General features: G+C 62.2%; 52 protein-coding genes, 2 tRNA genes, 1 rRNA gene and 1 pseudogene (1 of these 56 running past the window's edge). 24 read left to right on the top strand and 32 right to left on the bottom strand.

Annotated elements, in window-relative coordinates; translation table 11 throughout:
• The 7 genes from FFS60_RS17040 to FFS60_RS17075 form a co-directional block, all read right to left on the bottom strand.
• Positions 1-76: ribosomal RNA gene (locus FFS60_RS17040) — 16S ribosomal RNA — on the bottom strand; the annotation flags it as partial.
• A 482-nt stretch (positions 77-558) separates the two neighbouring features.
• Positions 559-1,191, bottom strand: a complete 633-nt coding sequence (msrQ, locus tag FFS60_RS17050) for a protein-methionine-sulfoxide reductase heme-binding subunit MsrQ (RefSeq protein ID WP_028630055.1) — start codon at positions 1,189-1,191, stop codon at positions 559-561.
• The gene (msrP, locus tag FFS60_RS17055) at positions 1,191-2,195 is read right to left on the bottom strand and encodes a protein-methionine-sulfoxide reductase catalytic subunit MsrP (RefSeq protein ID WP_137822631.1); all 1,005 of its coding nucleotides are present in this window, start codon (positions 2,193-2,195) and stop codon (positions 1,191-1,193) included. The genes msrQ and msrP overlap by 1 nt, the downstream gene beginning before the upstream one ends.
• Before the next feature lie 60 nt (positions 2,196-2,255).
• The gene (gene pssA / locus FFS60_RS17060) at positions 2,256-3,071 is read right to left on the bottom strand and encodes a CDP-diacylglycerol--serine O-phosphatidyltransferase (RefSeq protein WP_028630053.1); all 816 of its coding nucleotides are present in this window, start codon (positions 3,069-3,071) and stop codon (positions 2,256-2,258) included.
• 143 nt (positions 3,072-3,214) lie between these two features.
• Positions 3,215-4,231, bottom strand: a complete 1,017-nt coding sequence (ilvC, locus tag FFS60_RS17065; protein WP_028630052.1) for a ketol-acid reductoisomerase — start codon at positions 4,229-4,231, stop codon at positions 3,215-3,217.
• 44 nt (positions 4,232-4,275) lie between these two features.
• Positions 4,276-4,767 (bottom strand): acetolactate synthase small subunit, encoded by a 492-nt coding sequence (ilvN, locus tag FFS60_RS17070; RefSeq protein WP_028630051.1) that lies wholly within the window; start codon positions 4,765-4,767, stop codon positions 4,276-4,278.
• A 2-nt stretch (positions 4,768-4,769) separates the two neighbouring features.
• Positions 4,770-6,494, bottom strand: coding sequence for an acetolactate synthase 3 large subunit (locus FFS60_RS17075; RefSeq protein ID WP_137822632.1), 1,725 nt, complete (start codon positions 6,492-6,494; stop codon positions 4,770-4,772).
• Positions 6,495-6,903: 409 nt separating this feature from the next.
• Here FFS60_RS17075 and FFS60_RS17080 point away from each other — a divergent pair, with 409 nt between their 5' ends.
• A complete protein-coding gene (locus tag FFS60_RS17080; protein WP_137822633.1) occupies positions 6,904-7,362 on the top strand; it encodes a DUF4124 domain-containing protein in 459 nt (152 codons plus the stop codon).
• Positions 7,363-7,371: 9 nt separating this feature from the next.
• Here the strand turns inward: FFS60_RS17080 and FFS60_RS17085 are convergent, their stop codons facing one another.
• The 3 genes from FFS60_RS17085 to mrcB are packed head-to-tail and all read right to left on the bottom strand — an operon-like array spanning position 7,372 to position 10,800.
• Entirely contained in the window at positions 7,372-7,701 is a 330-nt protein-coding gene (locus FFS60_RS17085) for a YqcC family protein (protein WP_028630048.1), read from the bottom strand.
• Positions 7,701-8,465, bottom strand: a complete 765-nt coding sequence (locus FFS60_RS17090; protein ID WP_028630047.1) for a M48 family metallopeptidase — start codon at positions 8,463-8,465, stop codon at positions 7,701-7,703. The genes FFS60_RS17085 and FFS60_RS17090 overlap by 1 nt, the downstream gene beginning before the upstream one ends.
• Before the next feature lie 16 nt (positions 8,466-8,481).
• Positions 8,482-10,800, bottom strand: a complete 2,319-nt coding sequence (gene mrcB / locus FFS60_RS17095; protein ID WP_137822634.1) for a penicillin-binding protein 1B — start codon at positions 10,798-10,800, stop codon at positions 8,482-8,484.
• Between the two features lie 115 nt (positions 10,801-10,915).
• Between mrcB and FFS60_RS17100 the strand changes: the two genes are divergently transcribed.
• The 3 genes from FFS60_RS17100 to FFS60_RS17110 all read left to right on the top strand — a co-directional run bounded on the left by FFS60_RS17100 (position 10,916) and on the right by FFS60_RS17110 (position 13,949).
• Positions 10,916-12,475: a bifunctional aminoglycoside phosphotransferase/ATP-binding protein gene (locus FFS60_RS17100; RefSeq protein WP_028630045.1), complete on the top strand. Its 1,560-nt coding sequence runs from the start codon at positions 10,916-10,918 to the stop codon at positions 12,473-12,475.
• Between the two features lie 295 nt (positions 12,476-12,770).
• Positions 12,771-13,043: a TfoX/Sxy family protein gene (locus FFS60_RS17105; RefSeq protein ID WP_028630044.1), complete on the top strand. Its 273-nt coding sequence runs from the start codon at positions 12,771-12,773 to the stop codon at positions 13,041-13,043.
• A 105-nt stretch (positions 13,044-13,148) separates the two neighbouring features.
• Positions 13,149-13,949 (top strand): Crp/Fnr family transcriptional regulator, encoded by an 801-nt coding sequence (locus FFS60_RS17110; protein WP_028630043.1) that lies wholly within the window; start codon positions 13,149-13,151, stop codon positions 13,947-13,949.
• 440 nt (positions 13,950-14,389) lie between these two features.
• Here the strand turns inward: FFS60_RS17110 and FFS60_RS17120 are convergent, their stop codons facing one another.
• From FFS60_RS17120 to FFS60_RS29075, 4 genes and pseudogenes are all read right to left on the bottom strand, one after another.
• Positions 14,390-15,274 (bottom strand): ChaN family lipoprotein, encoded by an 885-nt coding sequence (locus tag FFS60_RS17120; protein ID WP_137822635.1) that lies wholly within the window; start codon positions 15,272-15,274, stop codon positions 14,390-14,392.
• A 17-nt stretch (positions 15,275-15,291) separates the two neighbouring features.
• Positions 15,292-16,059, bottom strand: a complete 768-nt coding sequence (locus tag FFS60_RS17125; RefSeq protein ID WP_028630041.1) for a heme ABC transporter ATP-binding protein — start codon at positions 16,057-16,059, stop codon at positions 15,292-15,294.
• On the bottom strand, positions 16,059-17,042 hold the full coding sequence (locus FFS60_RS17130) for an iron ABC transporter permease (RefSeq protein ID WP_162144826.1): 984 nt from the start codon (positions 17,040-17,042) through the stop codon (positions 16,059-16,061). Before FFS60_RS17130 ends, FFS60_RS17125 begins: the two co-directional genes overlap by 1 nt.
• Before the next feature lie 301 nt (positions 17,043-17,343).
• Positions 17,344-17,526, bottom strand: a pseudogene (locus tag FFS60_RS29075) (hemin-degrading factor); the annotation flags it as partial.
• Between the two features lie 237 nt (positions 17,527-17,763).
• On the opposite strand from FFS60_RS29075, the gene FFS60_RS17150 reads away from it, so the two are divergent.
• Positions 17,764-18,087, top strand: coding sequence for a Rieske (2Fe-2S) protein (locus FFS60_RS17150; protein ID WP_028630039.1), 324 nt, complete (start codon positions 17,764-17,766; stop codon positions 18,085-18,087).
• Between the two features lie 3 nt (positions 18,088-18,090).
• Here FFS60_RS17150 and sfsA read toward each other — a convergent pair whose 3' ends face one another.
• Together sfsA and FFS60_RS17160 are read right to left on the bottom strand one after the other, a co-directional pair.
• Entirely contained in the window at positions 18,091-18,798 is a 708-nt protein-coding gene (gene sfsA / locus FFS60_RS17155; RefSeq protein WP_137822636.1) for a DNA/RNA nuclease SfsA, read from the bottom strand.
• The gene (locus FFS60_RS17160; RefSeq protein WP_028630037.1) at positions 18,795-19,970 is read right to left on the bottom strand and encodes a pyridoxal phosphate-dependent aminotransferase; all 1,176 of its coding nucleotides are present in this window, start codon (positions 19,968-19,970) and stop codon (positions 18,795-18,797) included. The genes sfsA and FFS60_RS17160 overlap by 4 nt, the downstream gene beginning before the upstream one ends.
• A 193-nt stretch (positions 19,971-20,163) precedes the next feature.
• On the opposite strand from FFS60_RS17160, the gene dksA reads away from it, so the two are divergent.
• From dksA to FFS60_RS17255, 19 genes are all read left to right on the top strand, one after another.
• Positions 20,164-20,607, top strand: a complete 444-nt coding sequence (dksA, locus tag FFS60_RS17165) for an RNA polymerase-binding protein DksA (protein ID WP_028630036.1) — start codon at positions 20,164-20,166, stop codon at positions 20,605-20,607.
• 51 nt (positions 20,608-20,658) lie between these two features.
• On the top strand, positions 20,659-21,546 hold the full coding sequence (gluQRS, locus tag FFS60_RS17170) for a tRNA glutamyl-Q(34) synthetase GluQRS (protein WP_028630035.1): 888 nt from the start codon (positions 20,659-20,661) through the stop codon (positions 21,544-21,546).
• 60 nt (positions 21,547-21,606) lie between these two features.
• On the top strand, positions 21,607-21,783 hold the full coding sequence (locus FFS60_RS17175) for a hypothetical protein (protein ID WP_003095129.1): 177 nt from the start codon (positions 21,607-21,609) through the stop codon (positions 21,781-21,783).
• Entirely contained in the window at positions 21,767-24,721 is a 2,955-nt protein-coding gene (locus FFS60_RS17180; protein WP_028630034.1) for a sensor histidine kinase, read from the top strand. The genes FFS60_RS17175 and FFS60_RS17180 overlap by 17 nt, the downstream gene beginning before the upstream one ends.
• A gap of 22 nt (positions 24,722-24,743) precedes the next feature.
• Positions 24,744-26,171: a sigma-54 dependent transcriptional regulator gene (locus FFS60_RS17185; protein ID WP_137822637.1), complete on the top strand. Its 1,428-nt coding sequence runs from the start codon at positions 24,744-24,746 to the stop codon at positions 26,169-26,171.
• Between the two features lie 681 nt (positions 26,172-26,852).
• Positions 26,853-28,256 carry a polynucleotide adenylyltransferase PcnB gene (locus tag FFS60_RS17190; RefSeq protein WP_028630032.1) on the top strand — a complete coding sequence of 468 codons (1,404 nt, stop codon included), beginning with the start codon at positions 26,853-26,855 and terminating at the stop codon, positions 28,254-28,256.
• 2 nt (positions 28,257-28,258) lie between these two features.
• Positions 28,259-28,759 (top strand): 2-amino-4-hydroxy-6-hydroxymethyldihydropteridine diphosphokinase, encoded by a 501-nt coding sequence (folK, locus tag FFS60_RS17195; protein ID WP_028630031.1) that lies wholly within the window; start codon positions 28,259-28,261, stop codon positions 28,757-28,759.
• Positions 28,760-28,861: 102 nt separating this feature from the next.
• Complete coding sequence (panB, locus tag FFS60_RS17200; protein ID WP_137822638.1) at positions 28,862-29,662, top strand: 3-methyl-2-oxobutanoate hydroxymethyltransferase; 801 nt, start codon at positions 28,862-28,864, stop codon at positions 29,660-29,662.
• A complete protein-coding gene (panC, locus tag FFS60_RS17205) occupies positions 29,659-30,519 on the top strand; it encodes a pantoate--beta-alanine ligase (RefSeq protein ID WP_137822639.1) in 861 nt (286 codons plus the stop codon). Before panB ends, panC begins: the two co-directional genes overlap by 4 nt.
• Before the next feature lie 80 nt (positions 30,520-30,599).
• Complete coding sequence (gene panD, locus FFS60_RS17210) at positions 30,600-30,980, top strand: aspartate 1-decarboxylase (protein WP_028630028.1); 381 nt, start codon at positions 30,600-30,602, stop codon at positions 30,978-30,980.
• Positions 30,981-31,050: 70 nt separating this feature from the next.
• A complete protein-coding gene (pgi, locus tag FFS60_RS17215; RefSeq protein WP_028630027.1) occupies positions 31,051-32,715 on the top strand; it encodes a glucose-6-phosphate isomerase in 1,665 nt (554 codons plus the stop codon).
• 386 nt (positions 32,716-33,101) lie between these two features.
• Positions 33,102-35,039, top strand: a complete 1,938-nt coding sequence (acs, locus tag FFS60_RS17220; RefSeq protein WP_028630026.1) for an acetate--CoA ligase — start codon at positions 33,102-33,104, stop codon at positions 35,037-35,039.
• Between the two features lie 62 nt (positions 35,040-35,101).
• Positions 35,102-35,977: an oxygenase MpaB family protein gene (locus FFS60_RS17225; protein WP_137822640.1), complete on the top strand. Its 876-nt coding sequence runs from the start codon at positions 35,102-35,104 to the stop codon at positions 35,975-35,977.
• Between the two features lie 94 nt (positions 35,978-36,071).
• Complete coding sequence (locus tag FFS60_RS17230) at positions 36,072-37,091, top strand: class I SAM-dependent rRNA methyltransferase (RefSeq protein WP_137822641.1); 1,020 nt, start codon at positions 36,072-36,074, stop codon at positions 37,089-37,091.
• A gap of 91 nt (positions 37,092-37,182) precedes the next feature.
• Positions 37,183-40,101, top strand: coding sequence for a DUF748 domain-containing protein (locus tag FFS60_RS17235; protein ID WP_137822642.1), 2,919 nt, complete (start codon positions 37,183-37,185; stop codon positions 40,099-40,101).
• 8 nt (positions 40,102-40,109) lie between these two features.
• Positions 40,110-40,400: a DUF2845 domain-containing protein gene (locus FFS60_RS17240; RefSeq protein ID WP_137822643.1), complete on the top strand. Its 291-nt coding sequence runs from the start codon at positions 40,110-40,112 to the stop codon at positions 40,398-40,400.
• A gap of 56 nt (positions 40,401-40,456) precedes the next feature.
• Complete coding sequence (locus FFS60_RS17245; protein ID WP_028630021.1) at positions 40,457-40,762, top strand: DUF2845 domain-containing protein; 306 nt, start codon at positions 40,457-40,459, stop codon at positions 40,760-40,762.
• 62 nt (positions 40,763-40,824) lie between these two features.
• Positions 40,825-41,115 carry a DUF2845 domain-containing protein gene (locus FFS60_RS17250; RefSeq protein ID WP_137822644.1) on the top strand — a complete coding sequence of 97 codons (291 nt, stop codon included), beginning with the start codon at positions 40,825-40,827 and terminating at the stop codon, positions 41,113-41,115.
• Between the two features lie 10 nt (positions 41,116-41,125).
• Positions 41,126-42,580, top strand: coding sequence for a rhomboid family intramembrane serine protease (locus tag FFS60_RS17255; RefSeq protein WP_137822645.1), 1,455 nt, complete (start codon positions 41,126-41,128; stop codon positions 42,578-42,580).
• A gap of 63 nt (positions 42,581-42,643) precedes the next feature.
• Here the strand turns inward: FFS60_RS17255 and FFS60_RS17260 are convergent, their stop codons facing one another.
• The 16 genes from FFS60_RS17260 to ftsH form a co-directional block, all read right to left on the bottom strand.
• Positions 42,644-43,003, bottom strand: a complete 360-nt coding sequence (locus FFS60_RS17260) for a BON domain-containing protein (RefSeq protein ID WP_028630018.1) — start codon at positions 43,001-43,003, stop codon at positions 42,644-42,646.
• Positions 43,004-43,212: 209 nt separating this feature from the next.
• Positions 43,213-44,628: a hypothetical protein gene (locus tag FFS60_RS17265; protein WP_028630017.1), complete on the bottom strand. Its 1,416-nt coding sequence runs from the start codon at positions 44,626-44,628 to the stop codon at positions 43,213-43,215.
• A gap of 89 nt (positions 44,629-44,717) precedes the next feature.
• Entirely contained in the window at positions 44,718-46,826 is a 2,109-nt protein-coding gene (gene pnp / locus FFS60_RS17270) for a polyribonucleotide nucleotidyltransferase (RefSeq protein WP_028630016.1), read from the bottom strand.
• Between the two features lie 153 nt (positions 46,827-46,979).
• Positions 46,980-47,249 carry a 30S ribosomal protein S15 gene (rpsO, locus tag FFS60_RS17275; RefSeq protein ID WP_016494768.1) on the bottom strand — a complete coding sequence of 90 codons (270 nt, stop codon included), beginning with the start codon at positions 47,247-47,249 and terminating at the stop codon, positions 46,980-46,982.
• 94 nt (positions 47,250-47,343) lie between these two features.
• A complete protein-coding gene (gene truB / locus FFS60_RS17280; RefSeq protein WP_137822646.1) occupies positions 47,344-48,261 on the bottom strand; it encodes a tRNA pseudouridine(55) synthase TruB in 918 nt (305 codons plus the stop codon).
• 4 nt (positions 48,262-48,265) lie between these two features.
• Complete coding sequence (gene rbfA / locus FFS60_RS17285; RefSeq protein WP_028630014.1) at positions 48,266-48,655, bottom strand: 30S ribosome-binding factor RbfA; 390 nt, start codon at positions 48,653-48,655, stop codon at positions 48,266-48,268.
• Positions 48,656-48,750: 95 nt separating this feature from the next.
• Positions 48,751-51,294: a translation initiation factor IF-2 gene (gene infB / locus FFS60_RS17290; protein WP_028630013.1), complete on the bottom strand. Its 2,544-nt coding sequence runs from the start codon at positions 51,292-51,294 to the stop codon at positions 48,751-48,753.
• A 26-nt stretch (positions 51,295-51,320) separates the two neighbouring features.
• Positions 51,321-52,802, bottom strand: coding sequence for a transcription termination factor NusA (gene nusA / locus FFS60_RS17295; protein ID WP_028630012.1), 1,482 nt, complete (start codon positions 52,800-52,802; stop codon positions 51,321-51,323).
• A gap of 47 nt (positions 52,803-52,849) precedes the next feature.
• A complete protein-coding gene (gene rimP, locus FFS60_RS17300; RefSeq protein WP_028630011.1) occupies positions 52,850-53,308 on the bottom strand; it encodes a ribosome maturation factor RimP in 459 nt (152 codons plus the stop codon).
• 130 nt (positions 53,309-53,438) lie between these two features.
• Positions 53,439-53,515 (bottom strand) — tRNA-Met (locus FFS60_RS17305).
• A 97-nt stretch (positions 53,516-53,612) separates the two neighbouring features.
• Positions 53,613-53,698: transfer RNA gene (locus tag FFS60_RS17310), tRNA-Leu, on the bottom strand.
• 10 nt (positions 53,699-53,708) lie between these two features.
• Entirely contained in the window at positions 53,709-54,092 is a 384-nt protein-coding gene (gene secG / locus FFS60_RS17315; RefSeq protein WP_028630010.1) for a preprotein translocase subunit SecG, read from the bottom strand.
• Positions 54,093-54,096: 4 nt separating this feature from the next.
• A complete protein-coding gene (gene tpiA / locus FFS60_RS17320) occupies positions 54,097-54,852 on the bottom strand; it encodes a triose-phosphate isomerase (RefSeq protein WP_137822647.1) in 756 nt (251 codons plus the stop codon).
• A 65-nt stretch (positions 54,853-54,917) separates the two neighbouring features.
• The gene (glmM, locus tag FFS60_RS17325; RefSeq protein WP_028630008.1) at positions 54,918-56,258 is read right to left on the bottom strand and encodes a phosphoglucosamine mutase; all 1,341 of its coding nucleotides are present in this window, start codon (positions 56,256-56,258) and stop codon (positions 54,918-54,920) included.
• A gap of 21 nt (positions 56,259-56,279) precedes the next feature.
• Positions 56,280-57,131 carry a dihydropteroate synthase gene (folP, locus tag FFS60_RS17330; RefSeq protein ID WP_137822648.1) on the bottom strand — a complete coding sequence of 284 codons (852 nt, stop codon included), beginning with the start codon at positions 57,129-57,131 and terminating at the stop codon, positions 56,280-56,282.
• A gap of 9 nt (positions 57,132-57,140) precedes the next feature.
• Positions 57,141-57,671, bottom strand: the end of a protein-coding gene (gene ftsH, locus FFS60_RS17335; RefSeq protein ID WP_028630006.1) for an ATP-dependent zinc metalloprotease FtsH. 1,386 nt of this gene lie beyond the right edge of the window; only the last 531 of its 1,917 coding nucleotides appear in the window; its start codon lies beyond the right edge, outside the window — the gene reads right to left on this strand; its stop codon occupies positions 57,141-57,143.

The raw sequence follows: 57,671 nt of genomic DNA on the forward strand, positions 1-57,671 counted from the left end.
CCCGCTGCCGCTCGACTTGCATGTGTTAGGCCTGCCGCCAGCGTTCAATCTGAGCCATGATCAAACTCTTCAGTTCAATACTGCTTGGGTTTTGAGAAAACCCTAAACTTGGCCCAGCAATCGCAAATAAACTCTCGAATTCACGAGTGTTACTTGTGATGCTGATAATCAGCTGACTATCAGTCTTACCTCACAAGCACCCACACGAATTGCTTGATTCAGTTGTTAAAGAGCGTTTCGATCAAGTCTTTCGCCTCAACCGAGGCCGCGCATTTTACAGCAGCCTTTCTTACTGTCAAGCTGTTTTTCGAAAATCTCTTTTCTACTCAACCGCTTGCGCCTCCGATCCGATCTCTCTTCTCGTCAGCGGGAGGCGCATTCTACAGCGCTCAATCACGCTGTCAACACCTCCTTTCCAACTTCATTCGCCAGTGGCGAACCTTGCGAAGCGGAACCTCCCAGCACCTTCACCAGCCACTTAACTCATTGATTTACAAGGAGTTTTTCTTGGCAACTGCGCCGGAAGAGGTGCGCATTATAGGGATGCAGATTCTGCCGTCAACACTTAATTGAAACCTTTTTGTCATGCCGCCTGAACATCTGGAAAACCTTGGGCAGAAACCGTTCCACGATCGGCAACCGCAGCAGCATCAGCACAGCACCAGCCGTGGCGTACCCAGCCCACTCGGCCATGTCCGCCCGCACGACCCAGAGCATATGCAGCAGCGCTATCGCCAGGATGGCGTAGACCAGGCGGTGCAGCTGCTTCCAGCGTTTGCCCAGCCGGCGGATGCTGAAGCGGTTGGAGGTGACCGCCAACGCCAGTAATCCAGTGAAACCCAAGGCACCTACGAATATGTAAGGGCGCTTACCGAGGTCGATTATCAGTTGCTGCATATCGAGACCGAGAAGGAACACGGCATAGCCAGTGATATGCAGCACTACATAAGTGAAGCACCAGAGCCCGAGTTGCCGGCGAACCGCAATCCACCCACCCCAGCCAGTCAGCTTCTGCAACGGCGTCATGGACAAGGTAATGAGCAGCAACCAGAGTGCCCCCAGCCCCAGACGATCGACCAGTACTTTGCCCGGGTCCGGCCCCAACGCGAAAATCCAGGCCTGATAAAGCCACAGGCCAACCGCAATCGGCGCCACCAGGAATACGAACAGCCTCCAGAGTTTGAACCGCATCAGTAGTACTTCCTTAAATCCAGCCCGCTATAAAGGCTGGCCACTTCGTCATAACCGTTGAACATACGAGTCGGCACGATGTTCGGGCTGAACAGCCCACTGGGAAGGCGTCGTTCGTGGGCCTGGCTCCAGCGGGGATGATCCACCTCAGGATTGACGTTCGAATAGAAGCCATATTCCTCCGGGGCGATGGATTGCCACGTAGTAGGAGGCTGTTCGCTGACCAGACTTATCCGAACGATGGACTTGATGCTCTTGAAACCGTACTTCCACGGCACGACAAGACGCAGCGGCGCGCCATTCTGGTTCGGCAGCACGCGACCATACATACCCACGGCAAGTAGGGTCAGCGGATGCATCGCCTCATCCAGGCGCAAACCTTCTACATAGGGCCAATCGATCAGGGAGAAACCGGAGCGCACCCCCGCCATTTCCTCTGGCGCGAGACGGGTCTCAAAGCTGACAAACTTGGCCTTGCTGGTTGGCTCCACACGCTTGAGCAAATCAGCCAAGGGAAAGCCCAGCCAAGGAATGACCATGGACCACGCCTCGACACAACGAAGCCGATAGATACGCTCTTCCAGACCTTGGGGTTTGACCAGGTCCTCTACCGAGTAGGTACCAGGCTTACCCACTTCACCATCGATACGCACCGTCCAGGGTTCGACCTGCATGTTCTCCGCGTAACGCGCCGGGTCCCCCTTGTTGGTCCCGAACTCGTAGAAGTTGTTGTAGTGGGTTGCATCCTGAAAGGGTGTAATCGCCTCATCCGCCGGAGTAACGGCCTGCCAATGGGTACTCGCGAGCTTATCGCTGAACCAGACCGGCGCCTGGGCAGCCTCAGCGTCAGGATAGGCCGATGCTTCCCGGGCATGGAGCGGCAACGAAGCCATGGCCAACAGGCCACCAGTTGCTGCAAGCAGTTGGCGTCGGGAGAGATAGACGGATTCGGGCGTAACTTCGTGCTCGCGGCACACGGACGAAGAGGGGATCTGGATCAGCATGGCGGCTCCGCAACTCGGGCTAGGATGCCCAGTAGACTGCGGAGCCGCGAGGAAATTACATCACTCGACCTGCTTGCGACGACGCAGTTGGAGCAAGTATTGCACCGGGCCGGATGCGGCGTAAGCCAGGAAGATCAGCAGGAGGATGCGCGGCGGATCGCTGAACACAACGGCGAAGGCCAGCACGACGATCAGGATGGCCACGAAAGGTACGCGCCCCTTCAAGTCCAGATCCTTGAAGCTATAGAACCTGATGTTGCTCACCATCAACATGCCAGCCAGGGCGACCAGCAGGGCAACGATGAACGACATGTTCGAGCCCTTGATACCGAAATCGCTGAAGGCCCAGACAGTACCAGCAACCACGCCGGCAGCCGCGGGGCTGGCCAGACCAATGAAGTAGCGCTTATCCACCTTGCCGATCTGGGTGTTGAAACGCGCCAGACGCAGTGCAGCGCCTGCCACATAGATGAACGCAACAGTCAGGCCGACACTGCCCAGGCCGCTCAACGCCCATTCGAAGGCCAACAGCGCCGGGGCAACGCCGAAGGCAACCATGTCCGACAGGGAGTCGTACTCGGCACCAAAGGCACTCTGCGTATTGGTAAGGCGGGCCACTCGACCGTCGAGACTATCCAGCACCATGGCAACGAACACGGTAGCGGCCGCCACCGAAAAATTGCCGTTCATGGCGTTGACGATGGCGTAGAAGCCGGCGAACAGATTGGCGGTGGTGAACAGGTTGGGCAGCAGGTAGATACCACGATGCCGGACCTTGCGCCCTTCCGAATCCTGGCCTTCCTCGACGTGCTCGTCGATCGGCAGCAGGCTGTCGTTATCGGTGGACTGGTTCGGCTCTTCGGGACGTTCACTCATGAACAACATCCTTGCAACGAGTACGGAATGTGGTGGACGGGCTCAGGAGTGCGCCGCCCGGCAAACAGGCTTTATACCAGAACCCCGGCGCCATAACGAAAGAACGCGGCCGAGGCCGCGTTCTTTCTGATCAGGATAAGACCTTAGTTCTTGGTCTTGTCGACGATCTTGTTGGCAGAGATCCACGGCATCATCGCACGCAGACGCTCACCGACCTGCTCGATCGGGTGAGCGGCGTTGTTGCGACGGTAGGCAGTCATCGAAGCGTAGTTCGAGGCACCTTCCTGGATGAACATCTTCGCGTATTCACCATCCTGGATGCGCTTCAGAGCGTTACGCATGGCCTGACGGGATTCAGCGTTGATGACCTCCGGACCGGTTACGTATTCACCGTATTCGGCGTTATTGGAGATCGAGTAGTTCATGTTGGCGATGCCGCCTTCGTACATCAGGTCGACGATCAGCTTCAGTTCGTGCAGGCATTCGAAGTAGGCCATTTCCGGCGCGTAACCGGCTTCAACCAGGGTTTCGAAGCCGGCTTTCACCAGCTCTACGCAACCGCCACACAGAACAGCCTGCTCACCGAACAGGTCGGTTTCGGTCTCGTCCTTGAAGGTGGTTTCGATGATGCCGGTACGGCCGCCGCCCACGCCGCAAGCGTAGGACAGAGCAACATTCTTGGCGTTGCCGGAGGCGTCCTGGTAAACGGCTACCAGGTCAGGGATGCCGCCGCCTTTGACGAACTCGGAGCGAACGGTGTGGCCCGGAGCTTTCGGCGCGATCATGATCACGTCGAGGTCGGCACGCGGTACAACCTGGTTGTAGTGAATGGCGAAGCCGTGGGCGAAGGCCAGGGTGGCACCCTTCTTCAGGTTCGGCTCGACTTCTTCCTTGTACAGCTTGGACTGGAACTCGTCCGGGGTCAGGATCATCACCAGGTCGGCGGCGGCAACGGCTTCAGGCACGCTCTTGACGGTCAGACCATGGGCTTGAGCCTTGGCAACGGTGGCAGAGCCAGCGCGCAGGCCGACGGTTACGTCGACACCGGAGTCTTTCAGGTTGCAGGCATGAGCATGGCCCTGGGAACCGTAACCGATGATGGCAACTTTCTTGCCCTGGATGATCGAGAGGTCACAGTCTTTGTCGTAATACACTTTCATGGAAACACCCCTATTAACTGGGCCCCTCGGGCCTATCGCAATATTTAGATAGTCAGCACTTTGTCGCCACGGGAAATCCCGGTGACGCCACTGCGTACGGTTTCCAGGATCGAGCTGGTGCCGATGGCCTGGATGAAGCTGTCAAGCTTGTCGCTGGTACCCGCCAGTTGGATCGTATAAACGCTGGACGTCACATCGACGATCTGGCCGCGGAAGATGTCGGTGGTGCGCTTGACCTCGGCGCGCTGGGCGCCGGTAGCCTTGACTTTGACCAACATCAGTTCGCGCTCGATGTGGGCGCTCTCCGACAGGTTCACCAGTTTGACCACTTCGATCAGCTTGTTGAGGTTCTTGGTGATCTGCTCGATCACCTCATCGTGCCCGATGGTGGTCAGGGTCAGACGCGACAGGGTCGGGTCTTCGGTCGGAGCCACGGTCAGGCTTTCGATGTTGTAGTTGCGCTGGGAGAAGAGGCCAACCACGCGGGACAGTGCGCCCGGCTCGTTCTCCAGCAGCAGGGAAATGATGTGTCGCATGTTCAGGTCCGCTCCGTCTTGCTCAGCCACATGTCGCGCATGGCGCCATCCCGAATCTGCATCGGGTAGACGTGTTCACTGGAGTCGACCTGGATGTCGAGGAACACCAGACGGTTCTTCAGCGAAAACGCCTCTTCCATCTTCGCCTTCAGACCCTTCGGATCGGTCACGCGAATGCCGACGTGGCCATAGGCCTCGGCCAGCTTGACGAAGTCAGGCAGCGATTCCATGTAGGAGTGCGAGTAACGGCTGTTGTACTGCATGTCCTGCCACTGGCGGACCATGCCCAGCGTACCGTTGTTCAGGTTGACGATTTTCACCGGCAGGTCGTATTGCAGGCAGGTGGACAGCTCCTGGATATTCATCTGGATACTGCCTTCGCCAGTGACACAGGCCACATCGGTTTCCGGGAAGTTCAGCTTGATGCCCATGGCCGCCGGGAAGCCGAAGCCCATCGTGCCGAGACCACCGGAGTTGATCCAGCGATTGGGCTTGTTGAAGCGGTAGTACTGGGCCGCGAACATCTGGTGCTGACCTACGTCGGAGGTGATGTAGGCATCGCCCTTGGTCACTTCCCAGAGTGTCTCGATCACGCTCTGCGGCTTGATGATGCTGCCGTCGCCCTTGTCATAGGGGAACAGGTCGCCACCAGCGCGCCACTCATCGATCTGCTTCCACCAGGCCGCAACGGTATCCTTGTTCGGGGTCTCGCCGATTTCCTTGAGGATGGCGACCATCTCGGACAGCACGCTGTCCACCGGCCCCACGATCGGGATATCGGCCTTGATGGTCTTGGAGATCGAAGCCGGGTCGATGTCGATGTGGATGATCTTGGCGTTCGGGCAGAACTTGGCGGCGCCGTTGATGACGCGGTCATCGAAACGCGCGCCAACGGCCAGGATCACGTCGGCGTGGTGCATCGCCAGGTTGGCGGTATAGCTACCGTGCATGCCGAGCATGCCAACGAACTGGTGATCGGAACCCGGGAAAGCGCCCAGCCCCATCAGGGTGTTGGTGACCGGTAGGTTGAGCATCTTGGCCAGTTCGGTGAGCTGCTCGGATGCGTTACCCATGATGACGCCACCGCCGGCGTACAGGATCGGGCGTTTGGAGGCCAGCAGCATCTCGGCAGCCTTGCGGATCTGACCTGAGTGTCCACGAACTGCGGGGCTGTAGGAACGCAGCTTGACCTTCTTCGGGTAGCTGTACTCGAACTTCTGGGTCGGATCGCCCATGTCCTTCGGAATGTCGACCACGACCGGACCGGGACGGCCGGACTGGGCGATGTAGAAGGCCTTCTTGATCACCTCGGGAATTTCCGAGGGATGCTTGATGATGAAGCTGTGCTTCACGATCGGGCGGGAGATACCGACCATGTCGGTTTCCTGGAAGGCATCGGTACCGACCATGTTGCTGGGCACCTGACCGGACAGGATCACCATCGGGATGGAGTCCATGTAGGCAGTGGCGATACCAGTGATGGCGTTGGTTGCGCCAGGGCCTGAGGTCACCAGCACGACACCGGGTTTGCCGGTGGCGCGGGCGTAACCGTCGGCCATATGGGTAGCAGCCTGCTCATGACGGACCAGGATGTGGGTCACATCGTTTTCTTTGAACAGGGCGTCGTAGATATGCAGGAGGGCACCACCCGGGTACCCATAGATGTACTTAACGCCTTCGTCACGCAGTGAGCGGACGACCATTTCAGCGCCAGATAAAAGCTCCACGTTTTTCACCTCTAGAACGCCAGATAACCGCCCGCGACCGGACGGCCTGAATAGGTTTGCTTGCAGGCAGCGCGTGAGCGACTGGTGGTCGCCGACTACGTCAGCTGCTGACTGAACAAGCATCGGGTCGGCCCCTGAGAGTTGTTGCGGGGCTTTCCCACCCAGCGCGAGGTAACGCGTTGCGGGTGTTACAGGTCGGCGCGGGTGTGCACCTCATCGACTGCTACAGCTTCCGACTTGCGGCCGGCCCACTGGAACAGCGAACCCTGGATTCTTCGGATTAGCGCGAGACAAGTCAAGTAATCCGTTGCGGAATCTTGCATGGATTGCTGTGACGCGACGCAGGATCAAGGCCGGCGGCTTTTGGTTATAGTTAGCGCAGGATTCTCCGCCATCAGAAGGAAACCGCATGCACCGCATGATTCTTGCCGCCAGCCTGCTGCTAGCATTGAGCACGTCCGCCATGGCTGGCCAGGTCTACAAATGGGTGGACGCCCAGGGTGTCACCCACTTTGGCGCCCAGCCGCCTGAAGGCCAGGAAGCCACCAGCGTGAATACCTCAGTGCCAAAGCCGCGCCCTGCCCTGCCGCGTCTGGACAGCGAAATCGCTCAGCCAGCGGCACCGCTGCCCCAGAGCAAGCCTGTGGGCGACCAGAAGGCCATCGACGAAAAAGTGAAGGCGGAAGTCGCGACTCAAGAAGCGGAGCGTCGTGAGTACTGCGAAAACATACGCACCAATCTGGCGCAACTACAGAACAATCCGCGACTACGTGCCGAAGTGAATGGGGAAGTACGCCGCCTGAGCGAGGAAGAGCGACAGTCCCGGATGAAGGAGGCCGAAAAAGCCATCAGCGAGAATTGCAACTGAGGCGGTGCCTCAGTTCGTCCCACCTATCAGCCGGTCGAAAGCGCCCAAAGCGTCGAGCAACGCGCTTACATCCGTGAGCCGCTCCCGGTAAGCCTCTTCCGCCATGGTGCGGATGCCAGATGCGTGAGGCAGCTCCAGGTCATTCTCCAGAATGACCTTCATGCGGGGCAGGAAAATCCACTGCAGCCACTCTTCGAAGGCCAGCGTGTCCACGCAGAACGGCGCCTGACTGGCCAAGGCATCCGCACTGGGCGAAACCTCTGCCCACCAGCCAAGACCGCGCAACTCCCGCTCGATGAGCAGGAGCTGGTCAGCCACTTCGACGCAACGCGGGTCCATTAGAGATTGACCTTGGCCTTTTCACGCGCAAGCGCCGCGCCGGACGGATCGCCCAGGCGGTCGCGGGAGCGTGCGACCAGGTCCCACAGGCTGGCTTGCAGAGCCGGCCGCCCATTGGCATAGGTCATGGCGCGGCGTGCGAACTGTTCAGCCTGTGCCGCATCCCCCTGGGCCAGGCGTACTTCAGCCAGGCGATAGAGCACCTGGGGCTCACGCGGCGCAATGCGCTGGGCACGCTCCAGGCTGGCGGCGGCGCCATTCAGGTCACCACTACCTTGTTGCTGCTGGGCAGTGGTCAGCAGCGCCAGCACCGGGCCATCGAGCTGCTCGTCGGCGGCCAATCCACCACCGTTGCCGGGAATACCACTTGGAGCGATGGGCGCTGGCGCGCTATAGCTCGGAGAGCCGTAGCTGGGCGAGCCATAGACGGGTGCGCTGGGTGCCGTCACTGTTGGGCCAGTGGTGATTGGACCGGGGGTAATTCCGCCGCTGGTGATACTGCCGCTGATGGGCGCGCTGGACGCCGGCGCCGCAATGGGTGCGCCGGAGGCGGCACCAGGCACCATCACCACCACGCCGGAATCTTCGGGCACGCTGCGCGGGGCGGCGGGCGTCTGATTGTAGCCACCGCGGTTGGAGGTTCCCTGTTCCAGTTCAGACAAGGGCGCACCGGAGTCAACCACGGGAATGGCGCCTCGCTGCGGGGTGGCACAACCTGCCAGCAGAGCGGCTGCCGCAAGGGCAGGAATCCAGGCTTTACTCACTTTTCATCCTCTCGGTTCATTGCATCCAACCACGAACCCAGTCCATGACCGAGTCCACGGGTGCGCCCATGCCGCAAGCTGCGCCAGGGGCAGGTTCACTGCCACGAATGTAGGGCATCTGGACTGCGCCCGGGCAACTCGGGTCAGAACCCTGACCACTGTGCGGGTCGATCCACGCTTGCACCACGTTGTCCGGCATGGGCATGTCCAGCGGCAGCGGGTCAGCCTTGCGCATGAAGCTGGTCCAGACCTGCAGCGCACCGGTGGCGCCAGTCAGCGGCGTCTTGCCGTTATCATCGCGCCCCAGCCAGACCACTGCCAGCAGATCCTGACTGAAGCCGGCGAACCAGCTGTCCCGCGAGTCGTTCGTGGTGCCGGTCTTGCCCGCCAGTGTCAGGGACGATGGCAGCTGGCTGTACACCGACCGCGCAGTACCTTCGCGCATGACTCGCTGCATGGCGTTCTGCACCAGATAGATGGCACCCGGATCGAAGCGTTGCTGGATCTGGAAGGGATAGCGCTTGAGCGGCTCACCCTCGGCAGTCAGCACACTGCGAATCCCCCGCAACGGTGTATTGAAACCACCGTTTGCCAGGGTCTGGTACATGGTCGCCACTTCCATCGGGCTCAGCGCGCCAGCACCGAGGAGCATCGAGGGATAAGCCGGCCACTCGCGGGAAACACCCAGTCTCTCAAGGGTTTTGAGCACATTGGGCACGCCCAGTTCCAGGCCGAGCTTGGCGGTCGACAAGTTGTAGGAATTGGCCAGCCCCTGATACAGGTAAATGGTGCCGTGGGCGCGGCGATCGTAGTTCTGCGGACGCCACACCTGGCCATCCTGCCCCTTCACAGAAAAGGGTTCGTCGGCAACCCAACTGGTCAGGGTGTACTGACTCGGGCGCTCCAGAGCAGTAAGGTACACGGCCGGCTTGATCAGCGAACCAATGGGCCGCACCGCATCTACCGCGCGGTTGAAGCCAGCGAAGCGTGGCTGTCGGCTGCCGATAAGCGCCTGGATCTCACCGGTTTCCGGATTGCTCACGACCATGGCCGATTCCACCTGATCCACGCCCTTGCGCCCGGAAAGGCGCTTCAGGGTCTCGCTCAGTGCGGTTTCCGCCTTGGACTGCAGGATGGGGTCGAAGCTGGTGAAAATGCGCAGCCCCTCTTCGGTCAGGTCTTCCTCGCGATAGTCCTCACGCAACTGGCGCTTCACCAAGTCGAGGAAGGCTGGGTAGGAGCTGTCAGCCAGACTGCCGCGCCGTGTCACGCCAAGCGGCCTCTGCTTGGCGGCAGCCGCCTCCTCGGGGGTGACCACACCCTGCTCGGCCAGCAGATCGATCACCAGATTGCGGCGCTCCAGCGCGCGCTCCGGGAAGCGACGCGGGTTGTAGTAGGACGGTCCCTTGACCATGCCCACCAGCAGAGCGATCTGGTGCAGCTTGAGCTCCGCCAGCGGCTGGCTGAAGAAGTACTGGCTGGCAAGGCCGAAGCCATGGATGGCGCGCTGGCCATCCTGACCGAGGAACACCTCGTTGAGGTAGGCTTCGAGGATTTCACGCTTGTCGTAATGTAGCTCCAGCAGCACGGCCATCATGGCTTCCGTAGCCTTGCGGGAGATGGTGCGCTCGCTGGTCAGGTAGAAGTTCTTGACCAACTGCTGGGTCAGGGTGCTTCCGCCCTGGCGAAGCTCGCCGGCGGTCGCGTTGATCCAGAAGGCACGGGCGATGGACTTGAGAGACACACCGTGATGGTTGAAGAACTCGCGGTCTTCTGTCGCCACCAGGGTTTCCACCATGTACGCCGGCACTTGGTCCAGCTTGATCAGCACACGATCTTCATGGTGGGCAGGATAGAGACCGCCGATCAGCAGGGGCTCCAGGCGGGCCACCGCCAGATCGGCGCCGCTGGCCTGGGTCAGGCCTGCCACGTAGTCGCCGGAGAAGCGCACACGCACACGCTGGGCCGGCTCGGCGCCTTCATAGAACTGGAAGCCGCGAGTGTTCAGCTCGACGTTGTTACCCGACACCGAAGCGGCACCCGGGCCATTGGACAGGCTCTCGCGGCGATAGCCCAGGGCATCCAGTTCCTTCAGGAAGTCGTCCTTCGACAGCTTCAGCCCGACGAACAGTTCCAGTGGACGGGCATAGACTTTGGCCGGCACCGTCCAGCGCTTGCCGGAGAACTTCTCCTGCACCACGGCATCGAGGTAGATAGCGAAACCGGCCAGCACCACCAGGCCTACGAGACCCAGTTTGAAGGCCCAGCCCAGCCATGGGCGAAGGCCGCTAGAACGGCGTTTTGAGCGGGATTTGGGGGATCGGGGACGTGTCATGGCGGCGCATTATACGCACTTTATCCACAGCCAACAGGCACGCCCTGACGGTTTGCAGGCCGGCGCACAGAGGCGATAATGCCGGTCTTCCACAGAGACAGAACAAGGAATGCCCGTGAGCCAGTCCCTGCTAGCCGCCCTGCAGAATCCCGCCCTTTACCCCCACGCGGTGGACGGGTTCCAGGTGATCGAGACGCACATATCCTGGGTACTGCTGACCGGCAGCTACGTGTACAAGGTGAAGAAGCCGGTGAACTTCGGCTTCCTCGACTTCACCAACCTCGAAGACCGCCGACATTTCTGCGAAGAAGAGCTGCGCCTCAACCAGCGCCTGACCCATGACCTCTACCTGGAAGTGCTGCCAATCACCGGCAGCGTTGAATCCCCGCAGATCGGAGGAAAAGGCCCGGCCATCGAGTATGTGCTCAAGATGCGCCAGTTCCCGCAGGAAAACCTGCTCAGCGCGCTGCAGGCCCGCGGCGAGCTGAGCCCTGCCCACATCGATGCGTTGGCCGAGCGGATCGCCAGCTTCCACCTGGCCGCTCCGAAAGTGACCATCGACCACCCGCTGGGCACTCCTGACGCCGTTATGATGCCGGTTCGCCAGAACTTCGAGCAGATCCGTCCGCTGCTGAGCGACAAGGCCGACCTGCAACAACTGGACGCGCTGGAGGCCTGGGCTGAAAGCAGCCACGAGCGACTCAAGCCGCTGCTGGCGCGACGCAAGCAGGAAGGCTTCATTCGCGAGTGCCACGGTGACATTCACTTGGGCAATGCCACCTTGATCAACGATGAAGTCGTGGTGTTCGACTGCATCGAATTCAACGAGCCCTTCCGCTTCACTGACGTCTACGCCGATATCGCCTTCATCGCCATGGACTTGGAAGATCGCGGACTCAAATCCCTTTCCCGTCGCCTGGTCAGCCACTACCTGGAGCTCACCGGCGATTACCAAGGCCTGGAACTGCTCAATTTCTACAAGGCCTATCGCGCCCTCGTGCGTGCCAAGATCGCCCTGTTCAGCCTGGCCCACCAGGCCGATGCAGTACAGAAGGCCGCCACCGTCCGCCAATACCGTAACTATGCCGGTCTGGCCGAAAGTTACTGCGCCATCCCTTCGCCCTTCCTGGCCATCACCTGTGGTGTATCCGCCTCGGGCAAAAGCCATGTGGCACTGCGCCTGGTGGAAGCCCTGGGCGCCATACGCCTGCGCTCGGACGTCGAACGCAAGCGCCTGTTCGGCGAGCAGCAGCAAGGCATCGAAGGCCTGCAGAGCGGCATCTATGACGCGGACGCCAGCATCGCTACGTACGAGCGCCTGAACCAGTTGGCGGAGGTCGCGCTGCATGCCGGATTCCCCGTGGTCATCGACGCCACCTTCCTCAAACAGGAACAACGCCAGGCCGCGCACAAGGTCGCCGAAGAAACCGGTACGCCTTTCCTGATCCTCGACTGCCACGCACCAGAAGCGGTGATCGAAGCCTGGCTGGCGCAACGCCAAGCCGAGGGCGGTGACCCGTCCGATGCCACCATGGACGTGGTACGCGCACAACTGGCCAGCCGCGAGCCCCTGGATGCAAGCGAACTGCTCCAGAGCAAGCGCATCGACACCAACCAGGCCGCAAGCCTGGACGGCCTGGTGGAGCTCATCCGCCAGCACCTGCCAGGCGTCTGACCCGCCTCTATCGCGCCGGGCAACATCCGTCGCGGCTTCTATACTGCCGGCTGAGTCACTCTCAGCCGAGCAGCCGGAGTCCATCTCCCATTCGCCGACACTTTCTCACCGGCCAGTTAATGCCTGTGCCCGGAAGACGCGAACAGGAATGTCCCTATCGCATCAGCAGTGATCGTTTTCCGTGCAGGGAGCGCGCGAGGATGCAGCGATAGCACAAGGCCACGCACTGCGAATGGCCGCTACACTTATCCACAGCACTGTCCCTCTCGTGCCCAATCCATCGCAAGGAGGCTCGATGAACGACGAACTGCAACACATGAAAAATCTGGGCAAGACTTCAGCACAATGGCTGCATGCCGTCGGCATACACAGCGCTTCCGACCTGCGCCGGCTCGGTGCCGTCAGTGCCTACAAGGCGGTTCGGGCACGCGGCTTCAGAGCCTCCAAAGTGCTGCTCTACGCCATTGAGGGCGCCCTGCTGGACATCCACTGGAACGACCTGACACCTGGCCACAAGGCAGAATTGAACCATCAACTGGACACTCCGGGCGTCCACAACAAGAGCTAGCTCACAACCTCCGCCAAGAGAGATTTACGAGCCAAGACAAGGTCCCTATTGTTTCAGGGACCTTCGTGTGCGACGCCATTCCAGTCAGTTCAAGGAATTACTGCCATGTACCTACTCGGGGAGCAACCGGCCTACGCCGACCAGCTGATCAACAGACTGCAGAGCATCCCCGGGCAGCTGCTCGATGGTCTGGAACCAAGCGGCCCCGCGGTACGCCTGGAACAAGTCGAAGACCTTTCACCCTTGCTGCCTGCCAACCAGCTGTTCCTGATCGAGAACGGCCTGATCCACGCCATCGTCGATGAACGCCCCCTTTTCTACCTGCAGGAGGGCGACCTGGTCGGCCTGCGTCAGGGCATCGACCTGCCTTCCTGCCGCTACAGCAGTGACGAACCCATCAGCCTGATGCCGTTCAGCCGCAACGAAGTGTTCAAACACATCTACGGCAACGAAAAGCGCCAGGAGCTGTTCATCCAGTACCTGGTAGGCCATACCGCCCTGCTCTCGGATGCCGTCGCTCGCCTGAAGCAGCCGGACGTGCGCCCCTCCACCGGCTTCCAGCACTTCTCCGGGGGAGAGGAGCTTATCCACCAGGGGGACGAGGCGGACCATGTCTTCATCATCATCGAGGGTCATGCAGAGGCCTTCGTCGATGGACAAAAGGTGGGCGATGTCCAGAAGGATGAGATCTTCGGGGCCATGGCGGTATTCACCCGGGAACGGCGCAGCGCCACAGTGGTGGCCAGTGAGCCCTGCACCGTGATGGTGATTCCCAAGGAACAGTTCCTCAGCCTGATGCAAAGCAATCCGCGCATTGCTCACAGCCTGATCGAGAGCATGGCGCGGCGCATCGACCTGCTGAATAAAGAGGTCACCCAGCTACGGCTGTCCCCCGAAAGGGTTTGATCCCCGCAAGAACCCGGCGCAAAGCCGGGTTCTTGCTTTCAGGGGCCGGCAAACGAGACGAAAAGGGAAAGGCGAACCGATGCTTGACTTGAAAATGAGAATTGTTATTATTTCAGTAACTGATCGCGAGATCAGCCGGTAAGCTGGGAGGCCAAGCAGTCGGACTCTTCAGGTTATCTCCTCATCAGGCTAATCACGGTTTTAGACCCGGCAAATTGCCGGGTCTTTTTTTACCTGAGATTCAGCAAATCCGAATGCAACCTGCTTGTCAGCGCCGAAGTTTTGTACGAAAAGTCGTCGAGCGAAGGTCAGGCAAGGCGAAATCGGCCGAAGAAGCGCAGTTTACGCTTTGTAAATGAGTATTCTGATCGGAGTCGCGCTCGGGGCCGATTCCAACGCTGCATCACGCGCGAAGCCCGCAGGCACTTTTCGTACAGAGCCTAGCGCGCGGCCGGAATTTTCTGGCGCATACCCGCGCAGTGATCGATGGGCGGCAAAGCGGCGGTGTACCAGACGTAGTCGGCCGCGCCCTGCTCCACCGGTTTACCCACCTCCGAGAAGATCAACACCGCATTCCCCTCGGCCTTGCCCAGGTCGGCCAAGTGCAAAGGCACTCCCAGATCACGACGCACATGGAAAGCCCCCGCGAACAGCACTGCCGGGGTGTGCGCCGCCAACAACCGCTCCGCCATGCGCCGGTCACGTTGCTGCTGCACCGCAAGCATTGCCGGCATCTGGGATTCCGGCAGCAGGCCGCAGTGGGACTCCCGGATCTGCTCCAGCAATGGCCCGCGCACTGTCTCCGCGGTGGACTGCTCACCCTGCAGGACCGGACGCTCCTTGTAGATGCGCTTGATTTCGCTGCGGTCGAGATTGGCCGCGAGCAGCGGGTAGGGTTGAGCCAGGGCATGGCGGACGATCGGGCCATAAAGCTCCCAGCTCCAGTTTTTCTGCCAGGCCAGGGCCTCAGACAGATCCGCCGGCAGTGAGCCCTTGCGCACAGCATCCACCTTTGCCTGCTGTTCGGGCTCGAGCATTTCCAGCAACAGACTGCCCTGGGGTCGTCGCGCTTCCAACCCCTGCAGCAACCAGAGCTGCAGGGCATGATGGTCCGGGTTGTCGTGCTGCTCGCCAACCAGCACCCGCGGTGGGGCGGCAAGCCGTTCCAAGAGTTGCTCCGGGGTCAGTTGCTCGCCGCTGCGCAGGTCGCGGATCACGCCCAGCTCAAGGTTGTCCCGACCCTCGGGACTTTGCCACTCGGGCAGTGGCGGCAGGCTCTGGCAGGCGGCCAGCAGGCCGAAGAGGGGAAGCAGGCGAAGACGCATGGAAAATCCTTGTTCGATCAACGTGCAACGATCAGGGGATGGCCGCGTTCCGGATGGCGCTGCACCAGCACCTCCAGACCGAACACGGCCTTGAGCGGCTCGGCTTGGAGTACCTGCTCCGGCGTGCCCAGCACATAGGGGCGACCGTCGGCGAGCAACAGCAGCCGATCGCAATAGCGCGCAGCCAGGTTCAGGTCATGGAGAATCACCAGCACTGCCACGCCACGCTCGGCAAACCCCCGCACGGCCTGCAAGGTGGTGTGCTGGTGCAGCGGGTCAAGCATCGAGGTGGGTTCGTCCAGCAGCAGTATTTGCCCGCTGCCCCCGGGCCAGAGCTGCGCCAGCACCCGCGCCAGGTGCACGCGCTGGCGCTCACCACCGGAAAGCGCCAGGTAGCTGCGACCGGCCAGATGACTGGCATCCGCCGCGTGCAGCGCCTGCGCGATGACTTCGGCATCCCGTTCGCGTCCGGTGTCGTGAGGCATACGCCCCATGGCCACGACCTCCTCGACGCGGAAGGCAAAGTTCAGGGTCGAGCTTTGTGGCAGCACGGCCAGGCGTCGCGCACGCTGCGGCCCGTTCCAGTCGCCCAGGGCACGGCCGTCAAGGCTGACCGCTCCGGCGGCAGCCGGCACCTCACCGCACAAGGCACCTAGCAAGGTGCTCTTGCCGGCACCATTGGGGCCGAGTACCCCAAGCACCTCGCCGGGCTGCAGCGCCAGATCGACGCCTGTGAGTACTTGTTTGCTGCCTCGCAGCACGTCCAGTTGTTCCACGCGCAGCATCAGGGGCGACCTCGCACCAGCAGATAGAGGAAGAACGGCGCGCCGATCAGTGCTGTAACGATGCCGATGGGCAGTTCGGCTGGCGCCAGTACCAGGCGCGCCGCCAGGTCGGCCAGCAGCATCAGGCTAGCCCCGGCCAGGGCCGAAGCCGGCAGCAGGACCCGATGATCCGGCCCGGCAACCAGGCGTACCAGGTGCGGCACAACCAGACCGATGAAGCCGATCAACCCAGCCGCCGCCACCGCAGCCCCCACACCCAGGGCAGTGCAGAGAACCAGCTCGCGCTTCAGTCGCTCCACATCGAAGCCCAGGTGACGGGCCTCGGACTCCCCCAGCAGCATGGCATTCAGTGCCTTGGCCCGACGCGGCAGCCAGAAAACCACGAACAGTGTCACGATCAACAGCGGCCAGAGCCTCGAATAACTGGCACCGTTGAGGCTGCCCATGTTCCAGAAGGTCAGGCTGCGCAGGGTCGCGTCATCAGCCAGGTAGGTGAACAGGCCGATCACCGCCCCGGACAGTGCGGTCAGGGCGATCCCGGCGAGCAGCATGGTCGCTACGCTGGTCTGCCCGTCGTGACGCCCCAGGCGATAGACCAGCAACGTCACGCCCAGCCCGCCGGCAAAGGCGCAAATGGACAGCAGGTAGGGGGCAAATGCCTCTGGCAATCCACCCAACGCGGTGCCACCGACAATGGCCACAGCCCCACCCAATGCTGCGCCGCTGGACACCCCAACCAGCCCCGGGTCCGCCAGCGGGTTGCGAAACAACCCCTGCATGGCAACGCCGGACAACGCCAGCACGGCGCCTACCGCAAGCCCGAGCAGGGTGCGCGGGAGGCGTATCTGCCCAAGGATCAGCTCGGCCTGCTCCAGCCCCTCACCGGATAACGGCAGGCCAGCCAAGCGCATTGCCGCGCGTACGGTCTCGCCCAGTGGCAGGCTGACCGGCCCCAGCGCCAGCGACAGCCAAAGCGCTAACAGCAGCAGGACGACCAGGGCGATGAACAGTGGGCGGGAGTGAAGAGATGCAGTCATGGCTGGCTCAGGCTTTTCTCGGTCAGGGCCGGAGCCGAAGGATAGAAGCCTGCGGACAGCGCGGCCATGACATTAGGCAGGCGCGGCCCAAGGCCTGGAGAGAAAGCAGGATGCCTGCGCAAAGGCTGGCTAGAACGGCGAGACGCATCGAAAACAACTCCATCGCTGAATGCGGGAAAAGCCAACGCCCTACTCTGACAGTGCGTTGACCTGGATCAGGGCGCCAGGCGCCTCAGGCTGCACGACCTCAAAGCGCCGGTGCCGATTCCGCCAGTGCTCGCCAATCCTCGCACTCCGGAATACCGGCTTTGCGCACGCCGAACAATTGCACGACCAATTGTCCTTCGGCATCGAAGGCTTACCAACTGGTAATCACGCCATCGGTGCGGGGCTTGCGCACGCGCCACAGCTCGGTAACGCCGGCAGTCTGACCGATGCCTTCTCGGTGAACGCCGGCCTGTTCAACCTGACCGACAAGCAGTACTGGCAGTGGGGCGACGTCCAGGGTCTGGACGCCAACAGCCGCAGCTTGGGCCGCTACACCCAGCCGGGCCGCAACGCCTCGGTCAACCTGGTCTGGGAGATCTGATTCCTTCAGCACACGGATGTGCCCCTCTTGGCAAGCCACGGCGGCGCGCGATAATGCACGCCTGCCGTGGAGATGCCGATGATCCTGCTTTGCCGCCCCTCTGAACTGGCCGAAGGCCAGAGTCGGGGCTTTGTCGTTGATGGCCTGAAACTCTTGCTGGTGCGCCGGCATGGGCAGATCCACGCCTATGAGAATCGCTGCCCGCACCGGGGAATTCCGCTCGACTGGGTGCCAGGCCAGTTCCTCGATCACAGCGGCAGCCTGATCCAGTGCGCCACCCACGGCGCGCTGTTCCTGATCGAGTCGGGCGAATGCGTGACCGGTCCCTGCGCCGGCGACGTGTTGCAACCTCTGGACTGCCGCGAAGATGCCGACGGCATCTGGTTGCTCATCGACACCTGAGCCTCAGAGCTTCACCTCGAGACGACGACACACGCGAACTTCTTCCGGCGTCAGCGCCACCCCATAGGCCAGCACTTCCACACCCACAGCAACAGCCTCACGCAGGGCTGCCGCGTAAGCCGGATCGATCTCCTCGGCTGGACGCACCGCATCGATACCCGAAAGATTCACACAGTAGAGCTGCACAGCGCGCACGCCCTCTCGCGCCAGCGCGGCCAACTCGCGCAAATGCTTGCTGCCACGCTGGGTCACAGCATCGGGGAATGCGGCGACCGGCGTGTCATCAAAGCCCAAGGTGACGCTCTTCACCTCGATGAAGGCCGGACCAGCGGGGTAATCGAGACGGAAATCGGCGCGGCTGTTTTCCAGCCCATAGCCCACTTCGCGCTTGAGGGCGCTGAAGCCCGCCAGCTCACTGATAACGCCGGCCTGCAGCGCCTCTTCCACCAAGGCATTGGCCCGTGCGGTATTGACGCAGGCCAGGCGACCCTGGGGCGTCTCGGCGATTTCCCAGGTACCGGGCAACTTGCGCTTGGGATCGTTGGAGCGACTGAACCAGACCCGGCAGCCCGCGCTCATGCAGTTCAGCATCGAGCCGGTATTGGGGCAGTGAATGGTCAGGTGCTCCCCTGATGACGTTTCTATATCCGCGAGAAAGCGCTTGTAACGCTTGAGCAGCCTGCCCTCCTCCAGGGCCGGGGCGAACCTCATTGACCGGACCAGGTCTTCAGACCGCGGGCCAGGCGCTGCACTGCCTCTTCCAGACGCGGCAGGCTCTGGGTATAGGAGAAGCGCACATGCTGAGCGGAATGATTGCGACCGAAGTCCAGGCCCGGCGTGAAGGCCAGATGTTCGGTTTCGATGAAATGACGGCAGAAGGCGTAGGCATCGCCACCAAAGGCGGAAATGTCGGCATAGAGATAGAAGGCACCTTCCGGCTCGACGGCGATGCGGAAGCCCAGCTCACGCAGGGCCGGCAACAGGTAGTCGCGACGACGGGCGAACTCGTTGCGACGCTGCTCGAGGATTTCCAGGGTCTGCGGCTGGAAGCAGGCCAGAGCGGCATACTGGGCCATCGAAGGCGCACTGATATAGAGGTTCTGCGCCAGTTTCTCCAGCTCGGGCACCGCGTCCGGCGGCGCCACCAACCAGCCGAGCCGCCAGCCGGTCATACCGAAATACTTGGAAAAGCTATTCAGCACGAAGGCGTCGTCATCCACTTCCAGCACACTGCTGGCGTCCATGCCATAGGTCAGGCCGTGGTAGATCTCGTCCACCACCAGATGGCCACCGCGAGCCTTGAGGGTCTGCGACAGGGCTGCCAGCTCGTCGGCGTGCAGCACGGTGCCGGTCGGGTTGGCCGGCGAGGCGACCAGGGCACCCACGCTGTCGGCGTCCCAATGCCGTTCGACCAATTGCGGGGTCAACTGATAGCGGGTCTCAGGGCCCACCGGCACCAGCTGCGCACCGCCTTCCACCAGGCGCAGGAAGTGACGGTTGCAGGGGTAGCCGGGGTCGGCCAGCAGCCAGTGCCGCCCCGGATCTACCAGCAGGCTGCTGGCCAGCAGCAGCGCTCCGGAGCCGCCGGGGGTGATGAGAATGCGATCAGGGTCTATGTTCAACCGATAGCGCGATGCGTAGAAGCCAGCGATGGCTTCGCGCAACTGCGGCACGCCGCGAGCGGCGGTGTATCGGGTATGCCCGGCGGCCAGGGCTGCCTGTCCGGCCTGGACGATGGGCTCGGCAGTGGTGAAGTCCGGCTCGCCGATTTCCAGGTGGATCACATCGTGACCCGCTGCCTGGAGTTCGTTGGCACGAGCCAGCAGGGCCATGACGTGGAAGGGTTCGATGGCGCGGCTGCGCGCACTGTAGGACTGGGCCATTGGCCTTCCTTTATTAAGACAAAGAGAGGATTCTAACCAATGGTCCCTGGACGCTGCAGCATGTACGACGCTGGGGAGTGGCGTACCCGGATTTGATCTGGTAAGTTCGCCCGCTTGCAGCCGCAGGGCCGGCATCGCCGGCGATGGACCATAATCCTGCGCAATGGATTAAGAAAGTGAGAGGCGGCCATCCATGCCCACCAATGCAAAACAACAGAACAGCCAGTTGATTCGTGGCTTCGTGCCCTACCAAGAGACCAAGGGCGAGGAGTACATGAGCGACCGCATGCGCGCTCACTTCACCAACATCCTCAACAAATGGAAGCAGGAGTTGATGGAAGAGGTGGACCGTACCGTGCACCACATGCAGGACGAAGCCGCAAACTTCCCTGACCCGGCCGACCGTGCCAGCCAGGAAGAAGAGTTCAGCCTCGAGCTGCGCGCCCGTGACCGCGAGCGCAAACTGATCAAGAAGATCGACGAAACGCTCCAACTGATCGAAGACAACGATTACGGCTGGTGCGACTCCTGCGGCGTCGAGATCGGCATCCGCCGTCTGGAAGCCCGCCCCACCGCCACCCTTTGCATCGACTGCAAGACCCTGGCGGAAATCAAGGAAAAGCAGCTCGGCTCCTGATGCCGAAACGGGGCGCCAACGGCGCCCCGTCGCGTTACAGGGTCCTGTTCCATGACCTCCCCTGCCTATATCGGGCGCTTCGCCCCTACGCCCAGCGGCTTTCTGCATTTCGGTTCGCTGGTCGCTGCCCTTGCCTCCTACCTTGACGCCCGCGCTGTCGGCGGCCGCTGGTTGCTGCGCATGGAAGACCTCGATCCGCCGCGGGAAGTCGAAGGTGCACAAGCGGCGATTCTCCATACCCTGGAAAACTACGGTTTCGAATGGGACGGCGAGATGGTTCGTCAGAGCGACCGCCACGAGGACTACGCCAAGGTGATCGACCGTCTCTACGAGATGGGGCTGGCCTACGCCTGCACCTGCTCGCGCAAGCAGCTGGAAGGCCACCAGGGCATCTATCCGGGTTTCTGCCGCAACGCCCAGCACCCGCAGCACGACGCAGCCATTCGCATCCGCGTGCCGGAGCTCGAGTACCACTTCGTCGACCGCGTACAGGGCGAGTACCGCCAGCATTTGGGGCGGGAAGTGGGCGACTTCGTCATCCGTCGTCGCGACGGCCTCTATGCCTATCAATTGGCCGTGGTGCTGGACGACGCATGGCAAGGCATTACCGACATTGTCCGCGGTGCCGACCTGCTGGACTCCACCCCACGTCAGCTCTATTTGCAGGAACTGCTGGGCTTCAGCCAACCGCGCTATCTGCATGTGCCGCTGATCATCCAGCCGGACGGCCACAAGCTGGGCAAGTCCTACCGCTCACCGCCGCTGTCGGCAGACTCCGCCGGCCCCTTGCTGGCACGCGCACTGCGTGCCCTGGGCCAGGAGCCACCAGCCGACCTGGCCGACAACCTCCCCCGCGATGTGCTGGACTGGGGCATCGCACACTGGGACGCACGGCGAATTCCACGCACCCGAACGCTGGCCGAAGCGCAGCTTCGCTAGCCACTCGCGGCACCTCTGGGCATTCGCTACCATCGCGGCAGACACGACGAGATTTATGGCATGTACATCTATCGGCTGGTCCTGCTCCTGGTGGTGGGAATCTACCTGTTCTCCCCCGCCATCATGGATTGGTGGATCGACCCCAACGGCGCCTGGTACCGCCCCTACCTGCTGTGGCTGATCCTGATCGTGGTGACCTTCATTCTCCAGAGTCAACGCGATGCTGATGAGCTTTAGCCTCACCCAGCTGATCCTGATCAGCGCTGCCTATCTCCTGGCCCTGTTCGGCGTGGCCTGGCTCAGTGACCGCGGCTTCGTACCGCGCTGGATCGTCCGTCACCCGCTGACCTACACCCTGTCCCTGGGTGTGTATGCCAGTGCCTGGGCCTTCTACGGTACCGTCGGGTTGGCCTACCAGTACGGCTACGGATTCCTCGCCAGTTACCTGGGCGTATCGGGTGCCTTCCTGCTGGCGCCGGTACTGCTCTATCCGATCCTGCGCATCACCCGCACCTACCAACTGTCATCGCTGGCCGACCTCTTCGCCTTCCGCTTCCGCAGCACCTGGGCCGGCGCGCTGACCACGGTGATCATGATCATCGGCGTGCTGCCGCTGCTGGCCCTGCAGATCCAGGCGGTGGCCGACTCCATCGGCATTCTTACCCGCGAGCCGGTACACAACCGCGTCGCCCTGAGCTTCTGCGCCCTGATCACCCTGTTCACCATCCTCTTCGGCGCGCGCCACATCGCCACCCGCGAGAAGCACGCCGGCCTGGTGTTTGCCATCGCCTTCGAATCGGTGGTCAAGCTGGTGGCCCTGGGCAGCATCGGCCTTTACGCCCTCTATGGCGTGTTCGACGGCCCGCGGGAGCTGGAGCTCTGGCTGCTGCAGAACCAGGCCGCACTCTCCACACTGCACACACCGCTGCAGGAAGGCCCGTGGCGCACCCTGCTGCTGGTGTTCTTTGCCTCGGCAATTGTCATGCCGCACATGTACCACATGACCTTCACCGAGAACCTCAACCCGCGCGCCATGGTCAGCGCCAGTTGGGGCCTGCCGCTGTTCCTGCTGCTGATGAGCCTCGCCATCCCGCTGATCCTCTGGGCCGGCCTCAAACTCGGCGCCACCACCAACCCGGAATACTTCACCCTCGGGTTGGGGATCGCCGTCAACAACCCGGTGCTCGCCCTGCTTGCCTATGTCGGTGGCCTGTCAGCCGCCAGCGGCCTGATCATCGTGCTGACTCTGGCCCTCTCCGGCATGGCCCTCAACCACCTGGTGCTACCGCTGTATCAGCCACCGGCCGAAGGCAACATTTACCGCTGGCTGAAATGGACCCGCCGCGCCCTGATCGCCTTCATCATCATGGCCGGCTACGGCTTCTACCTGCTGCTGGGTGCCGAACAGGACCTGTCCAACCTCGGAATCGTTGCCTTCGTCGCCACCTTGCAGTTCCTGCCCGGCGCGCTCTCGGTACTCTACTGGCCGACCGCCAACCGCCGCGGGTTCATCGCAGGCCTACTGGCAGGCTTCCTCGTCTGGCTGTTCGCCATGCTGCTGCCGCTGGTGGGCAATCTGCAGGGCATCTACCTGCCACTGTTCAATGCCATCTACGTGCTCGATGACACCAGCTGGCACATAGCAGCCATCGCTTCCCTGGCGGCCAACGTACTGATCTTTACCCTGGTCTCGCTCTTCACCGAAGCCAGCCCGGAAGAGCGCAGCGCCGCCGAAGCCTGCACGGTTGACAACGTTCGCCGACCGCAACGTCGTGAACTGATGGCCAGCTCGCCCCAGGAGTTTGCCACCCAACTGGCCAAACCCCTGGGCGCCAAGACCGCACAGAAGGAAGTGGAACAGGCCCTGCGCGACCTCCATCTGCCCTTCGATGAACGCCGCCCCTACGCCCTGCGCCGCCTGCGGGATCGCATCGAAGCCAACCTCTCCGGCCTGATGGGACCCAGCGTGGCCCAGGACATGGTGGAAACCTTCCTGCCCTACAAGTCGGGCAGCGAGGGTTACGTCACCGAAGACATTCACTTCATCGAAAGCCGGCTGGAGGACTATCACTCGCGCCTGACCGGCCTCGCCGCGGAACTGGACGCCCTGCGTCGTTACCATCGCCAGACCTTGCAGGAGCTGCCCATGGGGGTCTGCTCCCTGGCCAAGGACCAGGAAATCCTCATGTGGAACCGTGCCATGGAAGAGCTGACCGAGATTCCGGCCCAGCGTGTCGTCGGCTCGCGCCTGTCGACCATCTCCGATCCCTGGAAGGGCCTGCTGGAAGGCTTCATCAACCTCCCTGACGAACACTTGCACAAGCAGCGCCTGACCCTGGACGGCCAGGCCCGTGCACTCAACCTGCACAAGGCGGCGATCGAAGAGCCCCTGGCCCCGGGCAGCAGCGGCCTGGTATTGCTGGTGGAGGATGTGACCGACACCCAACTACTGGAAGACAAGCTGGTCCACTCCGAACGCCTGGCGTCCATCGGCCGCCTGGCCGCCGGCGTCGCCCACGAAATCGGCAACCCCATCACCGGCATTGCCTGCCTGGCGCAGAACCTGCGCGAAGAGCGCGAGGGCGATAGCGAGATCAAGGAACTCAGCAGCCAGATTCTCGAACAGACCAAGCGCGTCACTCGCATCGTCCAGTCACTGATGAGCTTCGCCCACGCTGGCGGCCGTCAGCAGGCCAGCGAACCGGTGTGCCTGGCCGAGGTCACGCAGGACGCCATCGGCCTGCTCTCACTGAACAAGCGCAGCATCGAGGTGAACTTCTTCAACCTCTGCGATCCGCAGCACATTGTCGAAGGCGACCCCCAGCGCCTCGCCCAGGTGCTGATCAACCTGTTGTCCAACGCCCGCGATGCCTCCCCCGTGGGCAGCGCCATCCGCGTGCGCAGCGAAGCTTCGGAGCACACCGTCGACCTCGTCGTCGAAGACGAAGGCAGCGGCATTCCGAAGGCGATCATCGATCGCCTGTTCGAACCCTTCTTCACCACCAAGGACCCAGGGAAAGGGACCGGCCTTGGCCTTGCACTGGTCTATTCGATCGTGGAAGAGCATTATGGACAGATAACCATCGAAAGCCCGGCCGACTCCGAGCACCAGCGCGGCACCCGAATCAGGGTGACGCTGCCTCGTTTTGTCGAAGCAACATCCGCCGTGAGCTGAGACCGTCTAGAGAGCCGAATTAATGCCACACATTCTGATCGTCGAAGACGAAACCATCATTCGCTCGGCCTTGCGCCGCCTACTGGAGCGCAACCAGTACCAGGTCAGCGAAGCGGGCTCCGTACAGGAAGCCCAGGAGCGTTACAGCATTCCCGGTTTCGACCTGATCATCAGCGACCTTCGCCTGCCCGGCGCTCCCGGTACCGAACTGATCAAGCTGGCCCAGGGCACCCCGGTGCTGATCATGACCAGCTACGCCAGCCTGCGCTCGGCGGTGGACTCGATGAAGATGGGCGCGGTGGACTACATCGCCAAACCCTTCGACCATGACGAAATGCTCCAGGCGGTTTCGCGCATTCTCAAGGAGCGCCAGGACGCCAAGTCGGCGCCGAACGATCGCCCCAGTGCCGGTCGTGGCGGTGACAAGGCAGCAGCCGCCAACGCCGACGGCGATATCGGCATCATCGGCTCCTGCCCGCCGATGCTCGAGCTCTACAGCAAGATCCGCAAAGTCTCCCCGACCGACTCCACCGTACTGATCCAGGGTGAGTCCGGCACTGGCAAGGAATTGGTGGCGCGAGCCCTGCACAATCTGTCCCGCCGCGCCAAGGCGCCGCTGATTTCGGTGAACTGCGCGGCGATCCCGGAAACCCTGATCGAGTCCGAACTTTTCGGCCACGAGAAAGGCGCCTTCACCGGCGCTACCGCTGGCCGCGCCGGCCTGGTGGAAGCGGCTGATGGCGGCACCCTGTTCCTCGACGAGATTGGCGAACTGCCCCTGGAAGCTCAGGCGCGCCTGCTGCGCGTCCTGCAGGAAGGCGAGATTCGCCGTGTGGGTTCCGTGCAGTCGCAGAAGGTCGATGTGCGCCTGATCGCAGCGACCCACCGCGACCTCAAGACCCTGGCCAAGACCGGCCAGTTCCGCGAAGACCTCTATTACCGCCTTCACGTCATCTCCCTGAAGCTTCCCGCACTGCGCGAGCGCGGTAGCGACGTGCTGGAAATTGCCCGCTCCTTCCTGGCGCGCCAGTGTGCACAAATGGGACGCGACAGCCTGCGCTTCGCTGCTGACGCCGAACAGGCAATCCGCCACTACAACTGGCCAGGTAACGTGCGTGAACTGGAGAACGCCATCGAGCGCGCGGTGATCCTCTGCGAGAGCCCGGATATCTCGGCGGACCTGCTGGGCATCGACATCGAGCTGGACGACCTGGACGACGATGACTTCAACGATGCCATCGCCCCGAGCCCGGCCAACAACACAGCTCATGAGCCCACCGAGGACCTGTCCCTGGAAGACTACTTCCAGCACTTCGTACTGGAGCACCAGGACCACATGACCGAGACCGAGCTGGCCCGCAAGCTGGGTATCAGCCGCAAATGCCTGTGGGAGCGCCGTCAGCGCCTGGGCATTCCCCGCCGTAAATCGGGCGCCGCTGCCGGGCCTTGAGCGCCCGGCGAGGGCGACAAGCCGGGAACACATTCAGTTCCCCAAGCTGTTACCCCGCCTAACATCACGTAACAAAGCCGGGTTTAAAGGTAACGAAAACCCGGCTTTTTTTTACCCTTCATTCAGCCCAACACCCTCGCAAACCCTTGATTTACAAGGAATCGTAAAAGTTGGCACGGCATCTGCTTTATCTGCGGCACAACAACAATAACAAATGCTGAACCCCACAATAAAAACAAGACGTATCGACTCCAGCACAACAAAAACAAAACAACGGAGGCGCAGCTAACTGATTCTTTTGGAGAGGAGTTGCCTTTGGGGCTTGCCCCACAGCCAGACCGAGAACAATAAAACTGTCATCAGACAGCACCCGTACTGGTTGGGTCATGGAATGATCACGGCACCATCAGCGTCCAAAGCAATCCGTTTGCTATTAACCCTCGTTTGGAGGGCATTTCCAGAGGCAGAAAGCCTGCTGGAGCGGGTCGAACAACAAAAACACCAAGCCCGATACAATAAAAACAAAGCACGCACCAATTTGGGGGGGAGCTTCGGCTCCCCCAGTAGCTTTGACTCCTTTCAGACCTTTTCTTCTACATCCCCCCTCCCAGTGCTAGAATTCGCGGCCATCGTGCGCCCATATCCTTTTCTGGCCGTCCATTCCGCAAAACAGTGCATCCCATGCTGAAGAAGCTGTTCCAGTCTTTCCGCTCTCCCCTTCGCCGTGCCCAACATCCGCGCAGCACACCCGAAGTACTGGGCAATAATCAGCATTCGCTGCGCCGTGCAGACATCAGCCGCAATGCCGTCATAGTCGTCGAGCGCCTGCAGAAAGCCGGCTACCAGGCCTATCTGGTCGGTGGCTGCGTACGCGACCTGCTGCTGAACCTGCGTCCAAAGGACTTCGATGTGGCCACCAATGCCACCCCGGAACAAGTCCGCGCCGAATTCCGTAACGCCCGGGTGATCGGCCGCCGCTTCAAGCTGGCCCACGTGCAGTTCGGTCGGGAGATCATCGAAGTCGCCACCTTCCGCGCCAATCATCCGCAAGGCGAGGAAGAAGAAGACAGCAACCAGGCCGCCCGCAACGAAAGCGGCCGAATCCTGCGCGACAACGTCTATGGCAGCCTGGAAGATGACGCCCAGCGCCGTGACTTCACCATCAACGCGCTGTACTACGACCCGACCTCCGAGCGCATCCTCGACTACGCCCATGGCGTGCACGACATTCGCAACCGCCTGGTGCGCCTGATCGGCATACCCGAGCAGCGTTACCAGGAAGACCCGGTTCGGATGCTGCGGGCCGCGCGTTTCGCCGCCAAGCTCGACTTCGAGATCGAGAAGCACAGCGCGGCGCCCATTCGCAGCCTTGCCCCCATGCTGCGAGAGATTCCCTCGGCACGCCTGTTCGACGAAGTGCTCAAATTGTTCCTCAGCGGCAAGGCCGAACGCACCTTCGAATTGCTGGTGGAGTACGACCTCTTCGCCCCGCTGTTCCCGGCCAGCGCCGAAGCCTTGGAACGCGACCCGGAATACACCGGTCGCCTGATCCGACAGGCGCTGATCAACACCGACGAACGCATTCGCCAAGGCAAGCCGGTTACCCCCGCCTTCCTGTTTGCCGCCCTGCTCTGGCCGGCCATGCCTGCCCGCGCGGCGCAACTGCAGGAGCGCGGCATGCCGCCGATCCCGGCCATGCAGGAAGCGGCACACGGCCTGATCATGGAACAGGTCCAGCGCACCGCCATTCCCAAGCGCTTCAGCATTCCGATCCGCGAAATCTGGGACATGCAGGAACGCCTGCCACGCCGCAACGGCAAACGCGCCGACCTGCTGCTGGAGAACCCGCGCTTCCGCGCCGGCTACGACTTCCTCCTGCTGCGCGAAAGTGCCGGCGAAGAAACCGATGGCCTCGGTGACTGGTGGACCGATTACCAGGACGCCAGCGACAGCCAGCGCCGTAACATGATTCGCGAGCTCAGCACGAAGGACGACCAGCCCTCCGGACAGCGCCGCAGGCGTGGCGGCAGTCGCCGCCGGCGCGGCCCACGCAGCGACGGCGCTCCCGGCACCTCGGGCGATTGATCATGGAACGCGTGTACATTGGTCTCGGGAGTAACCTTGCCGAGCCTGTTACCCAGCTACGCGGAGCGCTCGCGGCAATGGGCGAACTGCCCCGGACCCGCCTCGCATCGGTATCCTCGCTCTACGCCAGCGACCCTCTCGGCCCGCCGGACCAACCCCGCTACGTCAACGCCGTGGCCGCCCTGGATACCGACCTGACGCCCCTGGACCTGCTGGACGCCCTGCAGCGCATCGAGCTCGCCCAGGGCCGTGTGCGCAAGGATGAGCGCTGGGGTCCGCGGACCCTGGACCTGGATATCCTGTTGTTCGGCCAACGCCGGATCGATGAGCCCAGGCTGCAGGTTCCGCATTACCACATGCACGCCCGCGCCTTTGTGCTCTATCCCCTGGCAGAGATCGCCGGCGACCTGCAATTGCCCGATGGGCGCCCGCTGCAGGCCCTGCTGGACGCCTGTGCCTTCGAAGGCCTCGAGCGCCTTTCCGACTTGGCGGTAACGCCGTAACAGGTCGGTAACACCTGCAATTGACTTCATGCCCCCCCATCGGGACTATAAGCGTCCCGTTGCCCCGTGCCGGTGCAAAACGGCGCCGATGAGGACGTTTTCATGCCTGATGTGACCCTGACCACCCTGCAAGAGCTCAAGCTGAAAGGCGAGAAGATCGCCATGCTGACAGCCTACGACGCCACCTTTGCCCAGGCTGCCTGCCAGGCCGGCGTGGATGTGCTGCTGGTGGGCGACTCCCTTGGCATGGTCCTGCAAGGCCATGACAGCACCCTGCCGGTCAGTGTGACCGACATGGTCTACCACACCGCTGCCGTGAAGCGCGGCAACCAGGGCGCGCTGATCATCAGCGACCTGCCGTTCATGGCATATGCCAACCTCGAACAGACCTTCGTCAATTGCGCCGCCCTGATGCAGGCCGGTGCGCACATGGTCAAGCTGGAAGGTGCCGCCTGGCTGGCCGAGCCCATCCGCCTGCTCGCCGAGCGCGGCGTCCCGGTCTGCGCCCATCTGGGCCTGACTCCGCAAGCCGTGAACATCCTCGGCGGCTATAAGGTCCAGGGCCGACAGGAAGCCCAGGCGCGCCAGCTGCGCGCCGACGCCATGGCCCTCGAGCAGGCCGGCGCCGCCATGCTGCTGCTGGAGTGCGTCCCCAGTGAGCTGGCCGCCGAAATCACCCAGTCGGTGAAAATCCCGGTGATCGGCATCGGCGCCGGCAGCGCCACCGATGGCCAGGTGCTGGTCCTGCACGACATGCTGGGACTCTCCCTCACCGGCCGCGCGCCCAAGTTCGTGAAGAACTTCATGGAAGGCCAGGCCAGCATCCAGGCTGCGCTGGCTGCCTACGTACAAGCCGTCAAGGACGTTACCTTCCCTGCCGCCGAACACGGATTCTCCGCATGATCACCGTTAAAACCGTCCGCGAACTGCGTGCCGCCGTCGCCCGTGCGCGTAGCGAAGGCAAGCGCATCGGTTTCGTGCCGACCATGGGCAACCTCCATGCCGGGCACATCGCCCTGGTGGAAAAAGCCAGCCAACGCGCCGATTTCGTGGTCGCCAGCATCTTCGTCAACCCGCTGCAGTTCGGGCCCAGCGAAGACCTGGCCAAATATCCACGCACCCTGGTGGCCGACCAGGAGCAACTGGTCGCCGCGGGCTGCCAGTTACTGTTCCACCCGGACGTGGAAGAAATTTACCCGGACGGCATGGAAGGCCAGACCCGCGTCAACGTCCCGTTGGTATCCGAGGGTCTTTGTGGCGGTAGCCGCCCTGGCCATTTCGAAGGCGTTGCCACTGTGGTCAGCAAGCTGTTCAACATGGTCCAGCCCGACCTCGCAGTATTCGGCGAGAAAGACTTCCAGCAGCTGGCGGTGATCCGCAAGCTGGCGCGAGACTTGAATATGCCGATCCAGATCATCGGCGAGCCCACGGTTCGCGCTGACGATGGCCTCGCATTGTCATCGCGCAACGGTTACCTGGACGACGCCCAGCGCGCCGCCGCACCTGCCCTGTACCGCACCCTGCAGCAATTGGCCTCGGCCATTCGCGCGGGCCGCCGCGACTTCGCCGCGCTGGAACAGGAAGGCCAGGCCGAACTGGCCAAGGCTGGCTTCCGCCCTGATTACCTGGAAGTCCGCGAGGCTCTGAACCTGCGCCCCGCAGGCAGCCAGGACCAGCAACTGGTGATCCTCGGTGCCGCCTACATGGGTAACACCCGCCTGATCGACAACCTTGCCTTCACCCTCGAAGCGCAAGCCTGACCAACTCCCGCCGCAGCCTTGAACCCCCTCCGGGGTTCGGGCAAACTCAGCCGCCGCCCGCGCCACGACGAGAAAATGCCATGCACGCCATCATGCTCAAGGCCAAACTGCACCGCGCCGAAGTCACCCACGCCGTGCTCGATTACGAAGGTTCCTGCGCCATCGATGGTGAATGGCTCGACCTCTCCGGTATCCGCGAATACGAGCAGATCCAGATCTACAACGTCGACAACGGTGAGCGTTTCACCACCTACGCCATTCGCGCTGAAAACGGTTCCCGGATGATCTCGGTGAACGGTGCCGCGGCGCACAAGGCCAAAGTAGGTGATCGCGTGATCATCTGTGCCTACGCCCACTACAGCGAGGCCGAACTGGCCAATTTCAAACCGCGTATGCTGTACATGGCTCCGGGCAACGAACTCAGCCACACCAGCAACGCGATTCCGGTACAGGTCGCCTGAGACCGGACAGCTGCATGACCCGAAGCCCGGACCTTTCCGGGCTTTTTCATACGTCGCACACAGGTACGCCATGGACCACCACCTGACGCCGCTCGATGTCACCCAATTGCCCAGCTGGGCTGCGCTCCACCAGCATCGCCAGGAACTTGCCGGCTTCAGCCTGCGCCAGGCCTTCGCCGAAGACCCCGAGCGCTTCAAGCAATTCAGCCACAGCGCCTGTGGCCTGCTGCTGGACTTTTCGAAGAACCTGATCCGTGCCGACACCCTGGACCTGCTGGTCAAGCTGGCGGACGAAGCCCGGCTCGGCGATGCCATCAAGGCCATGTTCCGCGGCGACGTGATCAATGCCTCCGAGCGCCGCCCGGTGCTGCACACAGCCCTGCGCCGCCCTATCGGCGACAAGGTGCGGGTCGACGGCATCGACGTGATGCCCGAAGTGCACCGCGTCCTGCACCAGATGACCGAACTGGTGGGCTACGTGCATAACGGCCTGTGGCGCGGCTACACCGAGAGGCCCATCACCGACGTGGTGAACATCGGTATCGGCGGTTCCTTCCTCGGCCCGCAACTGGTTTCCGAAGCGCTGCTGCCCTTCGCCCAGAAGGGCGTGCGTTGCCACTACCTGGCCAACATCGATGGCAGCGAGTTCCGCGAACTGGCCTGCCGCCTGAACGCCGAAACCACCCTCTTCATTGTTTCCAGCAAGTCTTTCGGCACCCTGGAAACCCTGAAGAACGCCCAGGCCGCCCGCGCCTGGTACCTGGCCCAGGGCGGCAGCGAGGAAGAGCTGTACCGGCACTTCATCGCCGTATCCAGTAACAAGGAAGCGGCTATCGCCTTTGGTATTCGCGAAGAGAACATCTTCCCCATGTGGGATTGGGTCGGCGGTCGCTACTCGCTCTGGTCCGCGATCGGCCTGCCGATTGCCATGTCCATTGGCATCTCCAACTTCAAGGAGCTGCTGTCCGGCGCCTACAGCATGGACCAGCACTTCCAGAGCACGCCCTTCGACCGCAACATCCCGGTCATCCTCGGCTTGCTCGGTGTCTGGTACGGCGACTTCTGGGGCGCGCACAGCCACGCGATCCTGCCGTACGACTATTACCTGCGTAACTTCACCGATCACCTGCAACAACTAGACATGGAATCCAACGGCAAGAGCGTGCGCCAGGACGGTACTCCGGTGACCGCCGGCACTGGTCCGGTGATCTGGGGCGGAGTCGGCTGCAACGGCCAGCACGCCTATCACCAGTTGCTGCACCAGGGCACCCAACTGATCCCGGCGGACTTCATCGTCCCCGTGTCCAGCTACAACCCGGTGGCTGACCACCATCAGTGGCTGTTCGCCAACTGCCTGTCTCAGAGCCAGGCCCTGATGCTCGGCAAGTCTCGCGACGAGGCCGAAGCCGAACTGCGCGCCAAGGGCCTGCCGGAGGACGAAGTGCAGCGCCTGGCGCCGCACAAGGTGGTGCCCGGCAACCGCCCGAGCAACACCCTGGTGGTGGAGCGCATCAGCCCGCGCCGCCTGGGTGCACTGATCGCCATGTACGAGCACAAGGTCTACGTGCAGAGCGTGCTCTGGGGCGTCAACGCTTTCGACCAATGGGGTGTGGAGCTGGGCAAGGAACTCGGCAAGGCCGTCTATTCGCGCCTCACGGGCCAGGACGAAGCCCAAGCCGAAGACGGCTCTACCCAGGGTCTGATCGACTTCTTCCGCGCGCGCCATCGCGGCTGATCGTCACCCCACGGGCGCATCCAGGGGACTGTGGGGGCGAATTCATTCCCTGACTGAACCGCAGGTAGGCCCCAACCCTTGGGCCTACCGACAGAACCGCTGTCGGTAGGCCCAAGGCGTTAGCCCCATCTCCGGAGCAAACGTCGGGCACAGGTTATCGCACTACCGAACCGGGTCTTTTCCGCCCTGCAACACAGCGACGCCCCTGTTCTCACCGCCTTCGCCGCCAGCAAGGCCGCCAGGGGAGCCACCCAGCTCGAGTATCCGCAGCGCTGAACGATCCAGCGGACCTTGGGTTCAAAACTCAGTGGACAACCCTTGAACCCGGTGACGGCTTGGATGCACCCTTGTCGCCATCTCGGCTACACAACAACAAGGACCCCGCCATGTACGAGATCAGCCTTCACCCCGTGCCAGACGCCGTGCGCAAGCACGCCCTTATCGACAACGATGCCTACCTGCGCCTCTACCAGCAGTCCATCGAGCAGCCCGAGTTGTTCTGGGGCGAGCAGGCCACCAGCTTTCTCACCTGGTTCAAGCCCTGGGAGCAACTGCATCACAGCGACCTGAAGAAGGGCGAAGCCGAGTGGTTCAAAGGCGGCAAGTTGAACGTCGCCTACAACTGCATCGATCGCCACCTGGAACAGCGCGGCGAGCAGGTCGCCATCATCTGGGAAGGCGACAACCCCAGCGAATCCGCGCACATCACCTATCGCAAGCTGCACAGCCATGTCGCGCGCCTGGCCAACGTCCTGAAGAGCCGTGGCGTGAAGAAGGGCGACCGGGTCTGTATCTACATGCCGATGATTCCTGAAGCGGCCTACGCCATGCTCGCCTGCGCACGTATCGGCGCGGTGCATTCGGTGGTGTTCGGCGGCTTCTCCCCTGACGCCCTGCGCGACCGCATCCTCGACGCCGACTGCCGCACCGTGATCACCGCCGATGAAGGCGTACGCGGTGGCAAGTACGTCCCGCTGAAGCAGAATGTCGACAAGGCCCTGAAGGATTGCCCGAAGGTGTCCTCGGTGTTGGTGGTCCAGCGAACCCAGGGCACGATCGACTGGGCCGAAGGACGCGACCTCTGGTATCACGAGGCCCTGCACGGGGCCAGCGAAGACTGCCCGCCGGAATGGATGGACGCCGAAGACCCGCTGTTCATCCTCTACACGTCCGGCTCCACCGGCAAACCCAAGGGCGTGCTGCACACCACCGGCGGCTACCTGCTGGGTGCGGCGATGACCCACAAGTACGTGTTCGACTATCACGATGGCGACATCTACTGGTGCACCGCGGACGTGGGCTGGGTCACTGGCCACAGCTACATCGTCTACGGCCCCCTGGCCAACGCCGCCACCACCCTGATGTTCGAAGGCGTACCCAACTACCCGGATGCCTCTCGCTTCTGGCAGGTGATCGACAAGCACCAGGTGAACATCTTCTACACCGCCCCCACCGCCATCCGCGCACTAATGCGAGAAGGCGAAGATCCGGTGAGGAAGACCGCTCGCACCAGCCTGCGCCTGCTCGGCAGTGTCGGCGAGCCGATCAACCCGGAAGCCTGGGAGTGGTACTACAACGTGGTTGGCGACAAACGCTGCCCCATCGTCGACACCTGGTGGCAGACCGAGACCGGCAGCATCCTCATCACCCCGCTGCCCGGCGCCACGATGCTGAAGCCCGGTTCGGCCACCCGCCCGTTCTTCGGTGTGCAACCGGCGCTGCTGGACGAAAAAGGCAAGGAGATAGACGGCCCAGGAAGCGGCGTCCTGGCGATCAAGGCCAGTTGGCCGAGCCAGATTCGCAGCGTCTATGGCGACCATAAGCGGATGATCGATACCTACTTCTCCGCCTACCCCGGCTATTACTTCACCGGCGACGGCGCCCGACGTGACGAAGACGGTTACTACTGGATCACCGGCCGCGTGGATGACGTGATCAACGTCTCCGGCCACCGCATCGGCACGGCCGAGGTGGAGAGCGCGCTGGTACTGCACGACGCCGTCGCCGAGGCCGCCGTGGTGGGTTACCCGCATGACCTCAAAGGCCAGGGCATCTACGCCTTTGTCACGCCGATGAAGGGACTGGAACCCTCCGAGGAGCTGAAGAAAGAACTGCTGGCCCTGGTCAGCAAGGAGATCGGCAGCTTCGCCAAGCCCGAGCTGATCCAGTGGGCGCCGGGCTTGCCGAAGACCCGCTCGGGCAAGATCATGCGCCGCATCCTGCGCAAGATCGCCTGCAACGAGCTGGACAATCTCGGCGACACCTCCACCCTGGCCGACCCGTCGGTGGTGCAGAGCCTGATCGACAAGCGCCTCAACCAGTAAGACCCGCCATGGCGCCAGCTCCCTCAGGGGGCTGGCGCCTTTCGCTTGGAAACGCTTCGCCCATGGAATTCATTCGCCGCCGCATCGAAAGCCAGATCATCGGCCTCACCGGCCTCGCCCTCGGCCAGCTCGACTTCGAGAACCCCAAGGGCGACCCCGGCCTGTTCGGCCCGGACTCGGTGACCTGGAAAGTCCATGGCGACTTCACCTCGATGATGATCGGCGGCATCAGCGCGCTGCTCCTGCAGATGCTGCATCCCTTGGCGCTCTCCGGTGTCTGGGACCACTCCAATTTTCGCGAGGACATGCTCGGTCGCCTGCGCCGCACCGGCCAATTCATCTCCGGCACCACCTTTGGCACGGTCAAGGATGCCGACTGGCTGATTGACAAGGTGCGCACCATCCACTTGCAGGTGGTCGGCACCACCCCTGACGGCCGGCCCTACGCCGCCAGCGACCCGGCCCTGCTGACCTGGGTCCACGTGGCCGAGGTCAGCAGCTTTCTCAAGGCTCATCTGCGCTACCTCAACCCACACCTCTCCGGCGAAGACCAGGACCGCTACTACGCCGAAATCGCCCTCGTCGCCGAGCGCCTGGGCGCCGAAGACGTACCGAAGTCCCGCCAGGAAGTAGCGGACTACCTGGACGCCACGCGTCCACAGTTACTCTGCGACGAGCGCAGCCTGGAGGTCGTGCGCCTCCTTCTCGGTGCCCCGGCACCCAGCGCCATGGCCAAGCCGTTCGGCGTCCTGATGATGCAGGCGGGAATCGACCTGCTGCCGGACTGGGCCAGCGCCATGCTCGGCCTGCACCAGCGCCCTTGGCAGCGGCGCGTGGTACGCGATCTGGTCTGGCAGGTGGCACCGCTGCTGCGCTGGGCCATGCGCAATGGTGCCGTCCATCGCGCGCGCCGCCGCATGGGGCTGCCGCCCCGCTGAGCGGTGGACCGGGCGACGATCCGCTTCGACCGGCACCGCGCCACGGCAGACTCGCTTTGTTAAACTGCGCGCCCCTTTTTGCGAGACGCCGCGCATGTCCTCTGCTCTCTCCCAGGCGCTGCGCGCCGCCCTCGACGCCCGTCGGCCGCTGCTGGCCGAACTCCATGCCCAAGGCACCGATTGCTACCGGCTGTTCCATGGCAGCCAGGAAGGCGCCCCCGGCCTGACCGTCGACCGCTACGGCCCGCAGCTGATGGTGCAGAGCTTCCACCAGCCACTGGAACGTGAGCCGCTGTTGGCACTGGCCGCCACGGTGGACGCGTTCCTCGGCGAGAAACTGATGCTGGTCTACAACGACCGCTCCCAAGGTAATTCGCGCGTCGACCGCCGGGACCCTGTGTATCAGCCTGACGCCGCAGCCCTGGAAGACCTGGTGGGTCGCGAATGGGGCCTGAACTACCGGGTACGCGGCCGCCATCCCGGCCAGGACCCGCTGCTGTTCCTCGACCTGCGCAACGCCCGAGGCTGGGTCAAGGACAACAGCGCCGGAAAATCAGTACTCAACCTCTTCGCCTACACCTGTGGCGTCGGCCTGTGTGCGGCCGCTGGTGGCGCCAGCGAGGTCTGGAACCTGGACTTTGCCGAGGGCAACCTGGCCGTCGGCCGCGAGAATGGTGCGCTGAACCCAGAGCTGGCGCCCATGCACTTCATCCAGTCCGATTACTTCCCCGCCATCCGCCAGTTGGCCGGGCAGCCCATCGCCCGCCGCCACGGCCAGCGCCTGCCCAGCTACATACGCCTAGAACAGCGCCAGTTCGACCTGGTGTTCCTCGATCCGCCGGCCTGGGCCAAGAGCGCCTTCGGTACCGTGGACCTGCTACGCGACTACCAGAGCCTGCTCAAGCCTGCCCTGCTGGCGACCGCCGAGAATGGCGTGCTGGTGTGCAGCAACAACCTGGCCAGGGTGGCCATGGAGGACTGGCGCGAGCAAGTGCTGCGCTGTGCCAGCAAACTGGGTCGACCCGTACGCGATTGCCAGCAGTTGGCGCCCGCTTCCGACTTCCCCTCAAGCGATGGGCGCCCACCGCTCAAGACCCTGGTTCTTCAACTCTGAAGGCCATGCGACAACGAGAGCCAACCGTCAGGCGGAACCCTGAGGCCGTGCCATAATCCAACGCACTCTTTGCCGGGATAGTTGACGCCTCATGTACAAAGGATTGAAACGGGCCGCCTGCGCCCTGCTGATCGTCGTAGCCCTCTACAGTCTGCTTGGTTTTCTGATCATCCCGGGGATCGCCCTGCGGGTGGCCAACCAGCAACTGGCCCAGTACGCCACCGTCCCCGCGCGGCTGGAGCGCATCCAGCTCAACCCCTTCAGCCTGGAGCTGACGCTCTGGGGCCTGCACATCGGCGACGACAAGACCGAGCATCTCGGCTTCGAGCGCCTCTACGCCAACCTGCAGCTGGACAGCCTCTGGTCCAACGCCCTGCACCTGGCGGATGTGGAGCTGGACAAGTCCAAAACCGAGGTGCTGTTTGCCAAGGATGGGACGCTCAACCTGGCCCAGCTGTTCAAGCTGCCGCCCAGCGAACCCAAGCCAGAGGAACCCGCGGGCGATCCCTTTCCGCTGCGTATCGACCGCATCGAGCTGAGCGAAGGCGGCCTGCACTTCGAAGACCAGCGCCCGAGCGAGCCGATCGAATTCGTCTACGACTCCCTCAACCTTGAGCTGCACAACCTCAGTACCCTGCCCGACGACAATGCCGAGATGTCGCTGGTGGCCACCGGTCCCTACGGCGGTCGTGTCGACTGGCAAGGCCAGGTCAGCCTGGTGCCATTCACCTCCAGCGGCCAGCTGAAGATCACTGACGGGAAGATGAAGGCCTTCTGGCCCTATGTTCGCGACGCCGTGCCCCTGGTCCTGCAGGAAGGCGTCATGAGCCTGTCCACCGACTACAGGCTGAGCCTGACCGAGGGCACCCAGCTGAATCTGGACAAGATCTGGATCAAGGTCGCGCCCTTCGCCATCAAGGCACCGGACAACCGCCCGCTGGTCAACCTGGAAGTACTGGAGGTCAGCGACAGCTCCCTGGACCTGGTCAAGCAGGAAGTGCTGATCGGCAAGATCCACAGCCAGAATCTGGAGACCTGGGCTGCCCGGGAATCGGACGGCCAGCTCGATTGGCAGAAGCTCTTCGCCAGCGAGGCCAAGCCCGCGCCCAAGGCCGAAGAAAAGCCCGCACCTGACCAGGCCGAGTCCACGGACGAACCCGGCAAGCCCTGGGTGGTGAAATTGCGTGAGACTCAGCTTCGCGGCTACAAGGTCCACTTGGCCGACCGGGTACCCAAGGACCCGGTACAACTGGAACTCGGCCCGTTGAACCTCGACCTCAAGGACTTCGACAGCCGCGGCGAAACACCCTTCAACCTCAGCCTCGACACCGGACTCGGCAAGCAGGGCAAGGTGCAGGCGGTTGGCCAGGTCCAGCTCAAGCCGACCACTGCCAAGCTGCAGGTGCAGACCCGCGACGTCGACTTGCGGGTCGCACAGGCCTACCTCAGTCCCTTCGTGCGCCTGGAGCTGCGCAGCGGCATGCTCGACAGCGACCTCAACGTAGACCTCAAGAGCACCGAACCTCTGGCCCTGGGCATCACCGGCCGAGCGCTGGTCAACCAGCTGCATACCCTGGACACAATCAAGGAACGCGATTTCGTCAGATGGCAGCAGCTGCTGGTGGATGGCCTCAACTACCAGCATGGCGACAGCCTGAACATCGACAAGGTGAGCCTGAACCAGCCCTACGCGCGCTTCATCATCAACGAAGACCTGACCACCAACGCCAGCGACCTGGTGATCAAGCAACCCGCCGAAGCCGGTGTCCAAGCCACCGCCCCTGCCAAACCGGAACCCGCCGGCAAGCCCCTGGGTATTCGTATCGGTGGCATCGACATCAAGGACGGCTCGGCGAACTTCGCCGACTTCAGCCTGACGCCGAACTTCGCCACCGCCATCCAGCAGCTCAATGGCGAAATCGGCACCCTCGACAACCGTAATCCCAAGCCCGCCAAGGTAACGGTGAACGGCAAGGTAGACCGCTATGCGCCCGTGACCATCAAGGGCAGCCTGAACCCCTTCGACCCGCTGGACAGCCTGGACATCGCCACCAGCTTCAAGCGTGTCGAGCTGACCACCCTGACGCCCTATTCCGGCAAGTTCGCCGGCTACCGCATCCGCAAGGGCAGGTTGAATCTGGACCTGCACTACCAGATCGAGAGGGGCCAGTTGAAAGCCGAAAACCATCTGGTGCTGGAACAGCTGCAGCTCGGGGAGCAGGTCTCCAGTCCCGACGCAGTCGACCTGCCGGTGCGCCTGGCCGTGGCCCTGCTCAAGGACACCGAAGGCAAGATCGACATCTCGCTTCCGGTGGCCGGTAACCTCAACGATCCGCAATTCAGCGTCGCCCCCATCGTCTGGCAGACCCTGCGCAACCTGGTGCTGCGCGCCGTGCAGGCGCCGTTCAACTTTGTCGCCGGGCTGGTCGGCGGCAGCAGCGAAGACCTCGGCCAGGTGCCCTTCCCGGCCGGCAGCAGCGAGCTGGACGCCGAGGCACAGAAGTCGCTGGATACCCTGGCTGACGCGTTGAAAAAACGTCCGACCCTGCGCCTGGAGGTGGAAGGCGCCAGCGCCAAGACCGCCGACGGTCCTCTGCTGGCGGAGCAACGCCTGAATCGGGAGTTCCAGAGCACCTACTACAAGATCGCCCAGCGCCGGGGCGACAAGGTTCCGGCCGAGGCCAGCCAGATCGAGGTCCCGGACGACGAGAAGGCGCCTATGCTGGAAGGTATCTACCGCACCCGCCTGAAGCAGCAGCCGCCGGCCGAGTGGAAGGACCTGGACAGCGACCAGCGCGCCGCCAAACTGCGCGAAGCCGTGCTGGTTTCCTGGGCCCAGAGCGATTTGCTGCTACGCCAGTTGGGCCAGGCTCGCGCCGCCAGCATCAAGGATTACCTGGTGGATCGCGGTGGCCTCGCAGACGACCGCATCTTCCTGCTGGACGTCAGCCTGGTGGAGCCCAACCAGGCAGGAGAGGTGATCTCGCCCCTGCATCTGGACAGTGAATAGGAGACCCCATGCGTACGCTGCCGTTCGCCCTGCTGGCGCTCGCCCTGGCCATTCCGGCCGTGGCCGAGACCATGCGCTGCGGCAGCAAGCTGATCAGCATCGGCGACCGCACCTTCGAAGTCCTGCAGAAGTGCGGCGAGCCGGTGCATCGCGACCTCGTCGGCTACACCCTGGGCTCCTACGACCGACGCGAGTTCAGCGTGGAAGAGTGGGTCTACGGGCCCAAAAACGGCATGCTCAGCATCCTCACCTTCGAGGGCAATCGCCTGGTGCGCATCGAAACACGGCGCAGCCGCTGACGTCACAAAGCCACCGGGTGTAGGCTCTAATCACCTCCACCATCTCGGACATCCCCGTGAGACTCCGCCTCCTGCTCTGCCTACCCCTGCTGCTGGTACTGGGAAACGCCCAGGCATCCTCCACCCTGCGCTGCAACAGCAACCTCATCAGCCTCGACGACACGACCAGCGAAGTACTGGAAAAGTGCGGCGAGCCAGTCAGCCGCGCGGACCTGGGCTTCCGGGAAGTGGTCGACAAGTACAACATGCGCAACGAGGTGCGAGTGGAAGAATGGGTCTACGGGCCACGCAACGGCATGTACCAGTTCCTCCGTTTCGAGGGCAATCGCCTGCGCAATATCAGCAGCAAACGGAGCAACTGACAGGCTCTCAGGCAGGATGCTAGGCTCTGCGGCTGATTACCTCAGGACAGGATGCCCGCCATATGAAAGCCCTCGTTTGCCTCTTCGCAACCACCCTTCTCCTGGTCTCAGAGGCCAATGCCAGCACCTTCCGCTGCGAAAGCAAACTGGTCAGCCTCGGCGACCGTAGCGTCGAGGTCCAGCGCAAGTGCGGCGACCCCGCTTCGCGCAGCTTTATCGGCTACACGGAAACCAGCAGCGGACGCCAGGAAATGCAGACGGAAGAGTGGGTCTACGGTCCCAGCAACGGCATGTACTACTACCTGAGATTCGTTGGCGGCCGCCTCAACCAGATCGATAGCAAGCGCGACTGAGGCGCGTGCGATGATCATTCTCCCTGCCGATCAACCCCTGGATTGGCGACGACCGCCGGTCATCACCCTGCTGCTGATCCTGCTCAATACGCTGATCTACATCGTCTACCAGGGCGGCGACCAGGCGCGGGGACAAGAGGCGCAGCAGCTCTATCTGGATGGCGGCTTGCTCAATCGTGAGCGCGCCCTGTTCGTCGATCACCTGGTGGAACGCGAGAAGTTCGACGCGGACCAGCGCCGCGCCATCGACGCCATGCGCCGCCAGGACCTCGCGATCATCATCCTCCGCGACCTCGAGTTCGAGGACTGGCTGCATCGCTCCCCGGCTTACCAGGCTGACACTGACTGGCAACAGGCGCGGCAGAAGGCCGAGGCGGCACGGGACAGAATCAGCGCCCAGCGCTTCGGCTTCATCCCCAACAAATTCAGCGTGCAGGGGCTGTTCGGCGCCATGTTCCTGCATGGCAGCTTCGATCACCTGTTGGGCAATATGATCTTCCTGTTCATCTGCGGCTTCGCGCTGGAAGCGGCTCTGGGACGCTGGGTCTACCTCGGCCTCTACCTGGCCAGCGGCCTCGCCTCGCACCTGCTCTGGTGGGCCCTGGACCCTGTCTGGGTAGCAGGTATCGGCGCCTCGGGGGCGGTCTCAGGATTGATGGGCATGACCATCGGCGTCTACGGTCTGCGCAAGATCAGGTTCTTCTACTGGCTCGGCCCTTTGATCGGTTACTTCAAGGCGCCCGCCCTGTGGATACTGCCCGCCTGGCTCGGCAAGGAGCTGTATGGCGTGCTGTCGGCCGACGATCACGTGAACTACTACGCCCACCTCGGAGGCCTCGCCTTCGGCTTCCTCGCCACCTGGTTGTTGCACCTGGCGGGCTTCATCAAAGTCGACAAGGTCTACCTGAGCAAGGAGGACCCGGACGCCCCCTTCAAGCGGGAGCTCGCCGCTCTGGATCAACTCATCAGTCGCTTCGCCCTTGATCAGGCCGCCCCCCGTGGGCTCGACCTGTTGCAACGCTATCCCGGCCGGCTGCCACTGCTGGAACGCCTCTATCCGCTGGCCAAGAGCCGCCAGGACAAGCCGCTGCTGACTGCCGTACTGAAGCAGCTGTTCAACCTGCCGGAGCAGACCGCCGCCCTGCCGCTGCTGCAGAAACTGGCGGACGATGTCGCCGACCCACAACAACGCCTGCTGCAGCACCCCGCCGTGCTCCTGCACCTGCTGCAGCGACTGATCAAGGCCGGCGACAGCACCCGCGCCCTGGCGCCCTGGCGCCGGCTTTGCCAGGCAAGCCCAGTGCCGTCTCAGCTCCCAAGCCTGACGCTGCAACTGGCCAAGCAACTGGGTCAGCGCCAGGACCTGCGCGGTGTGGGCGAGCTCGGCCAGTACCTGCGCAAAGCCTTCCCCGAAGCGGAGCAGACCCGCCAGTTGGCGCTCTACCAGCAGCACCTGGCGCGCTAATCGCCTCCAACGACAAGGCCCCGCAACCGCGGGGCCTTGTCTTCCTACCCGGTCTACCCGGAATTACTCGGCGGATTTCAGGCCGTCGGCAGAAACCGCAGTGACGCCTTTGATGTTCTTGGTCGTTTCGATGGCCAGATCACGCTCGGCATCGGTCTTCACCATCCCCGACAGCGCGACCACGCCCTGATTGGTTTCAACCTTGATATCCATGCCGCTGAGGTTCTTGTCGGCCAGGAAGGTGGATTTGACCTTGCTGGTGATCCAGGTATCGGAGACCGCCTCTTCGGCTTTCTGCATGGTCTCGCTGGCTGCCAACATCGTGTGACCGCTGGTTTCTGCATGGACGCCGGCCGCGAACGGCAGGCTCAGGGCGGCAGCAGTGACAGCGGCAAAGGTCCACTGGGTGAAAGACTGTTTCATGAGGTGGGTCTCCTCTCTTCTTCGGAACATCTGCAGCAAACTCCCGGCTGCAGGGACACCAGGAATGTCGCAAAGCCTGTGCCAGCTTCCTAAGAACAGAAAAACCCCTTAAAAACAGAAACTTAAGCTCATCAATCAGAATCAATCTGCATGCAGTCTGCAAGTTCGCCCCCACTCGCCTTGCAGACTGCACGATGAAGCCCGAATCCTCAGCCAGAGCTGCTCAACCGCGCAATGGTGATTTCTAGCGCACTGATCTGGTCGAGCAGTGGCGAGGCGGGATACCGCGCGCGAACATAGGCCAGCAGCTTCTGCGCAGGCTCCAATTGCCCCAGGCCCTCAGCGAAGCCACGGGCCGCGAGCAGGTAGGCGCGAGGGATGTGCGGGTAATCAGGGAAGCGCTGATGGAGATTGCGCAGCAGGCTCAGGGCCTCGCGCACCTTGTGACGATCCAGCAGCGCCGCGGCGACCTGCTCGCAGATCAGGGCGTCAGCCGGCAGGAAGTCGGCCTTGAATTGGCGAGCATTGAGCAGCGCGGTGGCGGCCAGGGCCGGACTCTGCCGGGCGGCCAGTGGCAGATAATGATCCAGGTGGCGCAGGCAGCGCTCTTGGGCACCCAAGCCAAACAGCAACTGGTGGTAGCGCTCGTTCAGACGCAGGTCATCAGGATCGCGGTGCAGCGCGTTGGCGAGCGTTTCCAGGGCGCCGTCGCTCTGTCCTTCCTTCAGGCGAATCTCGGCTTCGGCCAGCGCTTTGCGACGGCGCCATTCGTTCTCCGGCACTCCCTGCTGGGTGCCTTCTTCAGCAATTGCGAAACCCAGGGCGCCCTGATACTGGAACACGGCGTAGCCCATCATGCTGCACATCACCACACCGAAGTAACCGAACAGGAACGTGGCGATGGGCATCAGCACCACCTTGGGCAGACCGCTGGAAAGCAGCCAAGCCACATAGCCGGGGGACTGCCAGAGGATGAAGAGGAAGGCGCAGAGAATAAGGTAACGCCAGCCCATCGCCTTGATCACCTCGCCGACCTGGTCGGGACTCAGCGCCGCTCCCAGTTCCTTGCTCAACGCCAAACGGATGATGCTGGCCGGCAGCAGCAGGACGATGGCGATGTTCACTACCCAGAACAGGGTCTCGCTGTTGAAGTCCGCAGCCAGCCAGAGCGCACCGAAGGCAATGGCAAACACCAGCATCTGCTTGAAGAACAGCGAGAAGCCTTCGCCGCTGAAGGCACTGATCAGGCTCGGCGCCTCGCGCTCGCCTTCGCTACTGGCCTCGATAACACTGTGGAAGTACTTGGTGGCGACACTCAACAGGGCAACCCAGAGGATGAGCGAGCGCGGCATGAACAGGCCGGCCAGGGCCAGTAGCGCACTGAACGCCAGCGGTCCCGCCTGCATGCCATAGCCAAAGAATTGAGGCAGACGTTCCCAGAAGGGCTGGGCAGTATTGGCAGCGCCGAGGAAGGTCAACTGACTGCGACATAGCGGACACGCCGGGCTGTCATCCGGGGCGTCGGCATTGAGTGGGATGCAGCAGTCGCCAAAATGGCGCTGGCAGGGCACACAGTGCCAGGTGGCGGGTTGGGCGGGGTGGTACTGGCAGAGCGTCTTGTCCATGACTGTTCCAGGCACGATGGCGGTTCGCCATTCTCCTGGCAAAAAAAGAGGGCCCGCAAGGGGCCCTCTCTTTTATCGGCTGACGATTGTCAGACGCCGGAAGCCTCGGCAGCTTCCACGTCCTTCATCGACAGCTTGATGCGGCCGCGGTTGTCGACGTCGAGAACCAGGACTTTGACTTCCTGGCCTTCCTGCAGCACGTCGGTAACCTTGTCGATGCGCTTGTCGCTGATCTGCGAGATGTGCACCAGACCGTCCTTGCCCGGCAGGATGTTGACGAAGGCACCGAAGTCGACGATGCGCTCGACCTTGCCGATGTACACCTTGCCGATTTCGGCTTCAGCGGTGATGCCCAGAACGCGCTGACGCGCAGCCTCGGCAGCTTCCTTGGTCTCGCCGAAGATCTTCACGCTGCCATCGTCTTCGATGTCGATGGAGGCCTTGGTCTCTTCGCAGATCGAACGGATGGTGGCGCCGCCCTTGCCGATGACGTCACGAATCTTGTCGGTGTCGATCTTCATCGCGATCATGGTCGGAGCGTTGGCCGACAGCTCGCTGCGGGACTGGGCAATGATCTGGTTCATCTGGCCGAGGATGTTCAGGCGCGCTTCCAGAGCCTGCTCCAGGGCGATCTCCATGATCTCTTCGGTAATGCCGTTGATCTTGATGTCCATCTGCAGCGCGGTCACGCCCTTGGCGGTACCGGCTACCTTGAAGTCCATGTCGCCCAGGTGGTCTTCGTCACCGAGGATGTCGGTCAGCACGGCAAACTTGTCGCCTTCCTTGACCAGACCCATGGCGATACCGGCAACCGGGGCCTTCATCGGCACACCGGCGTCCATCAGGGCCAGGGAGGCGCCGCAGACGGAAGCCATGGAGCTGGAACCGTTGGATTCGGTGATCTCGGAAACCACGCGGATGGTGTAGGGGAACTCGTCGCCTTTCGGCAGCATGGCGGAAACGCCACGACGGGCCAGACGACCGTGGCCGATTTCACGGCGACCGGCGCTGCCCATACGGCCGCACTCACCCACCGAGAAGGGCGGGAAGTTGTAGTGCAGCATGAAGGCGTCCTTGCGCTCGCCTTCCAGGGTGTCCAGCAGTTGGGCATCGCGGGCGGTGCCAAGAGTGGCAACGACCAGGGCCTGGGTTTCACCGCGGGTGAACAGGGCGGAACCGTGGGTCTTGTCCAGCACGCCGACTTCGATGTTCAGCGGACGTACGGTGCGGGTGTCACGGCCGTCGATACGCGGCTTGCCGTTGACGATGTTCTCGCGAACGGTGCGGTATTCCAGCAGGCCGAAGGCATCCTTCACTTCACCAGCCGGGAACTGACCGTCTTCCTCGCCAACGAAGCGGGCGATGACCTGGTCACGCAGCTCGTCCAGGCGGTTGTAGCGATCCTGTTTGATGGTGATGGTGTAAGCCTGGGAGATGGCTTCGCCAAACTCGGCCTTGATGGCGCTGAGCAGAGCGGTGTTCTCGGCAGGAGCGCTCCAGTTCCAGGTCGGCTTGCCGGCTTCGGCAGCAAACTCCTTGACCGCATTGATCACGGACTGGAATTCCTGGTGGGCGAACAGAACGGCGCCCAGCATCTGGTCTTCGGTCAGCTCTTGCGCTTCGGACTCAACCATCAGCACGGCGTCTTCGGTACCGGCAACGACCATGTCCAGGGCAGAGGCTTTCAGCTGCTCGTAGTTCGGGTTCAGCAGGTAGCCGGTCTCTTCGTGGTAGGCCACGCGAGCGGCGCCGATCGGGCCGCTGAACGGGATGCCGGAGATTGCCAGGGCGGCAGAGGTACCGATCATGGCGGCGATATCCGGATCGGTCTTCTTGTTGGTGGAAACCACGGTGCAGATGACCTGCACTTCGTTCAGGAAACCTTCCGGGAACAGCGGACGGATCGGACGGTCGATCAGGCGCGAGGTCAGGGTTTCCTTCTCGGAAGGACGGCCTTCACGCTTGAAGAAACCACCGGGGATACGGCCGGCAGCGTAGGTTTTCTCTTGGTAGTGAACGGACAGCGGGAAGAACCCCTTGCCCGGGTCGGCTTGCTTGGCGCCAACCACAGTCACCAGTACGGTGACATCTTCGTCCATGGTGACCAGAACGGCACCGGAGGCTTGACGGGCGATACGGCCAGTCTCGAGGGTAACGGTCGATTGACCGAACTGGAACTTCTTGATTACCGGGTTCACGGTGTTTTCCTTCTCTGTGTTGCCTTGGGGGAAATGGTGGGAGTGTCGGGAGTCGGACCCGTTTCAATCCCCTAAAAAACCAGAAGCTGGAAAGCCGAAAGCTGGAACGATGTCCAGCTTCCGGTTTTCCAGCTTCCAGCTCATCTGTGTCGCTTAGCGACGCAGACCCAGACGACCGATCAGGGCGCTGTAACGAGAGGTGTCCTTACCCTTCAGGTAGTCCAGCAGCTTGCGGCGCTGGTTAACCATGCGGATCAGACCACGACGGGAGTGGTGGTCTTTGCCGTTGGCCTTGAAGTGATCCTGCAGCTTGTTGATGTTGGCGGTCAGCAGGGCAACCTGCACTTCCGGAGAACCGGTATCGCCTTCAGCTTGCTTGTACTCGTTAACGATCTGGGCTTTTTCAGTAACGCTCAGTGCCATGATGGGCTTCCTCTGAGAGTAATAGGCCGGGACCTGTGTCCCGTGTTCAAAAAAGAGGATTGACCGTGCCTATTAACAGCCATCCTCGGATCGGTCATTCCGACCGAATCAGTCGACGCGGCGCTACGCGCCCGTCGTCGCTCACTTCACCGATACCGATGAAGCGACCGGTATGATCCTGCACTCGCATCATGCCGAACTTCGGCGCTTCCGGGGCCCGCACCGGCTGGCCGTGAAGCCAGTAGTAGGCGCTGTGCTCTGTCAGCTGGATCAGCGGCCAGTGTTCCAATCCGCTGTCGACCGGCAGGAGGAACTGGTCCAGTGCCTCGTTGCCGCCTTCGGCGTGGGCCTTCTCCAGTGTCTCCAGACTGATCGCCTGGTCCAACCCGAAGGGGCCTGCCTGGGTCCGGCGCAGTTCTGCTACGTGGGCGCCGCATCCCAGGGCCTGGCCGAGATCCTCGACCAGGGTACGGATATAGGTGCCCTTGCTGCAGGCTACGGCCAGTCTTGCCTGGCTGTTTTCGCACGCCAGCAATTCCAGGCGCGCAATAGTAACAGAACGCGCCTCGCGCTCCACTACTTCGCCAGCACGCGCCAACTTGTACAACGGTTGACCGTCCTTCTTCAGAGCCGAGTACATCGGTGGTATCTGCTTGATTTCGCCTCGAAAACGCGGCAATTGCGCTTCGATATCCTCGCGACCGACGGTCACCTCGCGACGCTCGATCACTTCACCCTCGGCATCGCCGGTGGAGGTAGTGACCCCTAGCTGAGCCAGGGTTTCGTAACCCTTGTCAGCATCCAGCAGGTACTGGGAGAACTTCGTCGCCTCACCGAAGCACAACGGCAGAACGCCGGTCGCGAGCGGGTCGAGGCTGCCGGTGTGACCAGCCTTCTCGGCATTGAACAGCCAGCGCACTTTCTGCAGCGCAGCGTTGGAGCTCATGCCGCGCGGCTTGTCGAGAATCAGCACGCCGCTGATGTTACGGCGGATACGTTTTACCTGGGCCACGCCATTACTCCTCGTCGTTGCCCGGGTGCTTGCGGTCTTCTGCCACAGCGCGCTCGATCAGCGCCGACAGCTCAGCACCGCGACGGATGCTGGCGTCGTAGTGGAAGTGCAGCTGCGGTACGCTGCGCAGCTTCATGGCCTTGCCCAGCTGCATGCGCAGGAAACCGGCGGCATCCTGCAGGATGTCGCGGTTCAACTCGACCTTCTCGGCATTGTCGTCCTGGCCCATCACGGTGATGAACACCTTGGCGTGGGACAGGTCACGGCTTACGTCCACCGCGGTAATGGTCACCAGACCCAGGCGCGGGTCCTTGATCTCACGCTGAATCAGCAGCGCCAGTTCACGCTGCATCTGATCACCGATGCGTTGGGTACGGCTGTAGTCTTTAGCCATTTCGTTTCACTCATGAACACTTAAAAAGCCAAAAGCCAGGAGTAGAAAGCGATGGCTTCCAGCTCCTGGCTCCCGGCTTGTGGCAAGCGCGACACTTACAGCGTGCGCGCCACCTGGACCTTCTCGAAGACTTCGATCTTGTCGCCGACCTTGACGTCGTTGTAGCTCTTCACAGCGATACCGCACTCCATGCCGGCACGCACCTCGGACACGTCGTCCTTGAAGCGGCGCAGGGATTCCAGTTCGCCTTCGAAGATCACTACATCGTCGCGCAGTACGCGGATCGGACGGTTGCGGTGTACCAACCCCTCGGTAACCATGCAGCCGGCAACCGCGCCGAACTTCGGCGAGCGGAACACGTCGCGCACCTCGGCGATACCCAGGATGTTCTCCCGGACTTCGCTGCCCAGCATGCCGGACAGTGCTTTCTTAACGTCTTCGATGATGTCGTAGATGATGTTGTAGTAGCGCAGGTCCAGACCTTCCTGCTCGACGATCTTGCGCGCACCGGCATCAGCACGCACGTTGAAGCCGAACAGCACGGCGTTGGACGCCAGCGCCAGGTTGGCGTCGCTCTCGGTGATACCACCGACACCGCCACCGACCACACGCACCTGGACTTCCTCGTTGCCGATGTCTGCCAGGGCGCCTTGAAGGGCTTCGAGAGAGCCACGCACATCGGACTTGAGCACGATGTTGAGGGTCTTCTTCTCGTCCTGCCCCATGTTCTCGAAGATGTTCTCCAGCTTCGAGGACTGCTGGCGCGCGAGCTTGACTTCGCGGAACTTGCCTTGACGGAACAGCGCAACTTCGCGGGCCTTCTTCTCGTCAGCGACCACGGTCAGGTCGTCACCGGCGTCCGGCGTACCGTCCAGGCCGAGGATCTCGACCGGGATGGACGGACCAGCTTCTTTCACAGGCTTGCCGTTCTCGTCGAGCATGGCGCGGACGCGGCCATAGTTGACGCCGCAGAGAACCATGTCGCCCTGACGCAGGGTACCGTCCTGGACCAGCACGGTAGCCACCGGGCCACGGCCCTTGTCCAGACGAGACTCGACCACAACGCCACGACCAGGGGCCGACGGAGTAGCAGTGAGTTCCAGTACTTCAGCCTGCAGCAGTACGGCTTCAAGCAGTTCGTCGACACCGGTACCAGCCTTGGCCGACACAGGTACGAACTGGGTATCGCCGCCCCACTCTTCCGGGATCACATCCAACGCGGCCAGGCCGTTCTTGATGTTGTCCGGGTTGGCTTCGGGCTTGTCCATCTTGTTGACCGCAACCACGATCGGTACGCCAGCCGCTTTTGCGTGCTGCACCGCTTCGATGGTCTGCGGCATCACGCCGTCGTCAGCAGCCACCACCAGGATGACGATGTCGGTCGCCTTGGCGCCACGAGCACGCATAGCGGTGAACGCAGCGTGGCCCGGGGTGTCGAGGAAGGTCACCATGCCACGATCGGTTTCGACGTGGTAAGCACCGATGTGCTGGGTGATGCCGCCGGCTTCACCGCTGGCCACCTTGGTACGGCGGATGTAGTCCAGCAGCGAAGTCTTGCCGTGGTCGACGTGACCCATGACGGTCACGACCGGCGCACGCGTCAGCACCTCGCCTTCAAACTTCAGGGACGCAGCCAGTTGATCTTCCAGGGCGTTCTCATTGACCAGCTTGACCTTGTGGCCGAGTTCTTCGGCGATCAGTTGAGCGGTCTCGCGATCGAGCACCTGGTTGATGGTCACGGGAGTGCCCATCTTGAACATGAACTTGACGACTTCGGCACCCTTGACGGCCATCTGAGCGGCCAGCTCGGCCACTGTAATGGTCTCGCCAATGCTGACTTCACGCACGATAGGTCCTGTTGGGCTCTGGAACCCATGTTGGTTGCGCTTTTTCAGCTTGGATTTGCCGCCACGTCCGCCGCGACGACCGAAGGAATCGCTTTCCTCCTCGGTACTGCGCGGGGCAACGCGGGGAGCCGGAACCTTTTCCTTTTCCTTTAGCGAAGGACGGTGCTGTGCGTGCTTGCGGTCGCGGCGATCATCCTCGTCACGAGCGCGCTCCGGACGCGGCGCTTCCTTCTTGCGATCAGCGGCAGCAGCAGCAGCCGGTGCAGCAGCACCGACCTGAGCGGTTACCGGGGCAGTTGCCGGAGTGGCAACTGGCTCGGCAGCCGCAACCGGGGCATCAGCCTTGGCAGGATCAACGGCGTCTTTCGCACGCGCATCAGCTTCGCGACGGGCAACTTCTTCGGCGCGCAGACGAGCTTCCTCTTCGGCCTTCAGGCGAGCAGCTTCCTCTGCCACGCGCTGCTCTTCGAGCTCGCGTTGACGCTCTGCCTCAATCTCGTCGGGGCTACGTTTGACGTACGTTTTCTTCTTACGTACTTCGACGTTGATGGTCTTGCTGCCGGCGACCCTCAGCGTGGTGGTGGTCTTGCGCTGCAGGGTAATCTTGCGCGGTTCTTCTACGCGCTCGCCGTGGCTGCTCTTGAGATGAGCCAGCAGCGCCTGCTTCTCATTGTCGGTTACAACCTGCTCGGCGCTGGTGTGCGGCAATCCCGCCTCGCGCATCTGCAGCAGCAGGCGCTCCACCGGTGTATCGACCACTTGGGCCAGTTCTTTCACCGTGACTTGCGTCATGCACTTCTCTCCTCAGGCCGCGATACTTACTCGAACCAGTGGGCTCGGGCGGCCATGATCAGCTTGCCGGCACGCTCTTCGTCCATGCCGTCGATGTCGAGCAGGTCGTCGATCGACTGCTCGGCCAGGTCTTCGCGGTTAATAACGCCACGTACAGCGAGTTCAACAGCCAGGTCCTTGTCCATGCCTTCCAGGGAAAGCAGGTCTTCGGCAGGCTGGGCATCCGCCAGCTTCTCTTCGGTCGCGATGGCCTTGGTCAGCAGGCGGTCCTTCGCACGGGCACGCAGCTCGTTGACGATTTCTTCGTCGAAACCTTCAATGCTGAGCATTTCTTCCATGGGTACGTAGGCGATTTCTTCCAGGCTGGTGAAGCCTTCTTCAACCAGTACCTGAGCCAGCTCTTCGTCCACTTCCAGCTCATCGACAAAGGCGCGCAGGATGTCGCCGGTTTCGGCTTGCTGCTTGGCCTGGATATCCGCTTCGGTCATCACGTTCAGCGTCCAGCCAGTCAACTGGCTAGCCAGGCGCACATTCTGGCCACCACGGCCAATGGCCTGGGCCAGATTGTCTTCGGCAACGGCGATGTCCATGGCGTGGGCATCTTCGTCGACGATGATCGCCACCACTTCGGCCGGAGCCATGGCGTTGATCACGAACTGCGCAGGGTTGTCATCCCACAGAACGATATCGACGCGCTCTCCACCCAGTTCGCCAGATACAGCCTGGACGCGGGAACCGCGCATACCGATGCAGGCACCCTGCGGATCGATACGCTTGTCCTTGGAACGGACAGCGATCTTGGCGCGGGAACCCGGATCGCGGGAGGCGGCCATCACTTCGATCAGCTCTTCGGCGATTTCCGGCACTTCAATGCGGAACAGCTCGATCAGCATCTGCGGCGCAGTGCGCGACAGGATCAATTGCGGGCCACGGTTCTCGGTGCGAATTTCCTTCAGCAGGGCGCGCACACGGGCCCCGACACGGAAGGTTTCACGGGGAATAATGTCTTCGCGGGCCAACAGGGCTTCGGCGTTGTTGCCCAGATCAACGATCACGTTGTCACGAGTGACCTTCTTCACGGTGCCAGAGATGATGTCGCCCAGCTTCTCGCGGTAGGCTTCAACCACCTGAGCACGCTCGGCTTCACGCACCTTCTGCACGATGACCTGCTTGGCGGTCTGCGCGGCGATGCGGCCGAACTCGATGGACTCGATCTTCTCTTCAATGACGTCGCCGATCTTGGCGTTTTCATCCCGTTCCTGGGCCTGATCAAGGGTCAGCTGGATAGCCGGATCCTCGAAATCGTCCTCTTCGACAACAGTCCAGCGACGGAAGGTGTCGTAAACACCATTGTGGCGGTTGATTTCCACACGCAGGTCGACTTCGTCCTCATAACGCTTCTTGGTAGCAGTGGCCAGGGCCAGCTCCAGCGCCTCGAAAATCACGCCAGCCGGTACACCCTTTTCGTTGGATACCGACTCAACAACCAGCAGTACTTCTTTGCTCATCGTACGCCTCGCCTTTCGCAATCCATTGGATCCGCGGGATCCGCGTCTCAGTCAAAACGGGGAATGATGTTGGCCTTGTCGATCAGTTCGATCGGCAGGAGGAACTCGCGGTCTTCGATAAGAACCACCACGTCCTGCTCCTCCACCCCGCGGAGAAGCCCCTGAAAATTGCGTCGTCCTTCGAAGGGCGAACGCAGTTTGATCTTAACCAGCTCACCAGCATGGGCCGCGAACTGCTCAAGGGTGAACAGCGGTCGATCCATACCCGGCGACGATACTTCGAGGGTGTACTCACTGCTGATCGGGTCCTCGACGTCGAGAACACCACTGATCTGCCGGCTAACCTTCTCGCAATCGTCGACGAGAATGCCGTTTTCGTGATCGATGTAGATCCGCAGCAGTGAATGCCGCCCTTGAGACAGGAACTCGATGCCCCAGCACTGATAACCGAGCGCTTCGACTACCGGGGCCAACAAGGCCTGCAACTGTTCTAGCTTGCTCGACACCTGATTGCCTCTCGCATGCTGTGCAAATAAAAAATGGGCGAAACGCCCATCCATTCAAACCGCCTGATCCGTGATCGGAGGTCAACTGTCCAGCTAGCAAAAAGCCCCTAAAAAGGGGCTTCGCGACTACTGGTTGCGGGGGCTGGATTTGAACCAACGACCTTCGGGTTATGAGCCCGACGAGCTACCAGACTGCTCCACCCCGCGTCAAAGCTGGTGCGAGAGTATACGGCCAGCACCTTGCATGGTCAACCGAACATCCCACTAAGAAGAAAGCCCGCATCACTGCGGGCATCTCTTTGTATGGTACCGAGGAGGGGACTCGAACCCCTACAGCCTATGGCCACTACCACCTCAAGGTAGCGTGTCTACCAATTCCACCACCTCGGCAAAACTTGCCTTACTTCTGCTCTGGAGCCTGAGGCACATCACCCGACTGGGTGGCTGGCTTCTGCTCTTCGAGCACCGGCACATCGTCAGCTGCCGGCTTGCTTGGCTGAACCTCGAGAACCGCCGGATCCGGCAGACCTACATTGCTCAGCGCATCAGCCTTGTCTTTAGCAAAGTACGCTAAACCCAGGCTGGTAATGAAAAAAACCGCGGCGAGTATAGCAGTAACTCTACTCAAAAAGGTAGCAGAACCTTGACTTCCGAAGACGGTCGCCGAAGCACCGGAACCGAACGAAGCACCGGCATCTGCACCTTTCCCCTGCTGAACCAACACCAGGCCAACAACACCCAGCGCACCCAGCAGATGCACCACAATAACGACAGTTTCCAGCATCTTGTCAGCTTCCTGCGGCGCGACAAATCGCACCGAACTCATCCGCATTCAGGGACGCCCCACCAACGAGCCCCCCATCGATATCCGGCATGCCGAACAACTCGGCCGCACTGGCCGCCTTCACACTGCCGCCGTACAAAATTCTGACGCCGCGAGCCACTTCGGCATTCTCTGCCGAGAGCTGCGACCGAATCGCCGCGTGGACTTCTTGCGCTTGCTGCGGTGAAGCTGTCAGCCCCGTACCTATCGCCCAAACCGGCTCGTAGGCAATTACCGCCCGCGCAAATGCACCCACACCAAGCTCTTCGATCACGCTACCCAGCTGACGCCCAACAACCTCGAGCGTCTCACCAGCTTCGCGCTGCTCCCGGGTCTCACCGACGCAAAGCACCGGAATCAAACCACAGGATTGAGCAGCAGCAAACTTGCGACTCACGACTTCGTCGCTTTCACCCAGAATCAGGCGACGCTCCGAATGACCAACCAGAACCAGACTGCAACCTACGCCTGCCAACTGACTTGCCGCGACCTCTCCGGTGAGGGCTCCCTGCACCGGCTCTACCGCACAATTCTGCGCACCGACGGCAATCGACTTACCGTCCAGGCCTTGAATGACCTGATTGATGTACAGACAGGGCGGCATTACCGCGACTTCGACGCCAGCAGGCAAGGCCAATTGGCGCAAGCCTTTGATCAGCTCTGCGACGCTGGCGCGGGTACCGTGCATTTTCCAGTTACCGGCTACCAGAGGTCGGCGCATGCTTTATCTCGTCGATCAAAGTGGGCGCAGATATTACCCAAGAGAAATCCAACTAGCAAGACAAATCAAGCACATACCTCAGTCACGACTTTCGCCAGCTCTTCTGCGTAGCCGCGCACCAACTTCTCGTCGTCGCCTTCGACCATCACACGCACCAACGGCTCCGTACCAGACTTGCGCAGCAGGACACGACCACGACCGGCCATCTGGTTCGTGACGCGAGCACATGCGTCCTGCACAGCCGGATGGTTGACCGGGTCTACATCCCCCCCGGCATAGCGCACATTGATCAGCACTTGCGGGCACTTGCGCATGCCCCGACGCGCTTCTGCCAGGGACTGTCCACTGCGCTGCAAGGCCAACAGCACCTGCAGGGCGGAGACAATGGCGTCCCCCGTAGTGGTGAAATGGCTGCAAACGATATGACCTGAATTCTCCCCCCCCAGCGTCCAGTCATTGGCCTGGAGCTCACTCATTACGTAGCGGTCGCCTACCTTCGCTCGAACGAAGGGAATATCAAGTTCCTTGAGACCCAACTCCAGGCCCAGGTTACTCATCAGCGTGCCAACCACGCCGCCATTCAGCCTGTCGCGACCATGCAGGTCACGGGCGATCAGGTAGATCAACTCGTCGCCGTCCACTACCGCACCGGTGTGATCGACCATCAGAACACGGTCACCGTCACCATCGAAGGCGATACCGACATCCGCGTTCTGCTCCACCACAGCAGCCTGCAGGCTGGCCATATGAGTGGAACCGCAGTCGTCATTGATGTTGAGACCGTTAGGCTGCGCCGCCAACACGCTCACCTGAGCGCCGAGTTCGCGAAACACGTTCGGGGCGACCTTGTAGGTAGCGCCGTGGGCACAGTCGACCACCAGTTTGAGACCGGCGAAGTCGGTACTGATAGGCGTGGTGCTCTTGCAGAATTCGATGTAACGACCTGCGGCATCGTTGATACGGGACACCTTGCCCAATTGGGCAGAGTCGACCACCGTCATCGGCTGATCCAGCAGGCCCTCGATCATCAGCTCCACCTCATCCGAGAGCTTGGTGCCCTTGCCAGAGAAGAACTTGATGCCGTTATCGTCGTGCGGGTTGTGCGAGGCACTGATGACGATACCCGCATCCGCCAGGAAGGTACGGGTCAGGTACGCGATAGCCGGCGTCGGCATAGGACCGAGCAGCATCACATCGGCACCTGCTGCCAGCAGGCCGGCCTCAAGGGCAGACTCGAACATGTAGCCGGAGATTCGCGTGTCCTTACCGATCAGGATGCGGCATTTGCCTTGCTTACGAAATGCCATACCGGCTGCCCAGCCAAGCTTGAGCATGAAATCCGGAGTAATCGGGAACTGCCCGACACGCCCGCGAATACCGTCGGTGCCAAAATACTTTCTGCTCATGAGAGGGTGCTCCGTGTTTTCTTATTCCGCCGCTTGCACCGCGGCGATCATGCGGACAGCGTCAACGGTTTCCGCGACATCGTGTACGCGCAGAATGCAGGCGCCCTTGGCCACAGCGAGTGCAGCAAGGGCGAGGCCGCCGGACAGCCGCTGATGGACTTCCCGCCCCAGCGCCTGACCAATCATGCTTTTGCGCGAAACCCCAACCAGTAGAGGGCGCCCCAGCTCGTGCAGCGCCTCCATATGCTTGAACAGGCTGAGGTTGTGCGCGAGGGTCTTGGCGAAGCCGAAGCCCGGATCCAGGATGATCCGGTCACCCTGAACCCCTGCAGCCAGGCACGCCTGCGTACGCTCCGCGAGAAACTCCCCGACTTCGCGTACGACATCCTGGTACTGCGGATCCTGCTGCATGTTGCCCGGCTCGCCGAGCATGTGCATCAGACAAACTGCCAACCCTGTATCGGCGGCGGCGTCCAGCGCACCATCACGACGCAGTGCACGCACATCATTGATCAACCCGGCGCCGAGGCGAGCGCCTTCACGCATGACAGCGGGTGTGGATGTATCTAGCGAGATCACCACATCCAGCTCGCGAGCGAGGATTTCCACCACCGGGGCCACACGCTCCAGCTCTTCGGTCGGGGAGACCGGCCGGGCACCTGGCCGCGTCGATTCGCCACCAACATCGATCAGGGTCGCACCGGCAGACACCATCTCTGCAGCGTGACGCAGCGCGGCATCGCGAGCATTGAAGCGACCGCCATCAGAAAAGGAGTCGGGGGTGACGTTCAGGATGCCCATGACGTGCGGCTGGGCCAAATCAAGAACCCGGTTGCCGCAAGGCAACCGGGTCGGGTATTGCACTGACTTCATCTACAAGCCTTAGTGTTCGCCAGCCGGCCCGCCAATGGGGGTTTCAGGGCGATTGGCTTCTTCGCGAGGGGCAGGAGTGCCGGAAGAAGTACCTGAACCGCCCTGCCAATCCTTGGGCTCGCGGGCGATGCGGCCGGACATGATGTCATCGATCTGCTCGGAATCGATGGTTTCGTACTTCATCAAGGCCTCGGCCATCATGTCGAGCTTGTCGCGATTCTCGATCAGCAGGTTCTTCGCGGTGCTGTAGCACTCGTCAATGATGCGGCGTACTTCCTGATCAATCAGCTTCGCAGTTTCGCCGGAAATATTGGCGTGCTGGGAACCGGCGCTGCGACCGAGGAACACCTCACCCTCCTCTTCCGCATACATCAGCGGACCGAGTTTTTCGGACAGGCCCCACTTGGTCACCATGTTCCGGGCGATCTGGGTGGCACGCATGATGTCGTTGGAGGCACCCGTGGTGACACCATCGAAGCCCAGGGTCATCTCTTCGGCGATACGGCCACCGAACAGTGAGCAGATCTGACTGGTCAGCGC

This window comes from Pseudomonas sp. D(2018), assembly GCF_005502555.1.
GTDB lineage: Bacteria > Pseudomonadota > Gammaproteobacteria > Pseudomonadales > Pseudomonadaceae > Metapseudomonas > Metapseudomonas resinovorans.

Coding starts and splice junctions, on each gene's coding strand:
- msrQ (WP_028630055.1), bottom strand. CDS start 1,191: ATGCGGTTCAAACTCTGGAGGCTGTTCGTATTCCTGGTGGCGCCGATT.
- msrP (WP_137822631.1), bottom strand. CDS start 2,195: ATGCTGATCCAGATCCCCTCTTCGTCCGTGTGCCGCGAGCACGAAGTT.
- pssA (WP_028630053.1), bottom strand. CDS start 3,071: ATGAGTGAACGTCCCGAAGAGCCGAACCAGTCCACCGATAACGACAGC.
- ilvC (WP_028630052.1), bottom strand. CDS start 4,231: ATGAAAGTGTATTACGACAAAGACTGTGACCTCTCGATCATCCAGGGC.
- ilvN (WP_028630051.1), bottom strand. CDS start 4,767: ATGCGACACATCATTTCCCTGCTGCTGGAGAACGAGCCGGGCGCACTG.
- FFS60_RS17080 (WP_137822633.1), top strand. CDS start 6,904: ATGCACCGCATGATTCTTGCCGCCAGCCTGCTGCTAGCATTGAGCACG.
- FFS60_RS17085 (WP_028630048.1), bottom strand. CDS start 7,701: ATGGACCCGCGTTGCGTCGAAGTGGCTGACCAGCTCCTGCTCATCGAG.
- mrcB (WP_137822634.1), bottom strand. CDS start 10,800: ATGACACGTCCCCGATCCCCCAAATCCCGCTCAAAACGCCGTTCTAGC.
- FFS60_RS17105 (WP_028630044.1), top strand. CDS start 12,771: ATGAACGACGAACTGCAACACATGAAAAATCTGGGCAAGACTTCAGCA.
- FFS60_RS17110 (WP_028630043.1), top strand. CDS start 13,149: ATGTACCTACTCGGGGAGCAACCGGCCTACGCCGACCAGCTGATCAAC.
- FFS60_RS17120 (WP_137822635.1), bottom strand. CDS start 15,274: ATGCGTCTTCGCCTGCTTCCCCTCTTCGGCCTGCTGGCCGCCTGCCAG.
- FFS60_RS17125 (WP_028630041.1), bottom strand. CDS start 16,059: ATGCTGCGCGTGGAACAACTGGACGTGCTGCGAGGCAGCAAACAAGTA.
- FFS60_RS17150 (WP_028630039.1), top strand. CDS start 17,764: ATGATCCTGCTTTGCCGCCCCTCTGAACTGGCCGAAGGCCAGAGTCGG.
- sfsA (WP_137822636.1), bottom strand. CDS start 18,798: ATGAGGTTCGCCCCGGCCCTGGAGGAGGGCAGGCTGCTCAAGCGTTAC.
- FFS60_RS17160 (WP_028630037.1), bottom strand. CDS start 19,970: ATGGCCCAGTCCTACAGTGCGCGCAGCCGCGCCATCGAACCCTTCCAC.
- dksA (WP_028630036.1), top strand. CDS start 20,164: ATGCCCACCAATGCAAAACAACAGAACAGCCAGTTGATTCGTGGCTTC.
- gluQRS (WP_028630035.1), top strand. CDS start 20,659: ATGACCTCCCCTGCCTATATCGGGCGCTTCGCCCCTACGCCCAGCGGC.
- FFS60_RS17175 (WP_003095129.1), top strand. CDS start 21,607: ATGTACATCTATCGGCTGGTCCTGCTCCTGGTGGTGGGAATCTACCTG.
- FFS60_RS17180 (WP_028630034.1), top strand. CDS start 21,767: ATGCTGATGAGCTTTAGCCTCACCCAGCTGATCCTGATCAGCGCTGCC.
- FFS60_RS17185 (WP_137822637.1), top strand. CDS start 24,744: ATGCCACACATTCTGATCGTCGAAGACGAAACCATCATTCGCTCGGCC.
- FFS60_RS17190 (WP_028630032.1), top strand. CDS start 26,853: ATGCTGAAGAAGCTGTTCCAGTCTTTCCGCTCTCCCCTTCGCCGTGCC.
- folK (WP_028630031.1), top strand. CDS start 28,259: ATGGAACGCGTGTACATTGGTCTCGGGAGTAACCTTGCCGAGCCTGTT.
- panB (WP_137822638.1), top strand. CDS start 28,862: ATGCCTGATGTGACCCTGACCACCCTGCAAGAGCTCAAGCTGAAAGGC.
- panC (WP_137822639.1), top strand. CDS start 29,659: ATGATCACCGTTAAAACCGTCCGCGAACTGCGTGCCGCCGTCGCCCGT.
- panD (WP_028630028.1), top strand. CDS start 30,600: ATGCACGCCATCATGCTCAAGGCCAAACTGCACCGCGCCGAAGTCACC.
- pgi (WP_028630027.1), top strand. CDS start 31,051: ATGGACCACCACCTGACGCCGCTCGATGTCACCCAATTGCCCAGCTGG.
- acs (WP_028630026.1), top strand. CDS start 33,102: ATGTACGAGATCAGCCTTCACCCCGTGCCAGACGCCGTGCGCAAGCAC.
- FFS60_RS17225 (WP_137822640.1), top strand. CDS start 35,102: ATGGAATTCATTCGCCGCCGCATCGAAAGCCAGATCATCGGCCTCACC.
- FFS60_RS17230 (WP_137822641.1), top strand. CDS start 36,072: ATGTCCTCTGCTCTCTCCCAGGCGCTGCGCGCCGCCCTCGACGCCCGT.
- FFS60_RS17235 (WP_137822642.1), top strand. CDS start 37,183: ATGTACAAAGGATTGAAACGGGCCGCCTGCGCCCTGCTGATCGTCGTA.
- FFS60_RS17240 (WP_137822643.1), top strand. CDS start 40,110: ATGCGTACGCTGCCGTTCGCCCTGCTGGCGCTCGCCCTGGCCATTCCG.
- FFS60_RS17250 (WP_137822644.1), top strand. CDS start 40,825: ATGAAAGCCCTCGTTTGCCTCTTCGCAACCACCCTTCTCCTGGTCTCA.
- FFS60_RS17255 (WP_137822645.1), top strand. CDS start 41,126: ATGATCATTCTCCCTGCCGATCAACCCCTGGATTGGCGACGACCGCCG.
- FFS60_RS17260 (WP_028630018.1), bottom strand. CDS start 43,003: ATGAAACAGTCTTTCACCCAGTGGACCTTTGCCGCTGTCACTGCTGCC.
- FFS60_RS17265 (WP_028630017.1), bottom strand. CDS start 44,628: ATGGACAAGACGCTCTGCCAGTACCACCCCGCCCAACCCGCCACCTGG.
- rpsO (WP_016494768.1), bottom strand. CDS start 47,249: ATGGCACTGAGCGTTACTGAAAAAGCCCAGATCGTTAACGAGTACAAG.
- rbfA (WP_028630014.1), bottom strand. CDS start 48,655: ATGGCTAAAGACTACAGCCGTACCCAACGCATCGGTGATCAGATGCAG.
- infB (WP_028630013.1), bottom strand. CDS start 51,294: ATGACGCAAGTCACGGTGAAAGAACTGGCCCAAGTGGTCGATACACCG.
- nusA (WP_028630012.1), bottom strand. CDS start 52,802: ATGAGCAAAGAAGTACTGCTGGTTGTTGAGTCGGTATCCAACGAAAAG.
- secG (WP_028630010.1), bottom strand. CDS start 54,092: ATGCTGGAAACTGTCGTTATTGTGGTGCATCTGCTGGGTGCGCTGGGT.
- tpiA (WP_137822647.1), bottom strand. CDS start 54,852: ATGCGCCGACCTCTGGTAGCCGGTAACTGGAAAATGCACGGTACCCGC.
- glmM (WP_028630008.1), bottom strand. CDS start 56,258: ATGAGCAGAAAGTATTTTGGCACCGACGGTATTCGCGGGCGTGTCGGG.
- folP (WP_137822648.1), bottom strand. CDS start 57,131: ATGAAGTCAGTGCAATACCCGACCCGGTTGCCTTGCGGCAACCGGGTT.